The organism is Streptomyces sp. NPDC001880 (genome assembly GCF_053594575.1).
On sequence record NZ_JBSFET010000018.1, the window covers coordinates 1 to 57,671 of the forward strand.

A 57,671-nucleotide genomic window follows, 5' to 3' on the forward strand; every position below is an offset into this window, starting at 1 on the left:
TCACCGTCCCCACCAGGAGGAACCCGTGCCTGCCGAGTCCGCCGTCGAGCCCGAGCCCGCGATTCTCGCCTCCTTCCAGGCCGCCAAGGGCTTCACCCACGGCCCGGCCGGACCCGAAGTCGTGCTCGGGCCGGTCGGTGTCCAGATCGGCGATCTCCGCGTACTCGTCGAGGAGCACCCGGCTCGTCTCGATACGGCGCAGTGTGCGTGCGGGGTCCTGGAGGGCGATGTGCTGGTCGAATCCGAGATTCCGCAAGCTGAACGTGATGGCCCCCGACCGGTCGTGGACCTCGCCGGGCACATCGGCCGGACACCGCCAGCTGTCGCCGCCCGCCGCCTGCGCGATGCGTTCCTCCTCGGCGAGGCGTTCCCGAACGAAGTCGATCATGTCCGAGTTGTCTGTCATCGGGGTTCCGAGTCCTTCGTCATCATGGTCTTCGCCCGTCCAAAGGCGCTACGCAGTCGGTGAGTTGGTCACGAGCAGTGGACCCTGGTCCGGGGTCGGCAGTCCGTGGAACGATCCCCTCCTCCAAAGGGATCGGCGCACGGTCGGCCGGTCCGCAGCCACCGGCCGGGAGCCGGCCGTGGACGCGATCCAGGTCATGTCTGCAGACGCGCTGTCTCATGGACCGGGCTGAGGAGCACCTGGGGGCTTTCGTTCGGATCACACCGGGCTCGCGGGGGCCGGCACGCACGCTCCGGACCCCGCTCCCTGATCCGGCCCGATCCGAACGAAAGCCCCCAGTGTCGTGGACCGTACCGGAGCAGATCAAGCTCACGAGGCCGCAACGGACGGCGATCAGGCGGGAGCCCGGCCTCACCCACGGCAACGCGCGGGATACCACCTGCGTGGTCCGGCGCCCCGACCGCGGTGAGCTGCGAGGGGCTGAGCCACGTCACACGCAACAACCTCCGGGGCGAGGAGCTCGCCTTCAGCGGGTGCGCGAAACCCGCCGAGAGCGGGACGGAGTCCGGACGGACGGGATACGGACGGGACTCCGCAGAGCCCGGTACGGCGGCCGCCGTGTGCAGAAGGACCCGGGTGCTGGGGAGCACCCGGGTCCTTCTCATGTGTCCTGCGTACCGCTACGGCAGCTGTGCCGTCCGCGCCTCTCGCCGGTTGCCGCGGAAGGTGTTCACCCGTCGGGCGGTCGCGAACAGCGGGATGACCGCGCCCAGGACCACCTGAAGCGCACAGCCGGTCTGGAGGAGCAGCTTGCCGCCGGGGGCGTCGAACGCCCACGCGGCGAGCAGCCCCATCGCGGCCACGATCCAGCTCAGCATCGCCACCGCGAGGACGCCCCGCGGCTTCGGGTACTCGACCCGGCTGACCATCAGCCACGCCACCCCGACGATCGCGAGCAGCGTCGGCGGGAAGGGCAGTTCCAGAAGCACGATCGAGACGACCGTGAGCGCCCCGAAGGGGCTCGGCATGCCCTGGAACATGCCGTCCTTCATGGTCACGCACGAGAATCTCGCAAGCCTGAGCACCACCGCCAGGAGCACCACGATCGCCGCCAGCGCCGACACCCGCTGGTGCGCGTCGTCCGCGACCATGCCGTACACCAGGACGAAGTACGCCGGGGCGAGCCCGAAGCTGATGAGGTCCGAGAGGTTGTCCAGCTCGGCACCCATCGGCGAGGAGCGCAGCTTGCGCGCCACCAGCCCGTCGAAGAGGTCGAAGACCGCCGCCAGGAGCATCAGGATCACGGCGGTGGCCGCGGAGTGCCGGCCCATGCCGCTCTCGTCGCTGCCCGTGAGGTGCGGGATGAGGATTCCGGTGGTGGTGAAGTACACCGCCATGAAACCGCACGTGGCGTTACCGAGAGTGAGGGTGTCCGCTATCGACAGCCTCAAAGAGAGCGGCATGTCCTCGCCGGCGTCCTCCTCGGACTCCGACTCGGGCACCCAGCCCGCCTGTGTATCAGGATCAATCACGGTCAATTCGAGTCACCCCCGCGGTGGTGGCCTGGCCGACCTCGACCGCGACATCGACACCCTCCGGAAGGTAGATGTCGACCCGTGAGCCGAAGCGGATCAGGCCGATGCGCTCGCCCTGCTCCACCTTCGTGCCCTGCGGGACATACGGGACGATGCGCCGGGCGACCGCACCGGCGATCTGCACCATCTCGATGTCGCCGAGCTCGGTGTCGAAGTGCCAGACAACGCGCTCGTTGTTCTCGCTCTCCTTGTTGAACGCCGGAACGAACCCACCGGGGATGTGCTCGACCGAGGTCACCGTGCCGGCCAGGGGCGCACGGTTGACGTGGACATTCAGCGGGCTCATGAAGATCGCGACGCGGGTGCGTCCGTCCTTCCACGGCATGATGCTCTGCACCACGCCGTCGGCCGGCGAAATGACCCGGCCCTGGGTGATCTCGCGCTCGGGGTCGCGGAAGAACCACAGCATGCCCGCCGCGAGCGCGGTGGTGGGCACGGCGACCGCGGCCCAGCGCCCGGACCTGCGGGCCCGGGAGAGGCTGAGCGCCGCGGTGGCGACGGTCGGGAGGAGCCACGGCGAAGCTCCGCGTGCAAGGCGGACCCCGCCGCGTGGTGCAGAGGTTTGGCTGTCGGGCATGGATGACCTTCGTAGCGGATGATGCCGCGCTGGCTACGGGGGACGGCGGCTTTTCCGGCGATGTTATCGGTTGCGGGCAACAACTGGGCAAGCCAGCAGCCGAGTCGGACGGCTTGAAGGCACCGGCCGAGGATGACAGGGTGTGATCTTCTTCGCGACTAAATCGCCCCGAAAGGGACAATCACCCCTGGAATCGGTACTCCTCGAGGAGTCGGCGCCCGATGATCATTTTCTGGATCTCGGCGGTACCTTCACCGATGAGCAGCATCGGGGCCTCCCGGTAGAGGCGCTCGATCTCGTACTCCTTGGAGAAGCCGTAACCGCCGTGGATACGGAAGGCATCCTCGACGACTTCCTTGCAGTATTCGGAGGCGAGGTACTTCGCCATCCCTGCCTCCAGGTCGTTTCGTTCCCCGGAGTCCTTTTTGCGCGCTGCGTTTACCATCATCGCATGCGCGGCTTCGACCTTGGTCGCCATTTCGGCCAGCTTGAACTGGATCGCCTGGTGCTGGGCGATCGGCTTTCCGAAGGTGTGGCGCTGCTGGGCGTAGGAAACGCCGAGCTCGAATGCACGCTGTGCGACGCCGCAGCCACGCGCGGCCACATTCACCCGGCCGACCTCGACTCCGTCCATCATTTGGTAAAAGCCTCGGCCGGTCGTGCCGCCCAGCACTCGATTGGCCGGAATTCGTAGCCCGTCCATGATGAGTTCGGTCGTGTCGACGCCCTTGTAACCCATTTTGTCGATCTTGCCGGGAATGGTGAGGCCGGGTCGGACCTCGCCGAAACCGGGCTCCTTCTCGACCAGGAACGTGGTCATCGACTTGTGCGGGGCGGTCCCCTCGGGGTGGCCTTCGTCACTCCGGCACAGAACGGCCACGAGCGAGGACGTGCCACCGTTCGTCAGCCACATCTTCTGGCCGTTGAGCACGTACTCCTCGCCGTCCCTGACACCCTTGGAAGTGATCGCCGAGACATCCGAGCCGAGCGCCGGCTCGGACATCGAGAACGCGCCCCGCACCTCGCCCAGCGCCATGCGCGGCAGAAATGTGTCCTTCTGCTCCTGGGTGCCGTGCTGCTTGAGCATGTACGCCACGATGAAGTGCGTGTTGATGATCCCCGACACGCTCATCCAGCCGCGGGCGATTTCCTCCACGCACAGCGCGTAGGTGAGAAGCGACTCGCCCAGGCCCCCGTACTCCTCGGGGATCATCAGCCCGAACAGGCCGAGCTCCTTGAGCCCCTCGACGATCTCGGTGGGGTACTCGTCACGGTGCTCCAGCCGGGTCGCGACCGGAATGATCTCCTTGTCGACGAAATCCCGGACCGTGGAGAGGATTTCCTGCTGGACGTCGTCGAGGCCGGCGGTCTGGGCGAGTCGCGTCATGGCTACTTCTCCGCGTTCTTCTGGGAGGGCTGGTTCAGCTCGGGGCGGCCGGGCTGCTCGCCGCCGCGCTCCTTGATGTACGTCTCGGTGGGGACCATCACCTTGCGGCGGAACACGCAGACGAGCGTGCCGTCCTGCTTGTACCCCCTGGTCTCCACGTGAACGATTCCGCGGTCGTTCTTGGACTTTGACGGAGTCTTGTCCAGAACCGTCGTCTCGCCGTAGATCGTGTCGCCGTGGAAGGTCGGGGCGACATGCTTCAGCGACTCGACCTCCAGATTGGCGATCGCCTTTCCGGAGACGTCCGGGACGGACATGCCGAGCAGCAGCGAGTAGATGTAGTTGCCGACGACAACGTTCTTTCCGAAATCGGTCGTCCGCTCCGCGTAGTTGCTGTCCATGTGCAACGGGTGATGATTCATGGTCAGCAGGCAGAAGAGGTGGTCGTCGTACTCGGTGACCGTTTTCCCGGGCCAGTGCTTGTAGACCGCACCGACCTCGAACTCCTCATATGTGCGTCCGAACTGCATGATCAGGCCTCCGGAGCTTCGAACTTGGAGGTGCGCTGCATGCCGGCCGCGCGGCCCTTGCCCGCGATGACGAGGGCCATCTTGCGGCTGGCCTCGTCGATCATCTCGTCGCCGAGCATCGCCGAGCCCTTCTTGCCGCCCTCCTCCGAGGTGCACCACTCGTACGCGTCGAGAATCAGCTCCGCGTGGTCGTAGTCCTCCTGCGAGGGTGAGAACACCTCATTGGCCGCCTCCACCTGGCCCGGGTGCAGCACCCACTTGCCGTCGAAGCCCAGCGCCGCCGCCCGGCCCGCGACCTCGCGGTACGCGTCCACGTCACGGATCTGGAGGAAGGGGCCGTCGATCGCCTGGAGATCATGCGCACGGGCCGCCATCAGAATGCGCATCAGGATGTAGTGGTACGCGTCCGCGCCGTACCCGGGCGGCTGCTGGCCGACGACCAGGGTCTTCATGTTGATCGACGCCATGAAGTCGGCCGGGCCGAAGATCAGCGTCTCCAGGCGGGGCGAGGCGGCGGCGATGTCGTCGATGTTCACCAGGCCCTTGGCGTTCTCGATCTGCGCCTCGATGCCGATCTTCCCGACCTCGAAGCCCATCGTCTTCTCGATCTGGGTGAGCAGCAGATCGAGGGCGACGACCTGCTGGGCGTCCTGGACCTTGGGCAGCATGATGCAGTCGAGGTTCTGGCCGGCGCCCTCGACGACCGTGATGACATCGCGGTACGTCCAGTGCGTGGTCCAGTCGTTGACCCGCACGACCCGGGTTTTGCCCGTCCAGTCACCGTTGTTCAGCGCGTCGACGATGGTGTGCCGGGCGCCCTCCTTGGCGAGCGGCGCGCAGGCGTCCTCCAGGTCGAGGAAGACCTGGTCGGCGGGGAGGCCCTGGGCCTTCTCCAGGAACCGCGGGTTCGAGCCGGGCACTGCCAGGCACGAACGGCGCGGACGCAGGCGGTTGACGGCAGTCATGCGGGGACCTCCAGAGGGTCGAGCTTGTTCGCTTTCCGGATCTCGTCGACGATACGGCCGATGATCTCCGTGATGCCGAAATCCTTCGGGGTGAATACGGCGGCGACACCGGCCCGGATCAGGGCCGACGCGTCGGCGGGCGGAATGATCCCGCCCGCGATGACCGGGATGTCGGCGGCGCCCGAATCGCGCAGCCGGGTGAGCACGTCCGGTACGAGTTCGGCGTGCGAGCCGGACAGGATGGACAGGCCCACGCAGTGCACGTCCTCGGCGAGGGCGGCCGAGACGATCTGTTCGGGGGTCAGCCTGATCCCCTGGTAGACGACCTCGAACCCGGCGTCACGGGCCCGTACGGCGATCTGCTCGGCGCCGTTGGAGTGCCCGTCCAGGCCCGGCTTGCCGACCAGCAGCCGCAGCCGTCCGACACCCAGGTCGGCCGCGGTACGGGCCACCTTCTCGCGAACCGAAGCCAGCGGTGTGCCCGCCTCGGCGGTCACCGCGACCGGCGCGGACGAGACGCCCGTCGGCGCCCGGAACTCACCGAAGACATCGCGCAGCGCCCACGACCACTCGCCGGTGGTGACCCCCGCGCGGGCGCACTCCACGGTCGCTTCCATCATGTTGTCGGTGCCCGCGGCGGCCTTCTTCAGCGCCGCCAGCGCCTCCGTGGCACGGGCCTCGTCTCGGTTGTCGCGCCAGTCGTGCAGCGCGGCGACGACCCGGGCCTCATTGGCGGGGTCGACCGTCATGATCGCCCCGTCGAGGTCCGCGGTGAGCGGGTTGGGCTCCGTCGTCTCATGGATGTTGACGCCGACGATCCGCTCCTCGCCCGCCTCGATCCGGGCCCGGCGGGCGGCGTGCGAGGCGACCAGCTCGGACTTCAGATAGCCCGACTCCACGGCCGCCATGGCGCCGCCCATCTGCTCGATCCGGTCGATCTCGGCGAGCGACTGGGCGACCAGCTCGTCCACCTTTGCCTCGATGACGTGCGACCCGGCGAAGATGTCCTCGTACTCCAGCAGATCGCTCTCGTGCGCGAGCACCTGCTGGATGCGGAGCGACCACTGCTGGTCCCAGGGCCGGGGGAGCCCCAGCGCCTCGTTCCAGGCCGGCAACTGGACGGCGCGGGCTCGGGCGTCCTTGGAGAGTGTGACGGCCAGCATTTCCAGGACGATGCGCTGGACGTTGTTCTCCGGCTGCGCCTCGGTCAGCCCGAGGGAGTTGACCTGGACGCCGTAGCGGAAGCGACGCTGCTTGGCGTCGGTGATGCCGTACCGCTCGTGGGTTATCCGGTCCCAGATGCGGCCGAAGGCGCGCATCTTGCACATCTCCTCGATGAAGCGGACACCCGCGTTCACGAAGAAGGAGATACGGGCGACGACATCGCCGAACTTCTCCGCGGGAATCTGTCCCGAGTCACGGACCGCATCGAGCACGGCGATCGCCGTCGACATGGCGTACGCGATCTCCTGGACCGGAGTGGCTCCCGCCTCCTGCAGGTGGTAGCTGCAGATGTTGATCGGGTTCCACTTCGGGATGCGGCTGACCGTGTACGTGATCATGTCGGTGGTCAGCCGCAGCGAGGGACCGGGCGGGAAGACATGCGTCCCGCGCGAGAGGTACTCCTTGACGATGTCGTTCTGCGTGGTGCCCTGGAGTCTGGTGGGATCGGCGCCCTGCTCCTCGGCGACCACCTGGTAGAGCGCCAGCAGCCACATCGCGGTGGCGTTGATCGTCATCGAGGTGTTCATCTGTTCCAGGGGGATCTCCTGGAACAGCCGGCGCATGTCACCGAGGTGCGAGACGGGTACGCCGACCCGGCCGACCTCGCCGCGGGCAAGGATGTGGTCGGGGTCGTAACCCGTCTGCGTCGGCAGGTCGAAGGCGACCGACAGGCCTGTCTGGCCCTTGGCGAGGTTGCGCCGGTAGAGCTCGTTGGACGCCTCGGCGGTCGAGTGGCCGGCGTACGTCCGCATGAGCCACGGGCGGTCCTTCTGACGCCCGCTCATGTCAGATGTCCCTGCTGTGCTTGTCGGTCCGTTCCGTTGACGCGTCACGGAACAGGTTGATCGCGTCGATGTGCTGCTCGCGCAGTTCCTCGTTGCGCACGCCCAGCCCCTCGCGCGGCGCCAGCGCCAGCACGCCGACCTTGCCCTGGTGGAGGTTGCGGTGGACGTCGTACGCGGCCTGGCCGGTGTCCTCCAGGGAGTAGACCTTCGACAGCGTGGGGTGGATCCTGCCCTTCGCGATCAGCCGGTTGGCCTCCCACGCCTCGCGGTAGTTGGCGAAGTGCGAGCCGATGATCCGCTTCAGGGACATCCACAGGTAGCGGTTGTCGTACTCGTGGTTGTAGCCGGAGGTGGAGGCGCAGGTGACGATCGTGCCGCCCTTGCGGGTCACGTACACCGAGGCGCCGAAGGTCTCGCGGCCCGGGTGCTCGAAGACGATGTCCACGTCCTCCCCGCCGGTGAGTTCCCGGATGCGCTTGCCGAACCGCTTCCACTCGCGCGGGTCCTGGCTGTGCTCGTCCTTCCAGAACCTGTAGCCCTCGGCGGTGCGGTCGATGATCGCCTCGGCGCCCATCTTCCGGCAGATGTCGGCCTTCTGCTCGCTGGAGACGACACAGATCGGGTTGGCGCCGCCGGCGAGCGCGAACTGCGTCGCGTACGAGCCGAGTCCGCCGGACGCTCCCCAGATGAGGACGTTGTCGCCCTGCTTCATGCCCGCGCCGTTGCGCGAGACGAGCTGGCGGTACGCGGTGGAATTGACCAGGCCGGGAGCCGCGGCCTCCTCCCAGCTGAGGTGCTGCGGCTTCGGCATCAGCTGGTTGGACTTGACCAGTGCGATCTCGGCGAGGCCGCCGAAGTTGGTCTCGAAGCCCCAGATGCGCTGCTCGGGGTCGAGCATCGTGTCGTTGTGACCGTCCGAGGACTCCAGCTCGACCGAGAGGCAGTGTGCGACGACCTCGTCGCCGGGGTGCCAGGCGTTGACTCCGGGACCGGTGCGCAGCACGACCCCCGCGAGGTCGGAGCCGATGACGTGGTACGGCAGGTCGTGGCGCCGGGTGAGCTCGCTGAGCTTTCCGTAGCGCTCCAGGAAGCCGAAGGTGGCCATCGGCTCGAAGATCGAGGTCCAGACCGAGTTGTAGTTCACCGAGCTCGCCATGACGGCGACCAGGGCCTCGCCCGGCCCGAGTTCGGGCACCGGGACCTCGTCGAGGTGCAGCGACTTGCGGGGGTCCTTGTCGCGAGTGGCGAGCCCGTGGAACATCTCGGTCTCGTCCTTGTGCACGGTCACCGCGCGGTACGACTCAGGAATGGACAGGGCCGCGAAGTCTGCGGCTGTGCTGTCCGGCGATTGGATCGCGTCCAGGATTTCCTTCACGGTGTGCCTCCGGCGGATGGGGCGCTGCGGGATCGCTTGAGAGACCCTGCGAGCAAGAGGGGAGCGGTGTGGTGTGGAGGTGGTGCCGTCGGTTCGGCTGTCAAAGCTTCGGCTTGCTCTGTGGAGCGGAAGGGATTGCCTGTGACGCAGGCGTCCGGGCGCGCAGGCAAATCGCTTGCGGGGACAGCCGGCGTACGTGAGATCTCGGCACGCCGACCGCCCGGACAACTTCAACGTATGGCACTCCGTGACACCTGGCAAGGCACTCGGTGCCAACAATTTCTCTCACTTGTCACCGCCCGGGCACCCATGAGCGCCGTGGGGGGTATTTCGCTGAGGTATGCCCTGGAAAAAGCCGCGAATGATCGATCAGCGCGACCGATACACATAGGGGGTCGTGGTGCTCAGGGCCGCGAATCCGAGCCGTTGGAGGATCGGGCTGCTCATGTCGGACGCATCGACCTGAAGGTGGCGGTAGCCGCGCTCCGCCGCGATCCGGGCGCGGAAGGCCACCAGGGCCCGGTAGACGCCCTTCCCGCGCCACGCATCGACCGTTCCGCCGCCCCAGAGCCCCGCGAAGCCCGTGCCCGGGTGCAGCTCCATCCGGGCCGAGCTCACCGGCTCGTCGCCCACCATGGCGAGGACGCCGACGAAGCCGTCCGGGTCCTCGGCCAGCCTGGCCGACACCTGCTGCCGCAGCCGCGACCCGTCCGAGCCGAACGCCCGCTCATGGGCAGTGGCCATCAGCTCCACGTCGTCCGCGTCGCGCACGGTGCGCAGCCGCACGCCGTCGGGCAGCTCCACCGCCGTCGAGAGCCCCTCCACCGGGGCGACCAGCAGGGTCTCCGGCTCCTCCGCCTCGAACCCGGCCGCCAGGAGCCGGTGCGCCAGATCGGCCGGCCGGTCGTGCGCGTACAGCTTCCATTCGAACTCGCCGTGCCCGAGCTCCGTGTAGCGCGCCACCTGGGCCGCGATCACCGCGTCCGCCCGCGCGGGGTCCAGGTCCGGGGCCGACCACACGACGCCGTTCCAGTCGCCGAAGGCGCCGACCTGCCGTACCACGTCGCCGGTGCGTTCGACCCGGACGCCGGGGCCGTCGGGGCGGGCGTGCTCGCGCATCTCGCGGTCGAAAAGGGCCAGCAGCGCTTGGTGTTCATGATTCATCCGCCCACCACAGCACCGGCGTCCGGGCGCGGCAACCAGGTTTCGGCGGTGGCGGGGGCGTGCCGGACGGCACGCCCCCGGTCAGCGGTCCTGGAGCGCCTGCTGGATCGTGCGCATCACTTCGTCGAGCGGCGCGTCCGTCCGCGCCACGGCGACCAGCACCTCGCCCTGGGACGTCACCGAGGCGGCCGGCTGCTTCGCGGGCTCGGCACCGACGGTCCGGCCGGCCCCGATACCGGTCCCGAAGGTGTCGCGGACGATCGCGAAGGCATGATCGAGCTGTGCCTCCACATCACCCTCGCCGCCTGCCCGCAGCCAGCGGCGCAGCACATGGTTGTGCGCGGTGACGACGGCGGACGCCGCGACCTCCGCCAGCAGCGGGTCGTCGTTGCCGACATGGTGGTCGCGCTCGTCGAAGTGGCCCAGCAGATAGCGGGTGAACAGCCGCTCGTAGCGGGCCACCGAGGCGATCTCCGCCTCGCGCAGGGTGGGGACCTCGCGGGTCAGTTTGTAACGGGCCACGGAGACCGCGGGCTTCGCCGCGTACATCTTCATGACTTCCTTGATGCCGCGGCAGACCGTGTCGAGGGGGTGCTCGTGCGCCGGTGCGGCATTGAGGACGGCCTCGGCCCTGACGAGGGTGTCGTCGTGGTCCGGGAAGATCGCCTCTTCCTTGGAGCGGAAGTGGCGGAAAAAGGTTCGCCGGGCGACTCCGGCGGCGCCCGCGATCTCGTCGACCGTCGTCGCCTCGTACCCCTTCGTGGCGAAGAGTTCCATCGCCGCGGCGGCCAGTTCACGGCGCATTCTGAGCCGTTGGGCGGCGGCGCGCGTGCCTGCGGCACTTTCCTGGGTGTCGGGCGCGGCGGAGACACGGGGGGACCTGGCGGGCTGGGACATGGTGTGAACGTACTGCATGAGGCCGGGGGAGTGCGCCCGTGGGGGCGGGCCGCCCGACGGATCGAGCAGCCCTCCCCACCCGGCTCCCGGCTCAGCGCCGGGCATATTCGCGGAAGCCGCGCCCCGTCTTGCGGCCGAGGCAGCCGGCGGCCACCAGGTGTTCGAGCAGCGGGGCCGGGGCCAGGCCCGGGTCGCGGAACTCGCTGTGCAGCACCTTCTCGATGGCCAGCGAGACATCGAGCCCGACGACGTCGAGCAGTTCGAACGGGCCCATCGGGTAGCCGCCGCCCAGCTTCATCGCGGCGTCGATGTCGTCGAGCGTCGCGTAGTGCTCCTCGACCATCTTGATCGCGTTGTTGAGGTACGGGAACAGCAGCGCGTTTACGATGAAACCGGCCCGGTCCCCGCAGTCCACCGGGTGCTTGCGGACCTTGCCGCACACCTCGCGGACGGTGGCGTGGACATCGTCGGCGGTGAGCACCGTACGGACCACCTCGACCAGCTTCATCGCCGGCGCCGGGTTGAAGAAGTGCATCCCGATCACGTCCTGCGGGCGCGATGTGGCCCGCGCCATCGCCACGACCGGCAGCGACGAGGTGGTGGTGGCGAGGACGGCGCCCGGCTTGCAGACCTTGTCCAGGGTCCCGAACAACTGCTGCTTGACCGCCAGGTCCTCGGCGACGGCCTCCACCGCGAGATCGACCTCGGCGAAGGCGTCCAGCGAACCGGCCGCGGTGATGCGGGCCAGGGCCCCGTCCCGCGCCTCGGCGGTCAGCCGCCCCTTGGCGACGGAACGCTCCAGCGACTTGGCGATCCGGCCCTTCGCGGCGTCCGCCTTCTCCTGGGTGCGGGCGGCGAGCACCACGTCGTAACCGGCCTTGGCGAAGACCTCGGCGATCCCCGAGGCCATGGTCCCGGACCCCGCGACACCCACCGAACGCACCGTGCGCCCGGCCACGGCCGACCCGTTGTCCCGCGGGGTCAGCGCGTCCGGCACCACGGCCCGGCCGCCCGCCTTCTCGTACGTGTAGAAGCCGCGGCCCGACTTGCGGCCGGTCAGCCCCGCCTCGCTCAGCTGCCGGAGCACCGGTGCCGGGGCGTGCAGCCGGTCGTGCGACTCGGCGTACATCGCCTCCAGGACGGTGCGGGCGGTGTCGATCCCGATCAGGTCGAGCAGGGCGAGCGGGCCCATCGGCAGACCGCAGCCGAGCTTCATCGCCGCGTCGATGTCCTCCCGGGAGGCGTAGTTGGCCTCGTACATCGCGGCGGCCTGGTTGAGATACCCGAACAGCAGCCCGTCGGCGACGAAGCCCGGCCGGTCGCCGACCGCGACCGGCTCCTTGCCCAGGCTGCGGGCGAGCGCGGTGACGGCCTCGACGGCAGGCGGTGCGGTCAGCACCGAGGAGACCACCTCGACCAGCTTCATCGCCGGTGCCGGGTTGAAGAAGTGCAGACCGAGCACGCGCTCGGGGCGCAGTGACTCGGCGGCCAGCCGGGTCACCGACAGGGCGTTGGTGCCGGTCGCCAGGATCGTGGTGGGGGAGACGATCTCGTCGAGCTCCCGGAAGACCTGCTGCTTGATCTCGTACGACTCGGGCACGACCTCGATGACCAGCTCCGCCTCCGAGGCGGCCCGGAGATCGGCGAAGGTGCGGAACCGGGCGAGGACGTCGCCCCGCTCCTTCTCGGTGATCCGTTCGCGCCGCACGGCGCGCGCGGTAGAGGCCTCCAGGGCGGCGACGGCCCGGCGGGCGGCCGCGTCGCTGATGTCGATACCGATGACCTCGTGGCCGGCGCGGGCCAGGACCTCGGCGATGCCGGTGCCCATGGTGCCGAGACCGACGACGGCAATGGTGCTGAGCGGGGTGTCCATCACGGGACTCCAGAGAATGAGTGACGACTGTGAGGGGCACGGCGCGCGCTGAGAGGGAGAACCGGCGCGACACGTGCGGGAATTGCGTGTCGTGGTACGCGGGGCCGACGCGCCATGAGCGCGCCCGGACCCGGAAGGGGCGACGGACTCTGTCCCGGAGTCACGTCTCGCAAAACTGCCGAACCGACAAGCACTCCGGGTGGCTGCGTCACCAGGCCACCGGAGCAAGCGGGGATTGTGTCCCGCTCACATGAGCTTAACTGCCCGGTAACGAGCGCGCCAGCCCCCCGTCACTGTGTGCCGGGCCACATTTCCCCCGCCCCTCGATACGCTCGGTTCCCGGCGATACGCTGACGGTCATGGACGAGGAGTTCCGGTCGCTGGCGGACCGGCTTGCCGACGAGGCGGACGCGGCGGGGGAGTCGGCGGCGTACCACGCGCTGCTCGCCACCGAGGACGGGGAGGAGCTGGCCCGTGTCCTGGTGGAACGCGAACGCCCGCTCTGGGCCCGTGAGATGGCCGCCTTCCGGCTCGGCTGCGGCGGAGACCGGCGGGCCTTCGAGGCGCTGGTCCTGCTGCTCAACCACCGCGACCCGGAACGCTGCGTCGGTGCCGCCCACGCCCTGGTGCGCCTCGGCGACCCCCGCACACCCCGGGCCGCCGCGGCCCTCGCGACCAACACCCTGCGCACTGCGTACGCCCTGCACCCGGTGCGGCTGCTCACCGCGCTGCGAGCCCCGGAGTCCGTGCCGGCGCTGATGAGCACCCTGGAACGGCTGCTCGCCCCGGACGACCCGCACTGGCGGGTGGCGCTCGCCTGTGTGGAGGGGCTCGGACAGCTGGGGGACGAGCGGGCCCGCCCGCTCCTGGTGGCAGCCCTGCCGCACCCCAGGCTGGGCGGCGCGGCCCGCGACGCGCTCGGCCGGCTGGACGCGGCCTGAGGAAGCGCCCGGATCAGCAGGCGGCGGGACCGCCGAGGGAGCGCACGTACCGCACCTCGGGCACGAGCGCGCCGTCCGCCTCGAAGGACTCCTCGGCGCCGTCGGGAGCGAAGCCCGCGTGCTCGTAGAAGCGGCGGGCCGCGGCGTTCTCCTTCAGCACCCACAGCGCCAGGTCCGGGAAGCCGTCCGCCGCGGCGCGGGCGAGCACCTGGGCCATCAGGGCGCGGCCCGCCCCGGTCCCGATCTGCTCGGGCGCCACATAGAGCGCGTACAGCTCGCCCCGCGCGAGCGGCCTGCCGTTCTCGCGGTACGGGCCGTAGCAGGCCCAGCCGATCACCCCGGGGCCCGGCCGTTCGGCCACCACGTTCACGACCGTGGTGCCCCGGGCGAAGGACGCCCGGCGCCGCTCCGCGTCCTCGGCGACGGCGAGGTCCATGTCGTCCAGATACGACTGCGGCACCAGCCCCGCGTACGCCGCCTGCCAGCCGCGCACCCGGAGCCGGGTGACCGTCTCGCAGTCGTCGACGGTCATGTCCCGCACGCGTATCCAGGCGGGTGTGGTCTGCCTCGTCATACGGGCCATCCTGGCGCATCCGTCAGGACGGCCCGTACACGAGGCGGGCCGGAGCGGTCAGCCGCGGAAGCCGAGCAGCCCGTGCAGGATGCCGCCCCTGCTGCCCGAGGCCGCCCGCCGCGCCGACTTCGCCGCCGCCTCACCGGTCAGTGGCTGCGGGTCGGCGGACTTGGCGCACACCGCGTCCGCGTCGGCCCGGTTGCCCTTGCCGCGCGGGACGGTGCCCTTGGCGAGATAGTCCGACAGATAGGTGTCCAGGCAGTCGTTGCCGCTCAGCGTGATGCCGTGATTGCCGCCGCCCTGCTCGACGACCAGGCTGGAGCCGCGCAGCCTGCGGTGCAGGGTGACGCCGCCCTCGTACGGCGTGGCCGCGTCGTCGGTGGCCTGGAAGAGCAGCACCGGCGGGAGTGCGCCGTTGGAGACGCGCACCGGATTGAGCGGCTCCACCGGCCAGTCGGCGCACGGCGCGTTGTACCAGTTGTTGTTCCAGGTGAAGAACGGTGCCTTGGCGTGCACCCGCTGGCTGTCGGCGCGCCAGGTGTTCCACTGCCGGGGCCACTGGGCGTCGCGGCACTGCACGGCCGTGTAGACCGAGTACCCGTTGTCGCCCTCGGCGTCGACCGAGCCGAACCTCTTGTACGCCGTCACGAGTGCGTTCTGGTCGCCGTCGTTGGCGTACGCGGCGAACGCCTCGGCCAGTTGCGGCCAGTATCCGTTGTAGTAGGCGCCCGGCAGGAAGGTGTCCTCCAGCTCGCTCGGCCCGACCTTTCCGCCCGCGGGGTGTGCCTTGACCGCCGCACGCATCGTGTACCAGGCGCTTTCGACCTCCGCCGGGTCGGTGCCGAGCCGGTACGTGGAGTCGTGCTTCGCCACCCAGGCGGCGAATGCCTTGTGGCGGGCGTCGAAGGCGTAGTTCTGGCCGATGTTGTCGTCGTACCAGACGCCGTCCGGGTCGACGTTCGAGTCGAGGACGAAGCGCCGCACCCGCTCCGGGAACAGCTTGGCGTACACCGCGCCGAGGTAGGTGCCGTACGAGTAACCGAAGTAGTTGAGCTGCCGGGCGCCGGTGGCCCGGCGGATCACGTCGAGGTCCTTCGCGGCGCTGACCGTGTCCATGTGGGGCAGCAGATCCGGGTAGTTGCGCCCGCACGCCTCGGCGAACGAACGGGCCCGGTTCCGGTTGGCCTGCTCGGTGCCGGGCGAGTCCGGCACCGAGTCGGGGCGCAGCGGATCGAAGTACTTCGGTACACAGTCCAGCGCAGGCCGGCTCCTGCCGACGCCGCGCGGGTCGAAGCCGATCACGTCGTACTGGGCGGCGATCGCCTTCGGCAGCGAGGACGCCACGAATCCGGCCATGGTCAGGCCGCTGGCCCCGGGGCCGCCCGGGTTGACGAGGAGGGGGCCCTGGAAGGTCTTCGCGGTGTGCGGGATGCGGGACAGGGCGAGGGTGATCCGCCGGCCCGACGGATCGTCATGATCGAGCGGAGTACTGACCGATGAGCACTGCAGCCGCGGATAGGACTTGGTGCCGCAGTCGGTCCATTCGAGATTCGCGGCGGCGGGCCGCGCGCCGTTGTCGGCGGTTGCCGGGGGCGGTGCGGCGGTCACCAGACCGGCGACCGTCGCACCGACGGCGAACAGAATTCCTGAACGTTTCGTCATATGGCCTCCCTTGGTGGGGGAAACACGGCTGCGCGTGGCGCAGCCCCCGCCGCATGCTCCCCGCATTCGCGCCAGGAAGGACCTGTTGTGTCAAGAGTTGACCCGTTTGCCCGACTTGGATGTGCCTGGGCCTCCGCGACGGGTCCTGCGGATCGGAGCAGGTTCAGCCGTGTGGGCGCGGGGTCGTCGAGCGGTGACCGCTGCTCCTCGCGTACGGGAGTCGTCGGGCCGCGCCGCGGTGCGAGGGTCCGATGTCGAATCGGGTTTGTGGAGTCGCTCTTGCCGCCGCACCGGATGGGGGTGGTGGTGCCCGAGCCACTGCATGTACCACTCCCGCGTGCCGGGTCGCGGATGGCGGGCGGGCGGGGGCGCTGGGCAGGGAATGGAACGCTTGTTCCCTTGATCGTTTTCTCCCCTTCGTCCCGGACCGGATTTTGAGCGACGTGCCGGAAGTGGTTGGCTCAGCACACCCCCGAACAACCGAGTGCTGGAGGAACAGCCATGGCGCAGGTCGAGGCCACGACAGAGCGAGTCATCGCGGCGGACGCGGAGACGGTGTTCGACGCGCTGGCCGACTACAAGGAGGTCCGCGGCAAGGTGCTGCCCGGACACTTCAGCGAGTACGAGGTGCGTGAGGGCGGTGACGGCGAGGGCACCCTCGTCCACTGGAAGCTCCAGGCCACCAGCAAGCGGGTGCGCGACTGTCTGCTGGAGGTCACCGAGCCCACCGACGGCCGGCTCGTGGAGAAGGACCGCAACTCCTCGATGGTCACCACCTGGACCGTCACCCCGGCCGGCGAGGGCAGGTCGAAGGCCGTCGTCTCGACCGTCTGGAACGGTGCCGGCGGCATCGGCGGATTCTTCGAGAGGACCTTCGCACCCAAGGGGCTCGGCCGGATCTACGACGAACTGCTGCAGAATCTCGCCGCCGAGGTCGAGAAGTAGCCTGCCCCGCTCTTGACCGGCCTCACCGGTTCGGGTGGTTTTCCCGGCCCGTCCGGTGGTGCGCCGTAGCGGCTCTCACCGGGGGCTAAGCCCCCCGAGTGCGCCGTCAGCGCCCCCCGTCGCGTTTGCCCTCCCTTCTCGCGCAATGGAAGAAATGGGCGGCGCAGACGCGACGAGGGGAGCGGCACGTGGTGGGTGGGATCACTCTGTTGGAGGAGGAGCCGGACGGCACGGGGACCGACCGGGTGGCCGCCGCACCGCCCTCGCCACGCTCGGCCGAGGCGGAGCCGGCACAGGCGGCACACGCCGATACCCCCGCCGCGCCCGGCGCACCGGAGACCAGTCCCCGCCGCATCCGGCTGATCTTCCTCGGGCTGATGCTCACACTGCTGCTCGCGGCGCTCGACCAGATGATCGTCGCCACCGCGCTGCCGAAGATCGTCGGCGAGCTGCACGGCCTGGAGAAGATGTCCTGGGCCGTCACCGCGTATCTGCTCGCCTCCACGATCGGACTGCCGATCTACGGAAAGCTCGGCGACCTCTTCGGCCGCAAGGGCGTCTTCCAGTTCGCCATCGTCGTCTTCGTCATCGGCTCCGCGCTCGCCGGCTGGTCCCGCACCATGGACGAGCTGATCGCCTTCCGCGCCGTCCAGGGCGTCGGCGGCGGCGGGCTGATGATCGGGGTCCAGGCGATCATCGCGGACGTCGTGCCGCCCCGGGAACGCGGCCGGTTCATGGGACTCATCGGTGCCGCGTTCGGCCTCGCGTCCGTGGCGGGCCCGCTGCTCGGCGGCTTCTTCACCGACCACGCCTCGTGGCGCTGGTGCTTCTACATCAACGTCCCCTTCGGTCTGGTCACGCTCGCCGTCATCACCGTCGTACTGAAACTCCCCAGGCCCACCGTCCGGCCCCGCCTCGACGTCCTCGGCGCGCTGCTGCTCGCGGCCGCCTCCACCTGCCTGGTGCTGCTGACCAGTTGGGGCGGTACGGAGTACGCGTGGGGATCGCGCACCATCCTGGGGCTGGGGGCCGGAGCCGCCGGAACGACGCTGCTGTTCCTGGTCGTCGAGCACCGGGCGGCCGAACCCATCATCCCGCTGCGGCTGTTCCGTGACTCGATCTTCAATGTCACCGCGCTCGTCGGGGCGGTCGTCGGGGTGGGGCTGTTCGGCGCCGCCAGCTATCTGCCGACCTTCCTCCAGATGGTCGACGGCGCCACGGCCACCGAATCCGGGCTGCTGATGCTCCCGATGATGGGCGGCATCGTCATCGCGTCCGTCGTCTCCGGCCAGCTGATCTCCCGCACCGGCCGCTACCGCATCCACCCGATCGCCGGCGGCGCGATCTCGGTGGTCGGGATGTGGCTGCTCTCCCGCCTCGAAACCGACACCCCACGCCTCGAATACAGCATCGCGCAGGCAGTGCTCGGCATCGGGATCGGGCTGATCATGCCGGTGCTGGTGCTCGCCGTGCAGAACTCCGTCCAGCCCGCCGACATCGGCTCCGCCACCAGCGCCAACAACTACTTCCGGCAGATCGGCGGCAGCGTCGGCGCCGCCGTCTTCGGAACGCTCTTCGCCGGCCGTCTCGCGGACGCGCTCGCCGTCCGTCTGCCGTCCGGCGCCGACCTTCCCGACCCCGAGTCGATCACCCCGCAGCTGGTCCACGCGATGGAGCCCGCGCTGCGCGACAGCTATGTCCAGGCGTACGCCGACGCGATGCCGCGGATCTTCCTCTACCTCGTGCCGGTGCTCGCGCTCGGCCTGTTCTTCGCCTTCTTCCTCAAGGAGAAACCGCTGGTGTCCCACCACAGCCCCGAAAGCGCCGCCGAGTCCATGACCGTGCCGGCCGCCCGTACCACCACGACCACCGAGTCCGCCGTGCCGCCGCCCGTCTACCTGTCGGGCGTGCCGGTGTGCGGCAGCGTCCAGCACCCCGACGGCACGAAGGTGCCGCGCGCCGCCCTCACCCTCATCGACGTCCAGGGCCAGCAGGTCGGACGGGGCGCGAGCGGCGACGACGGGCGGTACGCGCTGAGCGTGCCCGGCGCCGGTTCGTACGTCCTCATCGCCGCCGCCGGTGGACACCAGCCGCAGGCCGTCAGCGTCACCGTCGGCGAACGGCCCGTCGAGCTCGATGTGGTGCTCGGCGGGGCCGGGCGTCTGGCCGGGACGGTCCTGACCGCCGACGGCATCCCGGTGCGCGATGCCGCCGTCACCCTCACCGATGTCCGCGGCGAGGTCGTGGCGTCCACCCGAAGCGGCCGTGAAGGCGGCTATGTGATCACGGAGTTGGTGGCGGGCGAGTACACCCTCGCCGCCAGCGCCCCCGCCTTCCGCCCCGCCGCGCTGCCGGTGAGCGTGCAGGCGGCCAGGGAGACCCGGCAGGACATCGAACTCGCCGGCGGCGCGGTGCTGCGCGGCATCGTACGGGCGAGCGGCGGCCGGCCCGTCGAGGACGCCAGGGTCACCCTCCTGGACGCGGCGGGCAATGTGGTCGACACGCTCACCACCGGGCCCGACGGGGCCTTCCGGTTCGTGGACCTGTCCACCGGCGAGTACACGGTGATCGCGGCCGGGTACCCGCCGGTGGCCACCGTCCTCCAGGTAGCGGGCGGCGGACGCACCGAACGCGACCTCCAACTGGGGCACGAGGACTGACCGTTCCGAGTGGACGGCGGGCCTGCCGGTGGCCTCACCGGCAGGCCCGGCCCCACGACGTGGCCGGGCGACCGTCTCGTCCCTGCCCCGTCGGGCGGCGTGCGGAGCGACCGTGCCGGTGACGAACCGGCGGAACGTGGTGGGCTTCCCGGAGAGCACGGCCCTCTCGTGTGACCCCGACCGCGTCGCGACCGGTGCGAGGATGGCTGTCATGACATGGACGGCACCCCGCATCGAACGTACGACAGCCGGCGGCGACCAGTTGAACGCTCCGGACACCGCGGACGAGCGAGCCATGCTGGAAGGCTGGCTCCGATGGCACCGGGAGACGCTGCTCACCAAGTGTGCCGGACTCGACCCGGCGCAACTGGTGCGCACCGCCGCCGAACCGTCGAACCTCACGCTCCTCGGCCTGGTCCGGCACATGGCGGAGATCGAACGCTGGTGGTTCCGGCGGAGTTTCGCGGGTGAGCCGATCGGCGACGTCTTCACCGGCCCCGACGACGGGGACGAAGGCATCGACGGCGTCGACGCCGCGTACGCGGAACGCGATTTCGCCGCGTACCGCGCCGAGGTCGAGGCGTCCGAGGCCGCTGTGGCGGGGCGCGGCCTCGACGAGACGTTCGTGTACGCCGGCCGCGGCCGGACCGTCAGCCTGCGCTGGGTGTATCTGGTGATGATTCAGGAGTACGCCCGCCACAACGGCCACGCCGACCTGTTGCGCGAGCGGACGGACGGCGCCACGGGGGACTACCCGGCCTGGCCGTGAGCGCGGTTCCGCGCTTCTCGGGCGAGGAACACGGAACCGCCCGTCAGCCGTCCGTGCCGGACGGACGCGCCGGGGCCGGCTGTCGGTGTCCGACGGATACACCGCCGCGTAGGCCGACCGGAAGAGGGCCGTGACCTCCTCGCCGCTGAGCCCCTGGGACCGTGCCGGGTCCAGCCACTCGGCGAGCGAGGCGAGCAGCGGGAAGCCGTGGCCCTCCCGGGCCGGGGCTCCGGGGTATCTGAAATGCACCTGTTCGGGGTGTGGGGCTCTTTCGACCGGAAGAGTGCGCCCCTGGCACAAGGGCGTTCCTTGTGCCAGGGGCGCGGTGAGGAAAGGGTTGCCGTGCGGGTCAGCGAATGGCGTAGGCCTTGATCAGGGTTTGCTCGATCTTGCTGCCGTTGGTGTCCTGTGCCCTGATGCGCAGGGACACGTAGCCCTTTGCAGGGTTGCTCACGGACACCTTGTAGCTGCCGTCGCTCTTGCTCTTGACCTTCGCGGGCTGCCAGGTGGCACCGTCGTCGGAGGACGCCTCCACCTCGACCCCGTCGATGTCCGGGGTGGCGCCGTTCTGGAGGACGAACGACAGGTCGAAGTCGTAGGTGTCGCCGCCCTGGGTGGTGTTCTCCGCGTCCAGGTCCAGGCCGTACCTCGGCCAGAGCAGCGCCAGGTCCTCCTTGCCGTTCGCCGGCCGGGCGGACTTGAAGGTCCACGCGGTGCTGGCCTTGGTGGACAGCGGGAACCACTCCGGGTGCGTGGTGTCCATGGTGATCCGGTAGGTCGCCGGGTCAGGGCTGACCGGCAGCGTCGTGAGCGTGAACCAGCCCTGCTCCTTGAGGAGTTTGTCGTCCTGGTAGAGCCGCACCGTCGACGTGGTGCCGTTGTCGCCCTGGAAGTAGGCGTAGTGTCCGGGCTGGCTGTCGCCCATCTCCTGCATGTTGAGGGTGACCTTGTCACCGTCGCGGAAGGCAAGGGTGCTCTCCGGTCCGGACGGGCCGTTCGCCGCACCCAGCCAGGTCTCCTCGCGCTGCTCGCCCGGGCTGTAGTTGCGGATGAGGTCTCTCATGCTGGTGATGATGTCCTTGCGGTCCGGGTAGACCGTGTGCCACCACCGCATGTCCTTCATCGTCGGCCACTTGCTGCCGGTGGAGTACCACTCCTCCCGGTCCGCCGGGGCGTCGTAGAAGTCCACGAGCTGGGTGATGAAGGCTTCTCCCGGGCGGACCGCCGAGGTGGTGTCACCGATCAGAGTGCCCTTGGTGCTGCGGTAGTGGGCCTTCACCACGGCCGAGTTCTCCGTGGTGACCGCGTCGGTGGGGTCGGCCGGAATTCCACCGGGAACCATCAGCGCGATGTTGTACGCGTAGGGGTTCTTCTCGATGCCCTGCAGGTTGATCCGCGTGGGACCGTCGGCCATCCGGCCGAAGAGCACCGCGCCCTCGTCCTGGGTGAGGGTCCAGGCCGGGATGTCAGTGCCGGTGACGCGCGGCACGCTGGTGGCGTAGACGCCGGGCCGGTCGTTGACGACGATCGCTGCCTTCGCGCCGGCACCCGCCACTGCGGCGATCTGGTCGACAACCTTCAAGGTGGCATTGCGGGTGATGACCGCGAGTTTGCCATCGAGGTCCTTGCCGGCCAGGTCCTCCGGCCGTCCCGTGCCGGCGTCGACCGCCTGGAGCTTGCTGGAGCCGTACAACCGGGCCGCATAGAGCACCGGCGTGAGCGGGACCGCGCCTCCCTGTCCGGCATAGGACGCCCGGATCACCGGCGAGTACCTGCGGTCCTGGAAGTTGAACTCGAAGGTGCCGTCCGTCACCGGCTTGGTGGGCACCACATAGGCGTGCTTCGCGAACAGGCTCGACGTACCCTTCATGTAGTCGATCCCCTTCTTGCCGGGGAGGCTCTGGCGGTACCCGAGCTTGTACTGGCTCGACTGCGACTCCTTGGGGGTCGTGACCTTGACCTCCTTGCCCAGCCGGGCGTCCATCGTGATCGTCCGGTCCGCCGTCAGTTCCACGACGGGCTCACCGGCGAGCGTGTTGCTCACGGCCAGGCCCGTGGCCTTGTCCTTCGTGTACACCAAGCCCATGACGGAGTAGCGACCCTGCGGCACCGCGACGGTCTTGGTTCCGCCCTGGGGGAAGACCTCGTGGGCGACCCCGTTGTCCAGGTCGAACACCACGAGTTCGCCGTTCGCCGGGTCTCCGTTCCGGTCGATCGTGTTGAGGGTGAGGTCGACGGTGGGCACGTCCTTCGTGGCGCCGACGGTGGTGCGGATCGCGGTGCCGTCGGCCGCGGTGGCGGTGATGACACCGGTGTAGTCGCCCACGGCGCCGAGCTCGGGGTGGTAGGTCACCGTCACGCCGGCGGAGGAGTTCGCCGGGACCGTCACGCTGTTGGCGCTGAGCGTGAACATGCCGTCCGGCGGGGGTGCCGTCTCCCCGGCGCTGAACAGGCGGAGCGACAGCGTGGTGTCCGTCGCGGAGGTGTTGACGTAGTCGACCGTCTTGGTGACCGGCGCGCTCTCGGTCGACTTCTTGCCCATGCTGACGACGGCGGGGCTGGAGTACGTCGTGGCGTCGATGGCCTTGGGCACGTCGACGCGGCCGTTACCGCCCTGGTAGGCGTTGTACGAGCCCTGCTTGGCGGTGCTGACCAGCACCTGCTTGAGCCGGTCGGCGGACCAGTCGGGGTGGCGCTGGACGAGGATCGCCGCGGCACCGGACACATGCGGGGTGGCCATCGAGGTGCCGTTGGCCGCCGTGTAGTTGGCGTCGACCGGGGTGCCCATCGTGGTGCCGGCGGCGCGGGCGGCGACGATGCCCACGCCCGGCGCGGTGATCTCCGGCTTGACCGCGAAGGTTTCCTTGACCGGGCCGCGGCTGGAGAAGTTCGCGAGCTGCTCCTGCTTGGACACCGCGCCGACGGTCAGTGCGTCCTGAGCGGCACCGGGCGAGCTCACGGTCCCCTTGCCCGGGCCCTCGTTGCCGGCCGCGATGACGAACAGCGACCCGGAGGACGCGGTGAGCTGGTTGACGGCCTGGCTGATCGGGTCGGTGCCGTCGCTGGGGACCGAACCGCCCAGGCTCATACTGATGACGTCCGCGCCCTGGGCCGCCGCCCACTCCATGCCGCCGATGACCCCCGACTCAGTACCGGAACCGGCCGTGTTGAGGACCTTGCCGATGTACAGGTCGGCGCCCGGCGCCACACCCTTGAGCCTGCCGCCCGACGCGGCACCCGAACCGGCGACGGTCGAGGCGACATGCGTGCCATGACCGTGGTGATCGACCGCGTCGGGGTCGTCGGTGAAGTTCTGCGCCTTCTTCACCCGCCCCGCCACATCGGGGTGGTCGGGGTCGATACCGGTGTCGAGGATGGCCACCTTGGTACCGGTGCCGTCATAGCCGGCCGCCCACGCCTCCGGGGCACCGATCTGCGGCACACTCTGGTCCAGAGCGACGCGCACCGGCTTGTCGAGCCAGAGCTTCTTGATGCCACCGGCAAGCTTCGGCGCCTTTGCCGTAGTGGCGCTGTCGTCGTCGACCGCCTCCCAGAACGTCGCCGCCTTCTTCTTGCCGGCGTGCAGCGCCACCGCGTTGGCACTGGGCAGCTCGTCCTTCTTCACCGAACCGGCCGGCGCGGCCTTCTCGAGCGCCTTCCCGGCCTTGCCCGGCACGCCCCCGTAGGTCGCGATCAGCGGCACGGCGGAACGGTGCGCGTCGTCGTAGCCGTACTCGACCAGCTTGGTGACGTTGAACAGCTCACGGTCGAGCTCGTTCGCGGCAAGGTAGGGCTGCGCCTTGTCCGGGACGACATAGACCTCGTCGCCCACCTTCATGGTGGTGAACGCCGCCGGGGTGCCGTCGGCCGCGGGCTCCACCGTCGCCGCCTGCATGCCATTGGCGTGGCGCTCCAGCGTCACCACCTCACCCGTGACGAGGGTGAGCTTGTGCGTGGCGACAACGGGGCCGTTCTGCTGCGGCTGGCTCGCCCGGGTGGCCGGCGTTTCTGCGGCGGCGATGGCGGGGATGCCGAGCGTCCCGGCCACGCAGGCCGTGGCCAGCAGCGCCGTGAGCGCGCGATGTGGGCGGTGTGGCAAGCGCCGGAGTATGGGCGTGGTCAGGTGGGCCGGGAGCCCGGATGCCCCGGCCGGTGGTGACTGTCTCATGCGGCAATGACCTTTTCTGAGGGGAGAATGCGCGCGGATACCGCGCGGTTGCGGGGATTGCGCATCGCGCCGAATGGCTGAGGATGAATGTGGTGGGTGCCGGCCAGCGCTGCTTCGGGCGGATCGGTGGTACAGCGCCGGGCGGTGAACGACGCGTCCCGCTGTTGCGGCAGTGGCACCGGTCGGTCGGCCTGCGGGGTTCGTTCCGGAGCCTGGCCTCGTCGGGAAATCAGGGCCGGTCGAGGCGATCCGTCAGATGTGACCGTGCGACAGAAGCTTTACGGGCGCGGGGGACGAGTGGCGACAGGCGGAGGTAGTGATTCCATGACGCTGAGTGTTGTTCACGCACTGGCCACCTAACGACTGGGCAGATGACCCAATTTTGCTGCCGCACCCGCCTGAGGCCTGTTCTGAGTTGGCCCGGGGCGTCGCGACGCCCGGCACGCGCGCTCGCACCGAACGCCGTTCCTTCCCCCACGGGACAACTCGGAACAGGCCCTAACGGTGCGCGCCGGCCGAGCTGTCGACGACGACGCCGGCTTCGACGACCTTCACGGCCAGTGCCGTCCGGGACGAGACCTCGAACTTACGCATCGCTGTCTCCACGTGCCGCGCGACCGTCTTCGGCGACAGGATGAGGACACCGGCGATCTCCCGGTTGGTCCGGCCTCCGACGAGCAGCCGGACCACGTCGAGCTCACGGGGAGACAGTTGATCGCCGTAACTTCGCCGTCCACCGTGCCATGACGGACGCTTCACCCCGACACCGGACGCACGCAGTGTGTGCATGACGCGCTCGGCGTCGCCACGAGCGCCGAGGGCGGACAACCCCTGGAAGGTTTCCGTAAGGATGGAGAGAGCTGCATCGGACTGGTCCGCACGTAGCAGACAGCGGGCCTGTCGCTCACGGCTGAGCAGGGCGTCGTAGGGCCGCGGAAGGCCCTGCCACGCGTCGGCCGTACGCGCGAACAGTTCGGCGGCGCCGAGGGGATCGTCCTGATGCTGGGCCAGGAACGCCCTGCAGGTCGACAAGGCGGCGTGCGGCCCAGGTGCGCGGCGATCACGCACTCCCGCTGCGAATGCGTCGACCAAGTCGCCGGCCTCGTCGATGCGGCCGGCCATGAGGAGTGCCTCGGCCCGGACCGGGGCGAGTTCGGTGGCCCAGATCCAGGTGCCCTTGCGTTCCAGGAACCGGATCGGCTCGTCGGTCAGCTGCAGCGCATCGTCGATCCGCCCGGCGCCGAGCCGGATCCTGGCCAGGGCGCCGGCAGGTTCGACGGAGTGCTCCGCCCCGCCGTGCAGGTCCGCCTGTTCAAGGACGAGCCGCAGGCACTCGTCCGCTCTGTCGTGGTCGCCGCGGGCCGCATACAGCAAGCCGGTGACCATGGCCGGCGCCAGGCGACTCGTCGGCTGCAGGAGTTCCTCGTCACCAGCCAGCAATCCGGCCCGGTCGGCCAGCCCGTCCCAGGCTCCGGTGAGCCAGTCCAGTTGGGCCAGTGTCACCTGCCCCATCCTGCGGAGCTTCTGGTAGTGATACGTGTCGGCCAGCTCTGCGGCCAGAGTGAGCGCCCGCCTCGCCTCCGGGTACCTCCCCCAGATCAGCGCCATGTGCCCGACGTTGAGATGGCCGACCGTGATCTGCTGCCTTTCCGCGGTGGTCGATGCGTCATCGGCGATCAATGCCGCCTCGGCCCACCCCTCCTCCTCACCGAGCAGCAAAAGCCCGCTCGCCCGTCCGACCCGGATGTTCAGCCGGTCCACCGGCGCGATCGAGACCGGCACCTGCGCCACGCGCCGCAGCCACCTGAGGTGTTCGGCCGCCGGTGTCGTCGTCCCGTACGGCAGGCCGAGAAACATCATTGCGCGAACCGACTTCGCCGGGTCGTGCCCGAGGTCGGGCAGCGCGCGTTCCATCTCGATCCGGGACTGTTCGAACCCCCCTATCTGCTGCAGCAGCCGGGCGACGTGGAAGCGGATCTCCGCCGCCTCGCTCGGCGTCGGCCCGCCGGTGTCCAGCACGAGGCGGAGAACGTCCATCAGTTCGCGGTAGCGTTCGTGCCCGCTGAGCAGATGGAACGGAACCTTGCCGGTCAGTCGGACCACGTCGGCGGGCGGCAGGGCGGCGTTGGTGAGCAGATCGTGCAGCAGAGTGACGGCCGTCGCATCGTCACCCGAGGCGAGGGCGAGGTCGGCAGACTGTTCCGTGTACCGGCACCACGCCGTCGTGTCGCCGGCCTCCCGGAAGTGGCGTGCGAGCTGGGCGACCGGGGACGGGGTGGTGTCTTCGAGAACGTGTGCGGCACGCAGGTGTATCGCTCGCCGCTGCGGCACAGGAATCGCCTCGTACACCGCGCGGCACGCCAGCTTGTGCCGGTACGAGACCAGCCCGCGCTGGTCCTCCCTCAGCAGCCCCGAACCCACTGCCTCCGCCAGGCCCGCCAGCCTGCTCTCCGGATCGCCTTCCGGAGCCATCACCTCGACGACGGTGTCCTCGGGGGCGGGGTCGGCGAGTACGGCGGCCGCGCGCAACGCGGCCTGCGCCGCAGGGCCGAGCCGTGCGCTGCGTTCCAGCACGACGTCCCGCACCGTCGGCGGTACGTCGATCTCACTCAGTCGCCGCCGCACCCAGGAGTCACCCCGCCGGGGCATGTCAGCGCGGTTCCACATCAGCCGGACGGACTCCTCGACCGCGAGCGGAAGCCCGTCGGTCCGGTCGTGCAGGATGGTCGCGAACTCGTCGGCAACCTGTTCCCCACCCAGCATCGAGGACACCATCGCGGCAGTCCCGGGGACATCCAACGGCTCCAACGACAGTCGCAGCCTCGCCGCCCCCGCCGGTTGCCGCGACGACAGCCGCAGCAGCAGAGAGTCCGGCGCGATTTCCTCCGGGCGGTAGCTCACCAGCAGACTGACCTGTTGTCGCGGACGTGATGCCAGGAACAGCAGAAACTCCAGGGTGGCCTCATCCGCCCAGTGCACGTCCTCAACCGCGAGCAACCCGATCTCGAGCCGTTCGAGGATCTCCTCGATGGCCCGGAACAGCCGGTGTCGTGCCGCTGCTGCGTCTTCGGCCGGGTCTGGTGCGGGCGGCAACGCCGATGCCCATTCGGGGAACAACGGCCGGAGCGCTCCTGCCAGTCCGCTCAGGCCGAGCCGGGCGACGTCCTCGGTCGCCGGTCGGATCGCGTCCACCACCGGCCCGAGCGTAAAAGGCTGTCGAACAGCCGGGCAGGCTGCCAGCAGCACCCGCTGCAGGGCCGGGGCATGCGCCGCGAGTAGCTCCTGAACCAGTAGGCTCTTACCGATCCCGGCCTCGCCCTCGATCAGCACGACCACCGGTGGGTCGGACAACGCGGCTTTCAAGGCGGCGAGTTCGCGCTCGCGTCCGACCAAACCGGGTGATGCGATCGCCGGCAGGTCGCGTGTGTCAGTATCGCTGGTAGACATTCGCCCCACTGTCGGAGACAGGCGACGGCGCGCCCGAACCGTCGTCTTCCGTGAACAATATGACCAGAGGCTACAAGGCGGGGCGGCAGGGGGACAGGCCACGTTCAAAGGCGTGGTGGAAGGCGATCACTCTGGAGTTCCGGTGCTGAGGTTGTGCTGCCATCGCGCCCGCCCGGGGGCAGAGACCTCCGTGTCACTTGCCTCAGCTCACTTGCCTCAGCCCCACATCGGTCCGCTCCGCCGCCGTGGCGAGGCGCGGACTCGACGAGACCTTCGTGTACGCCGGCCACGGCCGGACCGTCAGCCTGCGCCGGGTGTACCTGGTGGTGATCCAGGAGTGCGCCCGCCACAACGGCCACGCGGACCTGCTGCGCGAGCGGACCGACGACGCCACGGGCGACTGCCCCGCACCGCAATGCGGAGTTGCCGGTCGCCACCGGGGGACCGACCACTCCTCGTCCACGAGGCGTACGAGGCGCACGTGCATACGGCGCCGCGCCTCAGCCGGCGATGTCCGAATCCGGCGGATAGACGGCCGCGTGGGCCGACCGGAACAGGGCGTCGGCCTCCTGGCCGCTGAGCCCCTGCGCCCGTGCCTGGCCCAGCCACTCGATGAGCGACGTGCGCAAGGGGGAGTCGGCGCCCGCCTGGGGCGGGACGAGGGAGCGGGTGATGAAGGTGCCCGCCCCCTGCCGGACCTCGGCGAGGCCCGCTCGCTCCAGCTCGCGGTACGCCTTGAGGGTGGTGTTCGGATTGACCTTGGTATCGGCCGCGACCTGAGCGGCCGTGGGTAGCCGGTCACCCTCCTCCAGGGCACCCATGAGCAGCGCCTGTTCGACCTGCCGCACGATCTGGAGGTACGTTGCCACCCCGCTGCGCCGGTCGATACGGAACACGACCACTGCCTTCACCTCCCGTTCGACTGTCGAGACCCTGTGTACCTGCGCCGACAGGTCCTAGAGGGGGCGACGGGACACCCGCCACAGCACGAACGCGGTGAGTACGGCGGTACCCGCGAGCAGGATGCCCGCCCCGGTCCACTGCATGGCCGGCATCTGGTCGAAGCCCAGGTACTCGTACACATTGTTGACGATGCCATGCTCCTTGACGCACGCGTCGGAGGCCGCCTCGGTCGACTTGGCACACAGGCCCCAGCCGTAGAGCTGGCCGTCGGCGGAACCGATCCAGCGGTCCACCTCCAGCGACTCGTGCAGCCGCGAGGGCATGTCCGCGTCGAGCGGGTAGGCGATCGTGCGGGTCGGGGCGAGGTGGACGATCATCATGTCCCAGAAGACCCCGGCGGCCGCGGCGAAGACGAAGGTGAGCGCCATGGACATGATGACGCGGCGGACCAGTACACCGATGGTGATGCCGGCGGCGGTCATGAAGAGACAGAGCGCGGGAAGCACCGGACCGGTGCTGTCGAACACCGCCCCGTCCGACCACTGGCTGGGGAACACCGAACGGTAGGGCTTCCACCACCAGGTGAACAGCACCGAGAGCAGCGCGGCGGTCACGAGCACCGACGCGTAGATCCAGGCGAACTTCGTCGCCACCCAGCGCAGGCGTGACACCGACTGGGTGGTGACCAGCTGCGCGGTGCCCTGCTCCTGATCTCCCGCGATCAGCGGGGCGCCGACGAAGACGGCGAGGATCAGCGGCAGTCCGCCCAGCGCGGCGATGACGAGACCCACGCTGTCCGAGTCGAACATCGGCTGCGCCAGTTCCTTCGCCGGCCAGCCCGCGGCGTCCAGGACGTCCTTCATCCGGCTGCGCTCGTAGACGAGCCAGACGGAGCCGAGGACGGCCACTGCGAGCAGGCTGAGCAGTGCGGCCCGGTGCTGGCGCACCACGAGCCAGCTCAGCCCGCGCAGCATGCGGGGCCCCGGGGTGCGCCCGGTCAGGGGGGCGTCGGTCAGGGGGGTGCTCATGAGGTGTGGCTCCCTTCGGCCTCGGCGCGGGCACCGGGTGTGTACAACGGGGGCGCGTCCGGCGAACGGAGATGCGCCAGCAGTACCTCCTCCAGGCTGGGTTCGGAGACCACCCAGTCACCCGACAGAGAACCGTTCGTCCGCACCAGCGCGTGGAACTGCCGGCCCTGGACGCGGCACTCGATCACGGTGTGCGGGGTCAGCGCGGCGGCCGGGTCCCCGTCCGTGGCGAGCCCGGTCACCAGCGCGTGGGCCGGGACGAGCGCGTCCGCGTCGCCCGCCATCCGGATCCTGCCGTCCGCGAGGACGAGCAGGTAGTCGCACATGTCCTCCAGCTCGGTGAGCATGTGGGAGGACATCACCACCGTGGTGCCGCGCTCGACGGCCTCCGACATCAGCAGGGTGCTCATGTCGTGGCGGGCCAGCGGATCGAGGTCGGACATCGGCTCGTCGAGCAGCAGCAGATCGGGTCGCTTGCCGAAGGCCAGCGCGAACGCGACGCGGGTGCGCTGCCCGCCGGAGAGCGTGCCCACGCGGGCATCCATCGGCACCTGGCCCGACCGTACGATCCGCTCCGCCGCGGCCATGTCCCAGCCGGGGTTGAGCTCGGCGCCCATGCGCAGCATCTCGGCCACGGTGAACCGCTTGAACAGCGGCTTGTCCTGCCCGAGGAACGCGAACTTGGGCATCACCTCGGGGGCGTCCACGGCCACGCCGAAGACCCGGAGGTCGCCTTCCGTGGGCTGCACCTGACGGGTCGCGATCCCCAGCAGGGTGCTCTTCCCTGCTCCGTTGGGGCCGACGAGACCGCAGATCCGGCCGGCCGGCAACCGGAACGAGATGTCCCGCAGCGCCCAGCCGCGACCGTAGCGCTTACCCAGGCCGCGGGCCTCCAGGGCCCATGCGCCGGTCGCCCCGTCCGGAGTGAATGCGTCTGCCATGCACTTCGCCTCAATTCCATTACTCAATTAATGGAATCATGGTCTGGGGTAGTGGAGAGTGTCAAGGTGCTCCGGCCGGGCCCCCGTGCGGATGTCCGTGATGCGCCTGTTCGGGGTGTGCGTCGCACTCTCTTCGGAGGACTGGACCATTGAACGTCTCTGTGGCTCTGGCCTGCCGGTTCGCGGGCGCGTACCGTGGCCCGGCATGAAGATCCTGATCAGCGCCGACATGGAAGGCGCCACCGGCGTGACCTGGCCGGCCGATGTGCTGCCGGGCACTGCCCAGTGGGAGCGGTGCCGTGCCATGTTCACCTCGGACGTGAACGCGGCGGCGCTCGGCTTCTACGACGGAGGCGCGGACGAGGTCCTCGTCAACGAGGCCCACTGGTCCATGCGCAACCTCCTGCTGGAGCGGCTCGACGACCGGGTCCAGATGCTCACCGGCCGGCACAAGTCCCTCTCCATGGTCGAGGGCATCCAGCACGGCGACGTCGACGCCATCGCCTTCGTCGGCTACCACACGGGCGCCGGCGCCGAGGGGGTCCTCGCCCATACGTATCTGGCGAACTCCATCACCGGGGTCTGGCTCAACGGTGCCCGCGCGAGCGAGGGGCTGCTCAACGCGCATGTCGTGGCCGAGTACGGGGTGCCCGTCGTTCTTGTCACCGGCGACGACCTGACCTGCGTGGACGCCGAGGGGTACGCCCCCCGGGCCCGCAAGGTCGCGGTCAAGGACTATGTGTCGCGGTACGCGGCGGTCTGCCGCACCCCGGCCCGTACCGCGGCGGACATCCGCGCCGCCGCGAAGGACGCCACGGCGCTCGCCGTGCGGCACGCACCGGTGGAGGGCGGCCCCTTCACCGTGGAGCTGGAGTTCGACGCCGAGCACCTGGCCCAGGCGGCCACCGTCGTGCCCGGCGTGACGCCCGGCGGCGAACGGCGCGTCGCCTACACCAGCGCGACGATGTACGAAGGTATCCGCACGTTCAAGGCGGTGACGACGATCGTGTCGTCCGCCGTGGAGGAGCAGTATGGCTGAGCCGACCGGCCCCCAGGAGAGCGTCGACCAGCAGGCGCTCGACGAATCGGTGACGTTCACCTCCGAGCTGATCCGGATCGACACCACCAACCGCGGCGGCGGCGACTGCCGCGAGCGCCCGGCCGCCGAGTACGTGGCCGAGCGGCTGGCCGCCGCCGGAGTGGAACCCACCCTGCTGGAGCGGACCCCCGGACGCACCAATGTGATCGCCCGGATTCCCGGCACCGACCCGTCCGCCGACGCCCTGCTCGTCCACGGCCACCTCGACGTGGTCCCGGCCGAGGCGGCCGACTGGACCGTGCACCCCTTCTCCGGCGAGGTCCGCGACGGCGTCGTCTGGGGGCGCGGCGCCATCGACATGAAGAACATGGACGCGATGGTCCTGGCCGTCGTACGCGCCTGGGCACGGGCCGGGGTCCGGCCCCGCCGCGACATCGTGATCGCGTACACCGCCGACGAGGAGGCCAGCGCCGACGACGGCTCCGGTTTCCTCGCCGACCGGCACGCCGGTCTCTTCGAAGGCTGCACGGAGGGCATCAGCGAATCCGGCGCCTTCACCTTCCACGCCGGACCGGACCTCCCGCTCTATCCGATCGCCGCGGGCGAGCGCGGCACCGCCTGGCTGAAGCTCACCGCGCACGGCAAGGCCGGGCACGGCTCCAAGGTCAACAAGCGCAACGCGGTCAGCGCGCTCGCCGCCGCCGTCGCCCGGATCGGCGAGCACGAATGGCCCGTCCGGCTCACCCCGACGGTCCGCGCCGCGCTCACCGAGATCGCTGCCCTGCACGGCATCCACCCCGACCTCGACGCCCCCGGCTTCGATGTCGACGAACTGCTCGGCAAACTCGGCCCCGCCGCCGACCTGGTCGCACCGACCGTCCGCAACAGCTCCAACCCGACCATGCTGGAGGCCGGGTACAAGGTCAATGTGATCCCCGGCCGCGCCACCGCCTTCATCGACGGCCGGATGGTGCCCGGCGGCGAGGACGAGTTCCACGCCACCCTGGACCGGCTGACCGGACCCGACGTCGACTGGGAGTTCCACCACCGCGAGGTCCCGCTCCAGGCCCCGGCCGACTCGCCGACGTTCGCCAAGCTGCGCGCCGCGATCGAACGCTTCGACCCGGCCGGCCACGTCGTGCCGTACTGCATGTCGGGCGGCACGGACGCCAAGCAGTTCTCCCGGCTCGGCATCACCGGTTACGGCTTCTCACCGCTGAAACTGCCCGTCGGCTTCGACTACCAGGCGCTGTTCCACGGCGTCGACGAACGCGTCCCCGTCGAGGCCCTGCACTTCGGCGTTCGCGTACTCGACCACTATCTGCGTACTGCCTGACCGCAACAGGGGGAATCGATCATGCTGCCCACCGGGGCTTACGGAACCTGGCCGTCGCCGATCGACGCCGCGCTCGCCGCCTCCCGCGACGGCCGCCCGGAGTATGTCGGCACCGTCGGCGACGAGGTGTGGTGGACGGAGCCGCGCCCCGCCGAGGCGGGCCGCCGCGCCCTGGTCCGCCGCCGGGCGGACGGGAGTACCGACTGCGTGCTGCCCGCGCCGTGGAACGTACGGAGCCGGGTCATCGAGTACGGCGGAGTGCCCTGGGCCGGGACCGGGCGGGCCGAGGGCGGCCCGCTGATCGTCTTCGTCCACTTCGCCGACCAGCGGCTCTACGCCTACGCCCCGGACGGGCCCGACGAGCCCCGGCCGCTCACCCCGGTCTCGGCCGTCGGCGGCGGGCTGCGCTGGGCCGACCCGCAACTCCACCCCGACCGGGGCGAAGTGTGGTGCGTCCTGGAGGAGTTCACCGGCGAGGGCCCCACCGAACTGCGCCGGGTGATCGCCGCCGTGCCCCTGGACGGCTCGGCCGCCGACGACCGCTCGGCGGTACGTGAACTCACCGACGACAGCCACCGGTTCGTCACCGGACCGAAGCTCTCGCCCGACGGACGGCAGGCCGCCTGGATCGCCTGGGACCACCCCCGGATGCCGTGGGACGGCACCGAGGTGATGCTCGCGGACGTCGCCGGGGACGGCACCTTCCACCGCACCCGGTCCTTCGCCGGCGGCCCCGAGGAGTCGGTGCCGCAGATCGAGTGGGGGAGCGACGGGCAACTCCTCTTCGCGAGTGACCACAGCGGCTGGTGGAACCTGTACCGGGCCGATCCGCACCGGGGCGCGGTCGCGCTCTGCCCCCGCGAGCAGGAGTTCGCCGGCCCGCTCTGGAAGATCGGACTCAGCTGGTTCCGGCCACTGGAGAACGGGCTGATCGCCACCATCCACGGCAAGGGCACCACCACACTCGGCATCCTCGACCCGCAGACCGGCGAACTGGTCGATGTCGCCGGGCCCTGGACCGAATGGGCCGAGACGCTCGCCGTGCACGGCAGCCGGGTCCTCGGTGTCGCGGCGAGCCCGCACAGCGCGTACGAGGTGGTGGAGCTGGACACCGCGACCGGCCGCACCCGTGTCATCGGCGCACCGCACCAGGACGCCGTCGACCCCGCGTACTACCCCCGGCCCGAGGAACGCTCCTTCACCGGGCCCGACGGACGCGAGATCCACGCCCACATCTACCCGCCACGCAGCCCCGACCGGTCCGGCCCCGAGGACGAACGGCCGCCCTACGTGGTCTGGGCGCACGGCGGCCCGACCGGACACGCCGCGCTCGTACTCGACCTGGAGATCGCCTACTTCACCTCACGCGGCATCGGCGTCGCCGAGGTGAACTACGGCGGCTCCACCGGCTACGGCAGGGCCTACCGCAACCGGCTGCGCGAGCAGTGGGGCGTCGTCGACGTCGAGGACTGCGCGGCGGTCGCCGCGGCGCTGGCCGACGAGGGCACGGCCGACCGGCGGAGACTGGCCGTCCGGGGCGGCAGCGCCGGCGGCTGGACCACCGCGGCCTCGCTCACCGGCACCGACGTCTACGCCTGCGGGACGATCATCTACCCCATCCTCGATCTGACCGGCTGGGGCACCGACGAGACCCATGACTTCGAGTCGCAGTACCTGGAGTCCCTGGTCGGCCCGCTCGCCGAAGTCCCCGGTCGCTACCGCGACCGCTCACCGGCCGGCCGCACCGACCGGCTGACCACCCCCTTCCTCCTGCTCCAGGGACTGGACGACCCGATCTGCCCGCCGGTCCAGTGCGAGCGGTTCCTGGCCGCGCTCGACGGACGCGGCATCCCGCACGCGTATCTCACCTTCGAGGGCGAGGGGCACGGGTTCCGGCGCGCCGACACCATGATCCGCGCACTGGAGGCCGAATTCTCCCTGTACGCACAGACCTTCGGGATCGACCGCACCGACGTACCGCGGCTGGAGCTGAAGAAGTGACCCTCGTACCGCTGACCCGCCCGGCCCGGTTGCGTCCGGGAGCCAGGATCGCCGTGGTGTCACCGAGCGGTCCGGCGCCCGCCGACCGGCTGGAGGCGGGCCTGGACGTACTGCGCGGCTGGGGCCTGGAGCCCGTCGAGGCACCGCACGCGCGTGAGGTCCACCCCGAGCTGGACTACCTCGCCGACACGGACGAGGCGCGGGCCAGGGATCTTCAGGAGGCCTGGTGCGATCCGGCCGTGGACGCGGTGATCTGCGCCCGCGGCGGATACGGCGCGCACCGGATGGTCGACCTGGTCGACTGGGCGGCGATGCGCGCGGCGGGGCCCAAGGTGTTCATCGGCTACAGCGACATCACCGTGCTCCACGAGGCGTTCGCGCAGCGCGTGGGGCTCGCCACCCTGCACGGACCGATGGCCGGCACCGAGACCTTCCTCAAGGACCCGGACACCCAGGAGTCCCTGCGGGCCACCCTGTTCGAGCCCGAGTCGGTACGGACCCTCGGCCTGCCCACCGCGCGGGTGCTGGTCCCCGGCCGGGCCCGCGGGATCACCTACGGCGGCTGTGTGAGCCTGCTCGCCGCCGAACTCGGCACCCCGCACGTGCGGACCTCGGCCCGGGGCGGGCTGCTGGTGATCGAGGACACCACCGAGGACCCGTACAGCATCGACCGCATCCTCACCCAGTTGCTGAGGGCCCGTGCGCTCGACGGCATCGCCGGGGTGGCCTGCGGTTCCTGGGCGGACTGCGGCCCGTACGAGAAGGTGCGGGCGGTGCTCGCCGACCGGCTCGGACCGCTGGGCGTGCCCGTCGTCGAGGAGCTGGGCTTCGGGCACGGACCGACGGCGCTCACGATTCCGCTCGGCGTGCCCGCCGTACTGGACGCCCCGGCCGACGGCGGCCCCGCCACACTCACCGTCGAGGTGCCCGCACTGAGCTGAACGGCGGTGAATCGCAGAGAAGATGAGCACTGTTCAGGAAATGCCGGCCTGAGCGTTGACGCCACAACGACACGTGTCATCGGTTGGTACGGCGCTTTCGCGCGGCGATCAGTCGACCGGCGGGGTCGCGGTGCCCCTGGTGCTCGTGCCCCCGGCCGGGTCATGAACGCCCGCACCGGGGCACGGCCCCGCGAGAGAACGGCGGACAGCCCTTGGAGGTCGCGCACACAGGTGGGGCGGAGGATGGAGCGGGGCGAGGGACAAGCCTGGCAAGGCGGAGGGGGGAGGCGACGCGAAGGTGCCCCTCCCATGCCTTTCGGGCTATGGAGCAGTCGTCGACCGACGACAACGCCGCCAGGCGCAGCCCATCGGCACGCGACGCCGCCCCACCTGTGTGCGCGACCCTTAGGGTTGCCGGATGCCTGAAAGCGACTACCTGGCCGAGGGGCGGCGCACGGCGATCCGCCCCTTCACGCAGGCCGATGCCGAGGAATTCACCACCCGGGCACGGGAGAGCCGGGACCTGCACCGCCCCTGGCTCTTCCCGCCCGACGACGTCCGTGCGTACGCCGCCTACGCGGGCCGGCTGATCGACGACTCCACGAGGGCGGGCTTCCTCGTCTGCGAACGCGGTGACGAGGGCGGACCCGGCGGCGGGATCGCGGGGTTCATCAACATCAACAACATCGTTGCCGGTGCCTTTTGCTGCGGTGCGCTCGGATACGGGGCCTTCGCCCACGCGGCAGGACGCGGCCTGATGGGCGAAGGTCTCGACCTGGTCATGCGGTACGCCTTCGGGCCGCTCGGTCTGCACCGGCTCGAAGCCAACATCCAGCCCGGCAACGAGGGTTCGCTCGCTCTCGTCCGCCGGGCCGGCTTCCGTCTCGAAGGCTTCTCACCGGACTTCCTCTTCATCGACGGAGCCTGGCGCGACCACGAGCGGTGGGCCGTCACCACCGAGATGATGGGCGAGTACGTCTAGGAGACTTCGGGCACGGGCCGGGCCCCGCCGTGCCCGGACCGGTGCACTCCACCGGCCGACCGGGGTTGAGCAAGTCTTTGCCGATGGCCGAATCGGGACCCTTGCCGGGCCCACGGGCCGCTCCCACAAAGGATCCGGAGCGCGGCACCGCGTACAGGGAGAGGAAAGTCGCGGCCGAAAGCGGCAGGGGCGCACCCCGGTCCCCGTAACGGCCGTGTTGACCGCACGCAATCCCAGGCAGACGCTCGTCATATAGCTGCTAAATACAAGTGGTTCTGCCGGGCCTCGCCCCGGGCACGCCGCCCAGGGGTGCGGGCGGCACTGTGGGCACGAGGCTCTCCCGGGTGGGACCGGATCGGAGGACGCACATGTGTGGCATCACCGGCTGGGTCTCCTTCGACCGCGATCTGCGGGCGGCCGAGGAAGTCGCGGAACTCGACGCGATGACGCAGACCATGTCCTGCCGGGGCCCCGACGACCTGGGGACCTGGACCGCCGCTCACGCCTCGCTCGGACACCGGCGGCTCGCGATCATCGACCTGCCCGGCGGACGCCAGCCGATGACCGTCGACACGCCGGAGGGGGCGGTCGCGCTCGTCTACTCCGGTGAGGCGTACAACTTCACCGAACTCCGTGACGAACTGACCGCCCGCGGGCACCGGTTCGCCACCGAATCGGACACCGAGGTGGTGCTGCGCGGCTATCTGGAGTGGGGCGAGGCCCTCGCCGACCGGCTCAACGGCATGTACGCCTTCGCGATCTGGGACGGCCGCCACGACCGGCTCGTCATGATCCGCGACCGGATGGGCGTCAAGCCCTTCTACTACTGGCCGACCGCCGACGGAGTGCTCTTCGGCTCGGAGCCCAAGGCCGTCCTCGCCAATCCGCTGGCCCGGCCCCGGGTGACCCTCGACGGGCTGCGGGAGCTCTTCACCATGGTCAAGACCCCCGGCCACGCCGTGTGGGACGGCATGTACGAGGTGGAGCCCGGCACGGTCGTCACCGTGGACCGCGGCGGCCTGCGCCGCCACGTCTACTGGCGGCTGGAGACCCGCCCGCACAACGACGACCGCGACACCTCGATCGCCACCGTACGGTCGCTGCTCGACGACATCGTGCGCCGCCAGCTGGTGTCCGACGTACCGCGCTGCGTCCTGCTCTCCGGCGGACTCGACTCCTCGGCCGTCACCGCGCTCGCCGCCAGGCAGCTCGCCGAGAGCGGCGAGAAGGTCCGCACCTTCGCCGTCGATTTCGTGGGACGCACCGAGAACTTCGTCGCCGACGAACTGCGCACCACCCCCGACACCCCGTTCGTGCACGACGTGGCCCAGCAGGCGGGTACCCTCCACCGGGACATCGTGCTCGACCCCGACACCCTTGCCGACCCGGAGGTGCGGGCCGGAATGATCCGGGCCCGGGACCTGCCCATGGGCTTCGGCGACATGGACGCCTCGCTCTATCTGCTCTTCCGGGCCATCCGCGAGCACTCGACCGTCGCACTGTCCGGCGAATCCGCCGACGAGGTCTTCGGCGGCTACCTCCAGTTCTTCGACGAACGGGCCCGCAACGCCGACACCTTCCCCTGGCTGGTGCGGCTCGCCGAGCACTTCGGCGAGGACTCGGACGTGCTCCGCGACGACCTCGGCCGCTCCCTCGACCTGGAGTCGTACGTCCGCAGCGGCTACGAGACCGCGGTCGCAGGCATCGAACGGCTCTCCGGCGAGAGTGACTTCGAGTACCGCATGCGCAGGATCTGCCACCTCCACCTGACCCGGTTCGTGCGCGTCCTGCTCGACCGCAAGGACCGCGCGAGCATGGCGGTCGGCCTGGAGGTCCGGGTGCCGTTCTGCGACCACCGGCTCGTCGAGTACGTCTACAACGCGCCCTGGGCCCTCAAGTCCTTCGACGGCAGGGAGAAGAGCCTGCTGCGCGAGGCCACCGCGGACGTGCTGCCCCGCTCGGTGTACGACAGGACGAAGAGCCCCTATCCGTCGACCCAGGACCCCCAGTACGCCGTCGCCCTGCAGGAGCACGCCCGCGAACTGCTCGCCCGCCCGGACCACCGCGTCTTCGACCTCGTCGACCGCGACCGCCTCCGCACGGCCGCCACCCAGGGCGCGCCCCGGATCACCGGGGCGTCCCGCCGGGGCCTGGAACGCACCCTGGACCTCGCCACCTGGCTGGACCTGTACGAGCCCGAACTCGTCCTCGGCTGAGCGGACCGCCGGCCGACGTCAGTCCGATTCGAGCAGCACTCCCTCGTAGGCGAGCCACTGCGCGAAGGAGTGCAGCCCACGCGCCAGGCCCGTCGCGGGTGTCCAGCCGGGCGGCCGCGCGGTGCCGGCCGGAGTGCGCCATCCGGGCTCGGCGTCCGGCACCGCCCGCACCGGAACGGGCCGTACGGCGCCGTGCACGGCCTGCGCCAGTCCGGCCGCCGTGCACGGTTTCTCGGCGACGACCGCGATGCCGCGGTTCTCCGGCCGGGCGCGCAGCACCGCCTCGATCGCGTCGGCGAGATCGTTCACGTACACGGGCCACACCTCGGCGTCCGGGTCGCCCTCGGCCGCGACCGGGTGGCTGCGCAGCGCGTCCCACACCATGCGGCCGATCGGCGTGTGACGTGAGCAGCCGGGGCCGTACAGCTCACCCACGCCCAGGCGGTACGGGGCCGGGGCGCCTTGCGGATGGACCGTCACCTCCCGTTCGGGGCCCTGGAGCCGCGTCAGGTCGATCACGGCGGCGGACCGCTCGTGCCGGTCGGCCAGTCTGCGTGCGAGGTGTTCGCCGAGCGGGGTCGCCGCCCCGCGCCAGACGAGGCCGCCCGGCCGTCGCGGGCGGGTACGCCGCTCGACGGCCGCTTCGCGACCGGCCAGGAGCGCCCGCCGCGCCACCTCGGCCAGGGGCTCGCGGCGGCGTGCGATGTGGTCCTCCGTACTCGCGTTGCTGATGCCGCCCGGGCCGATCGTCGCCACCGACTCCGCGTACGCCTCCGATGGAGCGGAAGGTACGGCGAGTCCGGTGCGGGCGGCCTCGAAACCCATGGCCAGAGCCGTCAGCCAGGTCCCTCGCACATCCGCCTCGGCCGATGCGGCGCCGGGCGGGCGCAGCAGCGCGGCGGGCAGTCCGGCACCGCGCAGGTACTGCTCCGCGTCCAGGTGCAGCCACCGCTGCGGGCCGGGGCCCTGGACCCGTACCGCGCACTGCGCGACGCCGTGCTTGAAGAACGGCAGCACCGACAGGCCGGTGAGGGTCTCGCCCTCCTTCCCGGGCCGGTCCTCCGGCACGAAACAGACCGAGCGGCGCGGGCCGCGGAAGGCGTTCCCGGAGATCGAACCGCGGTCCTCGTGCTCGGCGAGATTGGGCACGGCGACATAGCGCGGAACCCCACGGGCGCTCAGATAGCGGTGCATCAGAATGTCGTCGGGCCAGCCGCCGAGCCGTTGTCTGCCATAGGCGACGAACCCTTCGGCGATCCGGCGCGGCAGCACGATCGCCACGCACGGGAAGTACTCGTTCACGGCGCCCACCCAGCGGGCGCCGGCCATCGCCCCCAGCCGGACAGCCGCCCCGTTGCGGGAGTCCCACAGGGCGAACAGGGCCAGCGCCGCATCGGGCAGCTCCTCGATCGCGAGCCGGACCCGGTCGAGGAAGGATTCGGACAACACCATGTCGTCCTGGACCACCAATTGATGTGTGGCCCCGTCCTCGATCGCCGACCACGCGGCCAGAGCGGTGCGCAGCACCGACGGAGTACCGGTGGGGTCGGGGTCCATGACGACCCGCAGAGGGCCCGAAGGCACGCTCAGGGCCAGTTTCTCGGCCGCCGCCCGGCGTCTGGGATGGGTCATGACCACCGCACTGAGCCGCCCGCGTGCCATAAGTCCTCCCTCTGCCCGGATCGGCCCGGACCGCACCGGGCATCCGTCCGGGGCCCGTCCGCCAGCCGGATTCGGACAGTACGGGCGGTGTCGACGGCCCGCAAGAGTGCCGAAATGGCCCTCTGGCAGGCGGACGACGGGCCCATGGATGCTGGGCCCGGCACGCCAGGGTCCGTGAACCGCGTGCATCCCCCGACGCCGGAAAGAGGCTTTCATGCCTGCGTTGTCCCACCCGACCACTGCCGCCGCCGAGGAGACCGTCCGCTCCCGGCTCGGCAAGCTCCGCGATGCCCGGGTCGTCGTGACCGGCGGCGGCGGACTAGTCGGCAGCAGACTGGTCGCGCTGCTGCAGAACGCCGGATGCGCCGTCACCGTCCTGGACCGCATGGACGCCTATCCCGAGTCCGGTCACGAGACGTTCGGCGTGGCGCGCAGCGGCGCCCGGCTGGTCGTCGGCGACATCCGCGACGCCGACACCGTCGGGTCGCTGCTGCGGGAGGCCGACTTCGTGGTCCACGCGGCCGCCTACGCGGACGTCGCGGCCTGCACCCGGCGCCCGGACATCGCCTTCCGCGCCAACGTCGAGGGAACCCAGGTCGTCCTGGAGCAGGCCGCGCGGTTCCCCGTCCAGCGACTCGTGCTCGTCTCCTCCGCTTCCGTGTACGGCAACGGCGCCCCCGACACCGAGGGGCCGCAGGTCTTCCACGAGGACATGCCGCTCAACCCGGTTTCCGTGTACGCCAACGGCAAGCTCTGGGCGGAGCACCAGACCCGCCTGATGCTGGACGCCTCCAGCGGCACCGAGTACGCGGTGGTGCGCTACTTCTCCGTGTACGGCGAGCCCCAGATCCCCAAACCGGGCAGCCACTCCTGGATGGTGCCCTGGCTCTCGCTCCAGGCGCGCCTCGGGCGGCCCATGCGGCTCAACGGCGGCGGCAACCAGGTCCGCGACCTCATCCACGTCGACGACGTCGCCGAGGCCACCGCGCTCGCCCTGACCGAGGAACAGATGGCCGGGCAGACCGTCAACGTCGGTACGGGCCGGCCCACTTCGGTCCGTGAGGTGGCGGATCTGATCACCCCGTACTTCCCCGGCTCGAGGCGGATCGTCACCCCGCGTCCGGAGGGGGATCCGCTCGGCGGCTACGCCTGTGTCGAGCGCTCCCGCGAGCTGCTGCGCTGGCAGGCCCGCATCGAGGTCCGGGAGGGCGTGGACCGGTACGTGCGATGGCTGCTGGAGACGCCGGACGCCATGCCGCGCTGGCTGGCCGAGGAGTCCGGCGAACCGGAAGGGGCATGACACGCTGCGCACTGACGGGCCCGCGGGGCACATGGACGATGTCCGCCCGCACGACGGACAGCCATTGCGCACTGACGGGCCCGCGGGGCGCATGGACTGCGACGAAGGCGACACGCACACGATGAGTTACACCGGCTCCTACATCTGGTCGTTGCGCCGGCAGGTCGGCTCCAGGACGCTGCTGGTGCCCGGCGCACAGGTGCTGCTGATCGACGCCGAGGGCCGCGGGCTGTTCCAGCAACGTGCGGACACCGGGGTCTGGGAGCTCCCGGCCGGCTCCTGCGAGGAGGGCGGCGACTTCACCGACGCCGCTGTTCGCGAGGTCGCCGAGGAGACAGGCCTGCGGGTGGAACGGGAGGATCTGGTGGCGTTCGGGACGCTCTCCGACCCCCACGTGCACACCCTGACGTATCCGAACGGGGACGTGACGCACTGCTTCGCGCTCTGCTTCGTCGCCCGGGGCTGGGCGGGGGAGCTGTCGCCCGGCGCCGACGAGGTGCGGCGGGCCCTGTTCCGGCCGCTCGACACCCCGCCCCGACCACTGCACCCGCCCACGGAGGTGGTGCTGTCCATGTACGAGAGGTTCCGCGCGGAAGGCAGGTTTCAAGCCCGGTGAACGCCATGGATCCGATACGTGCGGCAGTGCCCTGCCGGGCCTGCCTGTCCGGCGAGGACCTGGACTGGCTCGGCGGCGGCCGGTCGGTGAGCCTCGCGCTCGGCCTGATGACGACCGTGGAGGCCGGTGCCGGCCCCGCGTCCCGAGAAGGGGCCGAGGACAGCTGGCAGCGGGAGGTATGGGCGTTCCTGCGCGCGCGGCTGCCCGGACTCGGCCCGCGCCCGCCCGCCGTCACGGTGCGCAGCGAGGCGCCCGCGGCCAGCGGCCTGTCGTCGTCCACGGCGCGGATCGTGGCGCTGTTCCGGGTGTTCGCCGACGCCTCCCGGCACGGGCGGCGCGTCTGCGACGCCACGATCACGCAGTGGGCGTACGAGTTCGAGTTCGCCGTCTTCAACGGTGGCGGCATGGACCATCTGGCGGTCGTCGAGGGCGGTGCGCTCCTCCTCGACGGACGCGAGCGCGGGCTCCCCGCCGTACGGGACCGGCTGGACTTCCCCGAGCAGTGGCGGGTGGTCGTCGTGGACTCCGGCACCCGCAAGGACACCGGGCACCACATCCGGGACGTGCGGGCGCAGCTCGCGGCGGGCGACCCCGCGCTGGCCGCCTACCGGTCCGCGGCCGACGACGCCTCGGGCCGGGTGTGGGAGGCCCTGCGCTGCCGGGACCTGGCGGCGCTCGGGGCCGCGATGGCCGAAGCCCACGAGGCCATGCGGGACCATCAGCGGATGTCGACGCCGCTCCTGGAGGAGCTGCGGACGGTCGCACTGCGCTCCGCCGGCCTGCCGCTGAAGCTCAGCGGGGCCGGCGGGGGCGGTGCGCTGGTCGGCATCTGCCCGGCGGACGAGGTGGCCGCGACGGCGGACCGCCTCGCGCGGGCACTGCGCGCCCGCCATCCGGGCGCCCGGGTCGTGCCCACCACGGCGGCCCCGGGTGCCCGGCGGGAGCCGGTGCCGGTGGCGGGAGGTCAGAGAAAGGGGTCGTAGTCCTGCACGAGCGGGAGTTCGCCGGTTCCGCGGGCGATGCGCTCCAGCTCCAGGTTGGAGCGGTGGCGCGCGCAGTGGAACCGGCAGTCCCGGCTCGGGTCGACGATCCCCCGGCGGTCCGCGTCCTGCCAGATGGTGGCGAGGTCGTCGGTGACGGCGTCGCCGATCCTCGCGAGCGGGTTGCCCCGGTGGTAGGCGCACACGTACACCCCGGAGGGGGTGATGAGCGTGCGGAGTTCGGCGACCCGGCAGCGGTCGTACTCCTTGGGCTGGACGGGGCCGACGTGGCCGCGCAGCGAGGTGAGGGTGGAGGAGTTGACGAGCTGGAAGTGCTCGCTCTCCAGGCGGGCGGCCTCGGCGAGCTGGCGGTCGACGGACTCCAGCATCTCGCCGGGGACCTGCACGATGTGGTGGTCGTCGTCGAACATGGCCTTGGTCTCGAAGTAGTCGCAGCCGATGTCGTGCGCGAGTTCGGCAGCGCGCAGCACCTCGTGGTGGTTGGTGACGGTGCCCCCGCCGGGTTCCTGACGCGACATCACGAGGAAGGAGTAGCCGAGCGCACCGGTCTTCTCGGCGGCGAGCAGCCGCATGTTCTCGATCACCTTGTCGAAGACGCTGCGACCCTTGCGGTCGGGGCGGAACAGGCCGTACGTCCCGGCGGTGCCGGCGTCGACGGAGACCCGGACCCAGGTGGCGTACCGGGCGAGCTCGGCGAGGTTCTGCCGGATCATCGTGCCGTTGGTGACGACCCCGACGGCCAGGCCCGCTTCGCCGAGGATCGTCAGGACCTTGCGGGTGCCGCGATGGGCGAGGGGTTCCCCGCCGCCTATGAGGACCACTGCCCGTACGGACATGGCCACGAGTTCCTCGGCGAGGGCGGCGAGCCGTTCCGGGGTGAACCGTCCTTGGTTGAGCAGCTTTCCGCTGATGCACTCGGGGCAGGCCAGGTCGCAGAACGTCGTCGGATCGAGGTCCACGACGAGCGGGGCGCTGGAGGGCTCGCCGGAGGCGGCCTGGAGGATCCGGGGCCAGCCCGTGGGCTGGTACAGCTTGGAGACGAGGTCGAGACGGTCGTGCGTCACAGGGCTCTCCTCTGCGGGGTGTACGGGGTTCGTCGGCGGGGCGTACCGGATCCGGCCGGGCGTCGCTCAGCCCTTGACCGCTCCGGTGGCCAGCCCCGCGGCGATCTTGCGCTGGACGGCCAGGAAGAAGACGACGACCGGCAGGGCGGTGAGCGTGGCGCCCGCCATCAGCCCGCCGTAGTCGGTGCCGAAGCTGGTCTGGAACGAGACCAGCCAGATGCTGAGGGTCTGCTTCTGCGGGGTGGACAGCAGGACGTAGACGAGGACGTACTCGTTCCACGCCTGCACCATCGCGAAGACGGAGGTGGCGACGAGTCCGGGGGCGAGCAGCGGCAGGACGACGCGGACGAAGGCACCGAACCGGCCGCAGCCGTCGACCATTGCCGCCTCTTCCAGCTCCGCCGGGATCGCGGCGATGAAGCCGTGCAGCATCCACACGGTGAACGGCAGCGTGAAGACGAGGTAGACGAGGATCACCCCGCCGAGGCTGTCGGTGAGACCGGCATCGTTGAGCAGCAGGTAGACGGGGATGATCAGGGCGGCGAGCGGGATCATCTGGACGGTGAGGATCACCACGACGAACGCCTTGCGGCCGGCGAAGCGGAAGCGGGCGAGGGCGAACGCGGCGAGAGTCCCGACCAGGAGGGAGACGAGTACGGTGCCGAGGCCGATGACGGCGCTGGAGCGGACGTTGGGCCAGAAGGTCTCCGTACGCATCGCGCGGGCGAAGTTGCCGAGAGTGGGGCTGCTCGGCCAGAACTCGGGCGGCAGGCTGAGGATCTCGGTCGCGGGCCGGAATGCGGTGAGGACCATCCAGTAGACGGGGAACCCGAGCACGGCGGCCACGAGCAGGCCCAGCAGGTCGTAACGGCGCCGGGGCCGCCGCACGGCCCCTGCCCGGTGCTTCTTCGGTGCCGCGCTCATTCGGCCTCACCCAGCCTCAGCATCTGCCGCAGGTACACGACGGCACCGGCGAGCAGCAGGACGACGGTGACCAGCGCGATCGCGGCTCCGGTGCTGTAGCGGTTGACGGCGAACGACTCGATGAAGGAGTAGACGCCGAGCAGGTAGTACTCGCGCTCCGGCTGTCCGCCGCGCATCAGCCAGATCTGGTTGAAGACCCCGAAGTCCCAGATCGCCATCAGGGTGGTGACCATCACGAAGAGGGGCTTGATCGAGGGGAAGGTGACGTACCGGAACACCTGGGACGGGCGGGCGCCGTCGATGAGGGCGGCCTCCTCCAGCTCCGGCGGGATCCGGGTGAGCGCCGCGTGCAGGCTGACGGCGGCGAACGGCAGCGCGCCCCAGACGACGACCGCGGTGATCACGGCGAAGCCCTGCCAGGGATCGGTGAACCAGTTGTGCCGGGCGAGATCGACGCCGGGCAGCGTCGACAGGAGCCAGTTGACGAGGCCGTAGTCCGCGTCGAAGAGCCAGCGGAAGACGGCCGCGGCGACCATCACCGGCATCGCCCAGACCGCGACGAGCACACCGGCGAGGACCGCTCGCACCCATGGCGACGTCCGCCGCATCAGCAGGGCGATGAGCAGGCCGGCCGCCATGGTGAGGGCGACGCAGACGACGGTGAACAGGGCCGTGCGGGCCACCACCGTCCAGAAGAACCCGTCACCGAGGATCGTCCGGAACTGTCCGAGACCTGCCCAGGGCGGCGTCGCGCCGCTGAACAGTTCCTTGCGGGTCATGTCCTGGAAGGCCAGGGTCACCATGTCGACCAGCGGGTAGCCGAGGACCACCAGGAGGGCGAGGAAGGACGGGGCGATCAGCAGGTAGGGCAGATGGGGGCGGGGCCTTCGCCCGGCGGGATCAGCGCTCATTGATCACCGCGTCGATCCTGCGGTCCGCCTCGCGTGCCGCGTCCCGCACGGACGCCTTTCCGGTGGCGATGCGCTCCAGCATCTCGGGCAGGACGTTCGACTTCTCCACCGAGGTCCAGCCGGGGGCGAGCGGGGTGACCCAGCCGCGCGCGGCGGCCTGGGCGGCCGGACCGTTGATGCCGTCGGCGGCGACATCGGCCAGTTGCACCGTGTTGTTCGGCAGGGTGTTGGCGGCGATCAGCTTCCGTTGCGACTCGCCGTCGGTGAACAGGCGGATCCAGTCGGCGGCCAGCTCCTGATTCTGCGACTTGGCGGGCACGGCCAGGGTGGAGCCGCCGAGGAACGGCGGAAGCAACTGCCCGGAGGGGCCGGGGAAGGCGAAGGTGGCGAACTTGTCCTTGAGACGCGGGTCGCCCCCGGAGCGGGCGTCGGCGGCGGCCTGAGCCTCCCAGGTGTTGCCGTAGAAGACGCCGACCTTGCCCTGCCCGACGACGGCCGGCTGGTCGCCGTTGTCCTTCGCCCGGTCGCCGACGTAGTAGTCGTCCAGGATCTTCTTCCAGGCGGTGAGCCCCGCGACGGACTTCGGCGAGGAGAGGGCGCCCTGCCAGCGGCCTTCCTTCTCCACCGCCATCTCACCGCCCGCGTCCTTGACGAAGCCCATGGCGGCGTACCAGTAGCGGCCGGGCATGTAGAAGGCCGAGAAGCCGCGGTCCTCGGCACCGTACTTCGCCTTGAGCCGGTCCAGGCCGGAGATCAGCTCGGCGTAGGTGCGCGGCGCGCGGGCGATCCCGGCGCCCTTGAAGTAGTCGGTGCGGTAGACGCCGACGCGCGCTCCCGCGTAGTACGGCACGCAGTACGTCCGGTTGTCGTGGCGACAGGCGTCGGCGAGCGCGGGCAGCCACTGCCCGGACCGCTCGAAGGCCTTCGGGTCCAGCGGCGTGAAGGCGTCGTTGACGATGTAGTTGGTGGTCTCGCTGTTGCCCATCTCGACCACGTCGGGCACGTTCTGGCCCGCGAGGACGGCGTCCAGCTTCTGGTTCTTCGTCGTCCACTGCTGGTACTGGACATCGACCTTCACGCCCGGGTGCTGCTTCGCGAACCGCTTGTTGGCGGAGGCGACCATCTCCGGCCAGCTCTCGCGGGCGTCCACGGTCAGCCACACCTTCAGAGCGCCGCCCGCGCCCCCGCCCGGCGCACCCCCGTCTCCCGAACCGCACCCCACCACCATGAGCAGCAACAGAGCTCCCAGGATCCCGGACCGGCGGGGCAGACGCAGTGTCATGGATTCCTCCGTGCGGGATTCATCGAGACGTACGGGACTTCGGCGACGGTCTTCTCACTACCCCGCGGACCGAGGCTCCCCGCCGCGACACGGAGTTTCGGCCGGAAGACAACGGTGCGCTTCCCACAACGGGCCCAGCCTCCCCCAGCTGCGCTGCGCCGATGCCATCGGCTGCCCGGCGGGACGGGGGCCGCACTCCGGCCATGCTGACGCGAATGCCTCGGTGAGTAACCGGGGTGGCTCTTGACGGTGACGGTGCGGTGCCCGCAGTTTGAGCCCCTGCGGCACTCCACGACCCCGATCGAAGGGCTTGTACGTGACCGAGCAGACGACCACCGCGTCCGACACCTCCGCCCCCGCCGGCTCCGCGCGCCCCGTGCGGGTCAACGCATGGAACGGCTGGGCCCCCCTGCGGCATGTGATCGTCGGCCGTGCGGACGGCACCGTGGTGCAGGCCCCCGAACACGCGGTGCGCCGCGACTACCCCGACGACGGCTTCCCGCTGGGGACGTACGGCCCCATGCCGGCGGACATGGTGGCCGAGGCCGAGCAGCAGCTCGACGACTTCGCGGACATGCTGCGGCGGCGCGGCATCCGCGTGGACCGGCCCACCCCGGTCGACTTCGCCCAGGCGGTTTCCACGCCGGAGTGGACGCACGACTCGATGTTCGGCTGCATGCCGCCCCGGGACCTGCTGCTCACGGTCGGCAACGAGGTCCTCGAAGCGACCATGTCGTACCGCAGCCGCTGGTTCGAGTACCTCTGCTACCGCCCGGTGCTCCAGAGCCTGTTCGACGCCGACGACCGGATGCGCTGGGAGGCCGCGCCCAAGCCACGGCTCACGGACGCCTCCTACAAGGCCGGATTCTGGGACACGTACAACGACCTGCCGACCGAGGAGCAGCTGGCCCGGGTCCGCGACTACGACCTCGTGCTCACCGAGGCGGAACCGCTCTTCGACGCCGCGGACGTGGCACGGTTCGGCAAGGACCTCTTCGTGCAGCTGTCGTTCGTCACCAACAGGAGCGGCTACGAGTGGCTGCGCCGCCACTTCCCCGACCACCGGGTGCACGCGGTGACCTCTACCAACACGCATCCGCTGCACATCGACGCGACCTGGGTGCCGCTGCGGCCCGGTCTCGTGCTGCACTGCGGGGAGCGGCTCGCGGACGCCGAGCTGATGGAGTTCTTCAAGCTCAACGACTGGGAGATCGTGGAGGCCGTGCAGCCGGCCAGCTGGGATCATCCGCCGAAGCTGTCCTTCTGCAGTCCCTGGCTCGCCGGGAACATGCTGAACCTGGACGAGAACACGCTGTGCGTGGAGGAGAAGGAGGTGCGGCTCGCCGAGCAGCTGTCCTCGTACGGATTCGAGATCGTGCCGGTGCCGTTCCGGGCGGTCGGGCCGTTCGGCGGCGGGCTGCACTGCGCGACCGTCGACATCGAGCGGGACGGCACGATGGAGGACTACTTCCCGCACCGGTACGGCCGGTTCTAGGCGGATCCGCGGTGGTGACGGACGGGATCGGCGCCGTCGTCCTCGACTTCTACGGGACGCTCGTACGGATGGTGGAGCCGCTGCCGCCGGACCACCGCGCCGTCTTCGCCCGCCGGGGCCTGGCGGCACAGGGCGAACTCTGGGGCGACCAGTGGTCGGTGGGCCCCGGCGAGGGCGAGGAGCACGCCGCGCACTCGGTCGACGAGACGGCGTACGTGACGTGGGAACGCGACCGGCTGCGGCGCCGGGCGCGGGCCTGCGGTGTGCCGGAGGCCGAGCTCGGCGGTCTGGTCGCCGAGCTCGACCGGGCGATGAAGGCGGTCCGGCTCGACCTCTACCCGGACGTGCCCGGGGTGCTCGCTGCGCTGCGGGCGCGAGGCCTGCTGATCGGGGTGTGCTCCAACTGGTTCTGGAACCTGGAGGAGTGCGTCGCGGCGGTGGGGATCGCCGGCGCCGTGGACGTGGTGGTGGGCTCCGCGCGTGCGGGGGCCCGCAAACCGCATCCACTGATCTACCGCACGCTGCTGGAGCGTTGTGCGCTGCCGGCGGACCGGGTGCTGTTCGTCGGGGACATGTGGGTGCCCGATGTGCTCGGTCCGCTGGCGGCGGGGATGCGGGCGGTGCACCTGTGGCGGCCCGACCGGGCGGTGGACGGTGTCGCGCCGCCCCTGCCGGAGGGGACGGCGCGGATCACCGGCCTGCGGGAGCTCGTCCCGGCAGTGGACTCCGGTGGCGGAGGCGGTCGAGGAGGTTGCGGGTGACGCGGACGACGGCCGGGTCCTGCTCGTGTCCGCAGACCACGGGCCAGTCCGTGGTGCCCGCGGTGAAGACGGTGCCGCCGGCCGTGTAGAGGCCCATGGTGGCGGCACGCGGGCTGCTGATGGACGGTTCGCGCACGGGGCCGTTCCAGTGACCCCATTTGAAATGATGGAAATCCTCGTGCACCGGTTCGAGGACGTGAATTCCAAGAATGAGGAAGGAGTCCGGAGTCCCGTCCTCCCCGGTGGTGCGGGCGATTCCGTGCGCGTCGTACGAGAATGCGGCTCCGTCGCATTCGTATCCGATGAGGGGTGTGCCGGCTCCCAGCCGGTCCGCTGTTCCCCCGTCGGAACCGTCGCGCAATCCTGTGCCTTCGTAGATCCAGTGATCGGCGTGCTGCACCGTGTATCCGACGCGGGGGCGGTCACCGGGCCATTCGGTGGCGGGCCACATTCCACCGTTTCGAAAGCTCACTCCGGTGAGCGCGTTCTCCGGATTTCCGACCCCGTCGGGAACGGGTGCCCACCACTGGTCGGTGGCGGGCAGATGAGGATATTCATCGCCGACGTGGTGATCGGTGTCCGAGACGAAAGCAGTGTTCCGGTCCGTCGGATGCACCCGCCACCAGCAGGTGTTGGCGCTGAGAAAAGCGATGTTCCCGCCGTCGCGGACGAATCGCTCCGCATGGGTGCGCATCGCCGCGCTCCAGTATTCGTCGTGCCCGACGCTGAGCAGGAGGTCGTACGAGGACAGCAGCTCGGGGTCCTCGTGCAGATCGAGATCGGTGCAGTACTCGACTCGGTAGCCGTGGCGTTCCAGCCAGGCGATGAAGGGCGCATCCCAGTAGGCGAGGTCGACAACGCCCCCGGGGCGGTGGAGGCTGACTTTGTGACCTCCGGGTTCACCGCCGTCGGCGGCCCGGTGGACGGGGTGGTCGTAGAGGCTGACGGCGCGTTCCAGACCGGGCCGGTCCGAGCGGTTGTAGGCGTGCCGGGTGAAGGTGGACTTCTTGTAGAGGATGCGGGAACGGCTGCCGGGGACGCGGGCGCGTACGACGAAGAACTCCCGGGCATGCCCTTCGAGTTGCTCCGCGCCGAGGAGGGGAGGGTTCCCGGGGCGGTCCGGACCGCATTCGACGAATTCGACCAGATGGATTCCCGGCTGCCAATCATCCGGTACGGGAAGGGTGAGTGGCGGCCAGTTCCAGTCGTCGGCGGGGGAAGCGAGTCCGGGTAATCCGTCGGGATGACCGGGCGGGGTGTGCTGCGCACCCGGATATTCCTCGGATTCCCCGACGGGTATGAGCTCCCGGCCGAGTCGGTAGAAACGAAGACGGAACCGCGGGGCGTCGGTGGAGAGATGGAACGTCACTTCCCCGCCGACGAAAACGCTTTCACGTCCTAGATATCCCTCAATCATGCCGCTCATATTAGGCAGCCGTCGCAGGCGCGACAACGGTGCTGACAACCGGCCATTCGATCCCTTCTTTTCGGACACGAGGGCAGGGCTGGGACTCCCTGTCCCGTTCTCTGGGTAGAGGTGAATCCGAAACGGCCTAAGGGCTGTCCGTCGATCGGTGAGGGGATCGTATGAGCGATGCATTTCGCGGTGAATTCCGTGTACGGGAACTGGTGCTGGGCATCGAGGGGCTCGCGCTGCTGCGCCACGCCGTGGACGGTGACGAGGCATTCCTCCAGGAACGGGTGGCGGAGATCCGTCGCTTCGCCCTCGGCGAGGAGAAGCTTCCGGACGGCGGGGCCCTGGTCAGCGAGCTCGACGCGGCGGCGGGGTACGCGTCCTGGTCGGCGGTGTACGACTCGCTGCCCAGCTCGTACATCGAGGTGGAGGAACCGGTCGTCCGCACCCTTGTGGACGGGATCGCACCGGGAATCGCGCTCGACGCCGCCTGCGGCACCGGCCGCCAGACCCGGGCGCTGACCGCCTTCGGTCACCGCGTCATCGGCGTCGACCAGTCGCCGCACATGATCGCCAAGGCCCGCGAACACGCCCCGGACGCCGAGTTCCGTGTGGGACACCTGGAACGGCTGCCGCTCGACGACGACTCCGTCGATCTCGCCGTCTGCTCACTGGCCATGACGCACCTTCCGGATCTCACCCCCGGTATGAAGGAGCTGGCCCGGGTGGTCCGGCCGGGCGGCCGGATCGTCGTCTCGGACATCCACCCGTTCGTGATCGCGCTCCAGGGACAGTGCCTCTTCGTGCACGGCTCCGAGGAACTCGCCTTCGTCCGCAACCACGTCCATCTGCCGAGCCACTACCTGGAGGCGTTCGGCCGGGCGGGGCTGCGGGTGCGAGGCTGCCACGAACCACTGTTCAACGGGCGTCTCGCGCCCGGCGGCTACGAGGAGTTCATCGCGGACGCCGCCCGTGCCGCGTGGGAGGGGCTCCCGATCGTCGTCGTCTGGGACGTCGAGGTCCCCGCCTGAGGGCTGTCCCGCAGAAAGGAGCCTCCATGGCCCTGGCACTGGTACGTCATTCGGAACGGCCCGAGCTGTGGGACCGCATTCCCGAGCGGTTCGCCGGCGTGGTGCCCGAGTACAACCTGCACGGAGACATCAACGGCGACTACTGGAACCGGCTGTTCGACGACTTCCCGGAGTTCCAGTTCGTCCTGTACGACGACGAGCACGACGTGATCGCAGGCGCCGGCCGCTCGCTGCCCCGCACCTGGGACGGCACCGCGGCGGACCTCGGCCCGGGACTGGACGACTCGATCGCGCGGGCCTTCGCGGACCGCGACGCCGGGCGCACCCCGGACGCGCTGTGCGCGCTGGGCATCGAGGTCGCCGAGGACCATCAGGGCCGGGGGCTGTCCAAGGTGCTGCTCGACGCGATGGCGGAAACGGCGCGGCGCGCCGGGCTCGCGACGGTCCTGGTGCCGGTGCGTCCCACCTGGAAGGAGCGGTACCCGCTGGTGCCGATCGAGCGGTACGCGGCGTGGACCCGGGACGACGGAACCCCGTTCGACCCGTGGATCCGGACCCAGGTGGGCGCGGGCGGCACCGTCGCGGCGGCGTCCGAGCGCTCCTCGCGGATCACCGGGACGGTCGCCGAGTGGGAGAGCTGGACGGGCCTGGCCCTCCCGGAGGACGGGGAGTACGTCTTTCCCGGCGGCCTCGCGCCGCTCCGCGTCGACCGGGCACGGGACCTGGCCTCGTACTGGGAGCCAGGGGTGTGGATCACGCACCGGGCCGGGGGCCGGCGAGCCGGTCAGGGCGTGTTTCGAAGGTAGCGTCGTCCGCCCGGAGGGCGGGGTCAGGGGCGTCCGGTCCTGACCCGCCGGACAGGCCCTGGGCGAGTCCTTCCCCCGCGCGGACCGCCGTCCACGCGAACGCGGCCATCGTACGGACCTCGTCCGGGCCCGCCTCGGGGCGGCGCTCGGGCGGGAGTCCGGCCGGTCCGGCGGTGGCCACGGCGGAGTGCCGCAGCCGGTCGAGCGCGTCGGAGGGCATCCCGTCCGGCAGCGGGCCGAGGCGGCGGGAGGCATGGGCGGCCTGCCGTCCGAGCAGCAGGCAGTGGGTCCACAGCTCCTGCGCGAACGCGCTGCCGAAAGTCCGGGCCACCTCCGCCGCGAGGTCCTTGGGCAGATGCGCGTCCCGCGCCGCACTGACCGTGTCCTTTGTGAGGCCGGTCGCGGGGAGCGCCTCGCGCCAGCGGTGGTGGCCGCGCCCGCCGTCGGCGCCGTGTTCCTGTCCGACGAGCCGGATGCAGCCCTCGCCGTACCGCATGTACGGGATCCAGCCCGGCTCCTCCAGGACCCGGCCCCGGGCCAGCAGGGGTGCGGCGTCGGCGGCGGAGGTGGGGCAGACGGCGAGCCGGATGCCCTGGGCGGCGTGGTCGTTGATGCTGGTCGTGCCGACGTGCTCGACGATGTTCGGTACGGCGAGCAGGCTCATCCGGCCGTGCTCCCGGAAGAAGACGGAGAGCAGTTCGTCGTCGTGGCGTTCGGCGCTGTCACGGGCGTACGCGCGGAAGGCGGCGGCGCTCCCGGCAGGCAGGCAGACGGCGAGGGACGGCGTGAACTCGTCGGGAACGGCCCGTACCCAGGAGGCACCGGCGAGGGCGGCGAGCCGGGCGGCGGCCCCGTTGCGTGCGTGCCAGTTGGTGTAGAAGACCAGCGCCTCGTCGGGGAACCGGGTGGCGGCCGCGGTGACGATCTCCAGGAGCTCGGCGGGGGCGTCGACATCGTCCTGGACGACCAGGTGGTGACTGGCCTCCGGGCGCACGGCCGACCAGGCGACCAGCGCGGTGCGCAGGGCGGAGGGCGGGCCCGCCGGGGCAGGGTCCATGGCGAGGCCGTCCAGCCGCAGCCGGTCGGCGAGGGCCTGGGCCTGGGCGAGGCGCACGGGGTGGGTCATCACGGCCGAACTCACGTGGGGCTGGGTCATGTTGGTCACACTGCGCTCCTCGGCAGGGGTGGTCGTCGGTCATGGTCGCAGAGCGCGGACCGACGGACCTCGGTGTACCGGGAGTTTGGCCGGATCAGCGGCGGTGGCGGCTGTGCCGGTGGGAACGGGCGCTGCCCCGCCGCTCGCCGTCACCGGGTACGCCGGTGCTACGCCGCCCCCGAGCCGCGCCGGCCCTTGTAGTTGATCTTCATCGTGTCCATGTCCGTCACCGTGGACCGCAGCGCGCCATGACCGTATCCCCGCTCGTCGAGATAGGTCTCCGCGCGGTCCTCGGCGATCGCACCCGCCATCTCCTCGCCGTCGTCGGCGTCGGAGACGACCACGTACCGGAGGCTGAAGTGCTTGAGCACACGGTCGTACGCGAGCGAGCCCTCCTCGGTGAACTCCATCGCGCTCAGGCCGTGTTCGTCCACCTCGGCCAGCAGCCGGGCGCGGGCGCTGTCCGTCAGGCCGTCCCAGGTGCCGCGCACGATCACTCGGTAGGTGTGCTGCGTGCTCATCGTGTTCCGCTCCGCGTTCCGTTCGTGCACCGCTCATGAACCTTTGGGCCAAGGCTACGGCGGTACGGGCGGGGCGCATCCGGATTTTCGGGCGCCCCGTGGTCTTTGCCGAAGTCTGACGGCGACGGCCCTGGCCTGGGCGTTGTCCAGAGTGTTCCATGGTCATCGGGGCGCCCGGACCTGCGGCGGCCCGTGCGAGGGAGCGAGGTTGCCTTGGCCACGACCGTACGACGTGCCGTACTGACTCTGCCCGCCGCGCCGCTGGGCCCGGAGAATCCGCTGCCCGCGCTGCGGCCGCTCGACGAGATGCATGTGCTCGGCGAATGCGACCGGGCCGCACTGCCACGTGACATGGCACGCCAGATCGGCTACCGACCACTGACCACCGTGCTGCCGGTGCGCGTCCTCGACGGCTACGGGCGTGAGCGCACCCCCACCGGACTCGACGCGATCGTCATCGAGAACGACCGGCTTCGGGCCACCGTGCTGCCAGGGCTCGGCGGCCGTGTCCACTCCCTCCACCACAAACCCACCGGCCGGGAACTCCTCTACCGCAACCCCGTTCTGCAGCCCGCCGACTTCGCGCTCAACGGGGCCTGGTTCTCCGGCGGCATCGAGTGGAACATCGGCGCCACCGGCCACACCACACTGTCCTGCGCCCCGCTCCACGCGGCCCGCGTCACCGCGCCCGACGGGGGCGAGATGGTCCGCCTCTGGGAGTGGGAGCGGCTGCGGGACCTGCCGTTCCAGGTGGACCTGTGGCTGCCCGAGGAGTCCGACTTCCTGCACGTCGGCGTACGGATCCGCAATCCGCACGACCACACCGCGCCGGTGTACTGGTGGTCCAATATCGCCGTGCCCGAGGGCGAACGCACCCGCGTCCTGGCCCCCGCCGACGAGGCATGGCACTTCGGGTACGAACGGACCCTGACCCGGGTCCCGGTCCCCGTGTCCGGCTCCGTCGACCGTACGTACCCGCTGCGCGGCGACTACCCCGCCGACTACTTCTACGAGGTGCCCGACGGCGCCCGCCGCTGGATAGCCTCGCTCGACGAGGAGGGCCACGGGCTCGTCCAGACCTCGACCGATCTGCTGCGCGGCCGCAAGCTGTTCCTCTGGGGCAGCGGCGCGGGCGGGCGGCGCTGGCAGGAGTGGCTCACCGAGCCCGGCACCGTCGGGTACGCCGAGATCCAGGCCGGACTCGCCCGCACCCAGCTGGAGCACGTCCCCCTCGAACCGGGTGCCGAGTTCAGCTGGCTGGAGTCGTACGGGCCGCTGTCCGCGGACCCGCTCACCGTGCACGGCGAGGACTGGGCGGCGGCCCGCGCCGAGACCGAACAGCGGCTCGCCGAGGCGCTGCCGCGCTCCGAGGCCGAGGCCGCCTACGCCGCGTGGCGTCCGTGCGCCGACACCGAACCCGGTGAGCCGCTCGCCACCGGATCGGGCTGGGGCGCGCTGGAGGTCCGGCGGGGCACGTACGAGCTTCCCGGCACACCGTTCGCCGCCTCCACCCTCGGTGAACAGCAGCGACCCTGGCTGGAGTTGCTGGACCAGGGCACCATCCCCGAACCGCGCCGGGCCGCCCCGCCCGGCCCCTCACTGGTCTCCCCGCACTGGCGCGACATGCTGGAGACGGCTTCCGCCGAACCCCTCACCGAGTACCACCTGGGCGTCGCCCAGTGGCATGCCGGCGACCGCGCCCAGGCGGTCCGCAGCTGGGAGCGCGGACTGGTGCGCGCCCCGTCCCGCTGGCCGCTGCTGCGGTGCCTCGCCGTCGCCGCCGAGGAGGGCCGCCAGTGGGACCGGGCTGCCGACCTCTACACCGAGGCCTTCGAGGACCTGTGCGCGGAGCGCCGCGACGACGGTGAGGCCTGGACGGCGGCCACGGCGGCGCTGGGCCGGGAGGCGATGGAGGCGCTGCTGACGGCCGGGTGCCCCGCGGCGGTCCGGGCCGTATGGGCCGCGCTGCCTGCGGCGGTCCGGCAGCGCGGCCGCTTCCGCCTGCTGGAGGCCCGGCTGCTGATCGCCGAGGGCCACCTGGCCGCCGCCCGTGCCGTATTCGACGAGGGCTTCGAGGTCGCGGATCTGCGCGAGGGCGCGGAGATCCTGGACGAGGTGTGGGCACGGCTCACGGACGAGCCGTTGCCCGACAAATACAACTACCGGATGCGCCCGAGAAGTTGACGACCAGGCGCCGATGTCTGTCAGGTCCTCACCGCCCGGACGGCAGGCTCCGGTCGACGTACTCGAAGACCGAGCCGTCCGGGTGCACGGCGATCAGATTGCGGCCGACCGGCGTCGGTACCGGACCCGCCAGGATCCGGGCACCGACGCGGGTGAGGGCGGCGTGCGCATCGTCGACGTCCTTGACCGCGATCGTCGCCGTCACCTTGCGC

At 70.6% G+C, this 57,671-nt stretch carries 45 protein-coding genes and 1 pseudogene (1 of these 46 running past the window's edge); 19 read left to right on the top strand and 27 right to left on the bottom strand.

Going from position 1 to position 57,671, the window contains the following annotated elements:
• From ACWCQ6_RS13525 to ACWCQ6_RS13575, 11 genes are all read right to left on the bottom strand, one after another.
• A partial coding sequence (locus tag ACWCQ6_RS13525) for a DUF6221 family protein (RefSeq protein WP_451088625.1) occupies window positions 1-406 on the bottom strand: 406 nt, incomplete at its 3' end.
• 680 nt (window positions 407-1,086) lie between these two features.
• A complete protein-coding gene (pssA, locus tag ACWCQ6_RS13530) occupies window positions 1,087-1,944 on the bottom strand; it encodes a CDP-diacylglycerol--serine O-phosphatidyltransferase (RefSeq protein ID WP_451088627.1) in 858 nt (285 codons plus the stop codon).
• Entirely contained in the window at window positions 1,931-2,578 is a 648-nt protein-coding gene (locus tag ACWCQ6_RS13535) for a phosphatidylserine decarboxylase (RefSeq protein ID WP_451088629.1), read from the bottom strand. Before ACWCQ6_RS13535 ends, pssA begins: the two co-directional genes overlap by 14 nt.
• 181 nt (window positions 2,579-2,759) lie before the next feature.
• On the bottom strand, window positions 2,760-3,965 hold the full coding sequence (locus ACWCQ6_RS13540) for an acyl-CoA dehydrogenase family protein (protein ID WP_451088631.1): 1,206 nt from the start codon (window positions 3,963-3,965) through the stop codon (window positions 2,760-2,762).
• A 2-nt stretch (window positions 3,966-3,967) separates the two neighbouring features.
• The gene (locus ACWCQ6_RS13545; protein WP_451088633.1) at window positions 3,968-4,495 is read right to left on the bottom strand and encodes a MaoC family dehydratase; all 528 of its coding nucleotides are present in this window, start codon (window positions 4,493-4,495) and stop codon (window positions 3,968-3,970) included.
• Between the two features lie 2 nt (window positions 4,496-4,497).
• The gene (locus tag ACWCQ6_RS13550; RefSeq protein WP_451088635.1) at window positions 4,498-5,460 is read right to left on the bottom strand and encodes an HpcH/HpaI aldolase/citrate lyase family protein; all 963 of its coding nucleotides are present in this window, start codon (window positions 5,458-5,460) and stop codon (window positions 4,498-4,500) included.
• Entirely contained in the window at window positions 5,457-7,469 is a 2,013-nt protein-coding gene (locus tag ACWCQ6_RS13555; RefSeq protein ID WP_451088636.1) for a protein meaA, read from the bottom strand. Before ACWCQ6_RS13555 ends, ACWCQ6_RS13550 begins: the two co-directional genes overlap by 4 nt.
• Before the next feature lies 1 nt (window position 7,470).
• Window positions 7,471-8,844 carry a crotonyl-CoA carboxylase/reductase gene (gene ccrA / locus ACWCQ6_RS13560; RefSeq protein ID WP_451088637.1) on the bottom strand — a complete coding sequence of 458 codons (1,374 nt, stop codon included), beginning with the start codon at window positions 8,842-8,844 and terminating at the stop codon, window positions 7,471-7,473.
• Between the two features lie 369 nt (window positions 8,845-9,213).
• The gene (locus ACWCQ6_RS13565; RefSeq protein ID WP_451088639.1) at window positions 9,214-10,008 is read right to left on the bottom strand and encodes a GNAT family N-acetyltransferase; all 795 of its coding nucleotides are present in this window, start codon (window positions 10,006-10,008) and stop codon (window positions 9,214-9,216) included.
• Window positions 10,009-10,089: 81 nt separating this feature from the next.
• Window positions 10,090-10,905 (bottom strand): TetR family transcriptional regulator, encoded by an 816-nt coding sequence (locus ACWCQ6_RS13570; RefSeq protein WP_451088641.1) that lies wholly within the window; start codon window positions 10,903-10,905, stop codon window positions 10,090-10,092.
• A 91-nt stretch (window positions 10,906-10,996) separates the two neighbouring features.
• Window positions 10,997-12,778 carry a 3-hydroxyacyl-CoA dehydrogenase family protein gene (locus tag ACWCQ6_RS13575; RefSeq protein WP_451088643.1) on the bottom strand — a complete coding sequence of 594 codons (1,782 nt, stop codon included), beginning with the start codon at window positions 12,776-12,778 and terminating at the stop codon, window positions 10,997-10,999.
• 359 nt (window positions 12,779-13,137) lie between these two features.
• Between ACWCQ6_RS13575 and ACWCQ6_RS13580 the strand changes: the two genes are divergently transcribed.
• Window positions 13,138-13,719, top strand: a complete 582-nt coding sequence (locus ACWCQ6_RS13580) for an adenylosuccinate lyase (RefSeq protein ID WP_451088645.1) — start codon at window positions 13,138-13,140, stop codon at window positions 13,717-13,719.
• A 13-nt stretch (window positions 13,720-13,732) separates the two neighbouring features.
• Here ACWCQ6_RS13580 and ACWCQ6_RS13585 read toward each other — a convergent pair whose 3' ends face one another.
• Together ACWCQ6_RS13585 and ACWCQ6_RS13590 are read right to left on the bottom strand one after the other, a co-directional pair.
• Window positions 13,733-14,293 carry an N-acetyltransferase family protein gene (locus ACWCQ6_RS13585; protein WP_451088647.1) on the bottom strand — a complete coding sequence of 187 codons (561 nt, stop codon included), beginning with the start codon at window positions 14,291-14,293 and terminating at the stop codon, window positions 13,733-13,735.
• A 57-nt stretch (window positions 14,294-14,350) separates the two neighbouring features.
• Entirely contained in the window at window positions 14,351-15,955 is a 1,605-nt protein-coding gene (locus tag ACWCQ6_RS13590; RefSeq protein WP_451088649.1) for an alpha/beta hydrolase, read from the bottom strand.
• A gap of 501 nt (window positions 15,956-16,456) precedes the next feature.
• Here ACWCQ6_RS13590 and ACWCQ6_RS13595 point away from each other — a divergent pair.
• The 3 genes from ACWCQ6_RS13595 to ACWCQ6_RS13605 all read left to right on the top strand — a co-directional run bounded on the left by ACWCQ6_RS13595 (window position 16,457) and on the right by ACWCQ6_RS13605 (window position 20,329).
• The gene (locus ACWCQ6_RS13595) at window positions 16,457-16,900 is read left to right on the top strand and encodes an SRPBCC family protein (RefSeq protein ID WP_406012546.1); all 444 of its coding nucleotides are present in this window, start codon (window positions 16,457-16,459) and stop codon (window positions 16,898-16,900) included.
• Between the two features lie 188 nt (window positions 16,901-17,088).
• A complete protein-coding gene (locus tag ACWCQ6_RS13600) occupies window positions 17,089-19,560 on the top strand; it encodes an MFS transporter (RefSeq protein WP_451088652.1) in 2,472 nt (823 codons plus the stop codon).
• A gap of 211 nt (window positions 19,561-19,771) precedes the next feature.
• The gene (locus ACWCQ6_RS13605; protein ID WP_451088654.1) at window positions 19,772-20,329 is read left to right on the top strand and encodes a DinB family protein; all 558 of its coding nucleotides are present in this window, start codon (window positions 19,772-19,774) and stop codon (window positions 20,327-20,329) included.
• A 349-nt stretch (window positions 20,330-20,678) separates the two neighbouring features.
• On the opposite strand, the gene ACWCQ6_RS13610 is transcribed toward ACWCQ6_RS13605, so the two are convergent.
• Both ACWCQ6_RS13610 and ACWCQ6_RS13615 read right to left on the bottom strand, forming a co-directional pair.
• On the bottom strand, window positions 20,679-24,428 hold the full coding sequence (locus tag ACWCQ6_RS13610) for a S8 family serine peptidase (protein ID WP_451088656.1): 3,750 nt from the start codon (window positions 24,426-24,428) through the stop codon (window positions 20,679-20,681).
• Window positions 24,429-24,995: 567 nt separating this feature from the next.
• Window positions 24,996-28,046: an AAA family ATPase gene (locus ACWCQ6_RS13615; RefSeq protein WP_451088658.1), complete on the bottom strand. Its 3,051-nt coding sequence runs from the start codon at window positions 28,044-28,046 to the stop codon at window positions 24,996-24,998.
• A 143-nt stretch (window positions 28,047-28,189) separates the two neighbouring features.
• On the opposite strand from ACWCQ6_RS13615, the pseudogene ACWCQ6_RS13620 reads away from it, so the two are divergent.
• Window positions 28,190-28,318: pseudogene (locus tag ACWCQ6_RS13620) on the top strand (mycothiol transferase); the annotation flags it as partial.
• A 126-nt stretch (window positions 28,319-28,444) separates the two neighbouring features.
• Here the strand turns inward: ACWCQ6_RS13620 and ACWCQ6_RS13625 are convergent.
• The 3 genes from ACWCQ6_RS13625 to ACWCQ6_RS13635 are packed head-to-tail and all read right to left on the bottom strand — an operon-like array spanning window position 28,445 to window position 30,816.
• The gene (locus ACWCQ6_RS13625; protein WP_451088660.1) at window positions 28,445-28,855 is read right to left on the bottom strand and encodes a GntR family transcriptional regulator; all 411 of its coding nucleotides are present in this window, start codon (window positions 28,853-28,855) and stop codon (window positions 28,445-28,447) included.
• 45 nt (window positions 28,856-28,900) lie between these two features.
• Entirely contained in the window at window positions 28,901-29,875 is a 975-nt protein-coding gene (locus ACWCQ6_RS13630) for an ABC transporter permease (protein WP_451088662.1), read from the bottom strand.
• Window positions 29,872-30,816, bottom strand: coding sequence for an ABC transporter ATP-binding protein (locus ACWCQ6_RS13635; RefSeq protein ID WP_451088664.1), 945 nt, complete (start codon window positions 30,814-30,816; stop codon window positions 29,872-29,874). The genes ACWCQ6_RS13630 and ACWCQ6_RS13635 overlap by 4 nt, the downstream gene beginning before the upstream one ends.
• Window positions 30,817-31,021: 205 nt before the next feature.
• On the opposite strand from ACWCQ6_RS13635, the gene ACWCQ6_RS13640 reads away from it, so the two are divergent.
• The 6 genes from ACWCQ6_RS13640 to asnB all read left to right on the top strand — a co-directional run bounded on the left by ACWCQ6_RS13640 (window position 31,022) and on the right by asnB (window position 39,331).
• Window positions 31,022-31,855, top strand: coding sequence for a M55 family metallopeptidase (locus ACWCQ6_RS13640; RefSeq protein ID WP_451088666.1), 834 nt, complete (start codon window positions 31,022-31,024; stop codon window positions 31,853-31,855).
• On the top strand, window positions 31,848-33,191 hold the full coding sequence (locus tag ACWCQ6_RS13645) for a M20/M25/M40 family metallo-hydrolase (protein ID WP_451088668.1): 1,344 nt from the start codon (window positions 31,848-31,850) through the stop codon (window positions 33,189-33,191). The genes ACWCQ6_RS13640 and ACWCQ6_RS13645 overlap by 8 nt, the downstream gene beginning before the upstream one ends.
• Window positions 33,192-33,212: 21 nt before the next feature.
• The gene (locus ACWCQ6_RS13650; RefSeq protein WP_451088670.1) at window positions 33,213-35,192 is read left to right on the top strand and encodes a prolyl oligopeptidase family serine peptidase; all 1,980 of its coding nucleotides are present in this window, start codon (window positions 33,213-33,215) and stop codon (window positions 35,190-35,192) included.
• Complete coding sequence (locus tag ACWCQ6_RS13655; RefSeq protein WP_451088672.1) at window positions 35,189-36,133, top strand: S66 peptidase family protein; 945 nt, start codon at window positions 35,189-35,191, stop codon at window positions 36,131-36,133. Before ACWCQ6_RS13650 ends, ACWCQ6_RS13655 begins: the two co-directional genes overlap by 4 nt.
• Window positions 36,134-36,551: 418 nt before the next feature.
• Window positions 36,552-37,115, top strand: coding sequence for a GNAT family N-acetyltransferase (locus ACWCQ6_RS13660; RefSeq protein WP_451088674.1), 564 nt, complete (start codon window positions 36,552-36,554; stop codon window positions 37,113-37,115).
• A gap of 368 nt (window positions 37,116-37,483) precedes the next feature.
• Entirely contained in the window at window positions 37,484-39,331 is a 1,848-nt protein-coding gene (gene asnB, locus ACWCQ6_RS13665) for an asparagine synthase (glutamine-hydrolyzing) (protein WP_451088676.1), read from the top strand.
• Between the two features lie 18 nt (window positions 39,332-39,349).
• On the opposite strand, the gene ACWCQ6_RS13670 is transcribed toward asnB, so the two are convergent.
• Window positions 39,350-40,963: a hypothetical protein gene (locus ACWCQ6_RS13670; protein WP_451088678.1), complete on the bottom strand. Its 1,614-nt coding sequence runs from the start codon at window positions 40,961-40,963 to the stop codon at window positions 39,350-39,352.
• Window positions 40,964-41,207: 244 nt separating this feature from the next.
• Here ACWCQ6_RS13670 and ACWCQ6_RS13675 point away from each other — a divergent pair, with 244 nt between their 5' ends.
• From ACWCQ6_RS13675 to ACWCQ6_RS13685, 3 genes are all read left to right on the top strand, one after another.
• A complete protein-coding gene (locus ACWCQ6_RS13675; protein ID WP_451088680.1) occupies window positions 41,208-42,293 on the top strand; it encodes an NAD-dependent epimerase/dehydratase family protein in 1,086 nt (361 codons plus the stop codon).
• Between the two features lie 121 nt (window positions 42,294-42,414).
• On the top strand, window positions 42,415-42,909 hold the full coding sequence (locus ACWCQ6_RS13680; protein ID WP_451088682.1) for an NUDIX domain-containing protein: 495 nt from the start codon (window positions 42,415-42,417) through the stop codon (window positions 42,907-42,909).
• Window positions 42,910-42,914: 5 nt separating this feature from the next.
• Complete coding sequence (locus tag ACWCQ6_RS13685; RefSeq protein ID WP_451088684.1) at window positions 42,915-43,892, top strand: GHMP family kinase ATP-binding protein; 978 nt, start codon at window positions 42,915-42,917, stop codon at window positions 43,890-43,892.
• Here ACWCQ6_RS13685 and ACWCQ6_RS13690 read toward each other — a convergent pair.
• From ACWCQ6_RS13690 to ACWCQ6_RS13705, 4 genes are all read right to left on the bottom strand, one after another.
• Window positions 43,874-44,974 carry a radical SAM protein gene (locus ACWCQ6_RS13690; protein ID WP_451088686.1) on the bottom strand — a complete coding sequence of 367 codons (1,101 nt, stop codon included), beginning with the start codon at window positions 44,972-44,974 and terminating at the stop codon, window positions 43,874-43,876. The two genes, ACWCQ6_RS13685 and ACWCQ6_RS13690, sit on opposite strands and share 19 nt — an antisense overlap.
• A 66-nt stretch (window positions 44,975-45,040) precedes the next feature.
• On the bottom strand, window positions 45,041-45,898 hold the full coding sequence (locus tag ACWCQ6_RS13695; RefSeq protein ID WP_451088688.1) for a carbohydrate ABC transporter permease: 858 nt from the start codon (window positions 45,896-45,898) through the stop codon (window positions 45,041-45,043).
• Window positions 45,895-46,809 (bottom strand): carbohydrate ABC transporter permease, encoded by a 915-nt coding sequence (locus tag ACWCQ6_RS13700; protein ID WP_451088690.1) that lies wholly within the window; start codon window positions 46,807-46,809, stop codon window positions 45,895-45,897. Before ACWCQ6_RS13700 ends, ACWCQ6_RS13695 begins: the two co-directional genes overlap by 4 nt.
• Complete coding sequence (locus tag ACWCQ6_RS13705; protein ID WP_451088692.1) at window positions 46,799-48,091, bottom strand: extracellular solute-binding protein; 1,293 nt, start codon at window positions 48,089-48,091, stop codon at window positions 46,799-46,801. Before ACWCQ6_RS13705 ends, ACWCQ6_RS13700 begins: the two co-directional genes overlap by 11 nt.
• Window positions 48,092-48,407: 316 nt before the next feature.
• Between ACWCQ6_RS13705 and ACWCQ6_RS13710 the strand changes: the two genes are divergently transcribed.
• Both ACWCQ6_RS13710 and ACWCQ6_RS13715 read left to right on the top strand, forming a co-directional pair.
• Window positions 48,408-49,586 carry a serine/threonine protein kinase gene (locus ACWCQ6_RS13710; RefSeq protein WP_451088694.1) on the top strand — a complete coding sequence of 393 codons (1,179 nt, stop codon included), beginning with the start codon at window positions 48,408-48,410 and terminating at the stop codon, window positions 49,584-49,586.
• Window positions 49,587-49,600: 14 nt separating this feature from the next.
• On the top strand, window positions 49,601-50,347 hold the full coding sequence (locus ACWCQ6_RS13715; RefSeq protein WP_451088696.1) for an HAD family hydrolase: 747 nt from the start codon (window positions 49,601-49,603) through the stop codon (window positions 50,345-50,347).
• Here ACWCQ6_RS13715 and ACWCQ6_RS13720 read toward each other — a convergent pair.
• Complete coding sequence (locus tag ACWCQ6_RS13720) at window positions 50,277-51,764, bottom strand: N,N-dimethylformamidase beta subunit family domain-containing protein (protein WP_451088698.1); 1,488 nt, start codon at window positions 51,762-51,764, stop codon at window positions 50,277-50,279. The genes ACWCQ6_RS13715 and ACWCQ6_RS13720 overlap by 71 nt on opposite strands.
• A gap of 170 nt (window positions 51,765-51,934) precedes the next feature.
• On the opposite strand from ACWCQ6_RS13720, the gene ACWCQ6_RS13725 reads away from it, so the two are divergent.
• Window positions 51,935-52,792, top strand: a complete 858-nt coding sequence (locus ACWCQ6_RS13725) for a class I SAM-dependent methyltransferase (protein WP_451088700.1) — start codon at window positions 51,935-51,937, stop codon at window positions 52,790-52,792.
• Window positions 52,793-52,818: 26 nt separating this feature from the next.
• Window positions 52,819-53,598: a GNAT family N-acetyltransferase gene (locus ACWCQ6_RS13730; protein WP_451088702.1), complete on the top strand. Its 780-nt coding sequence runs from the start codon at window positions 52,819-52,821 to the stop codon at window positions 53,596-53,598.
• Here ACWCQ6_RS13730 and ACWCQ6_RS13735 read toward each other — a convergent pair.
• Window positions 53,546-54,754, bottom strand: coding sequence for a hypothetical protein (locus ACWCQ6_RS13735; RefSeq protein ID WP_451088794.1), 1,209 nt, complete (start codon window positions 54,752-54,754; stop codon window positions 53,546-53,548). The two genes, ACWCQ6_RS13730 and ACWCQ6_RS13735, sit on opposite strands and share 53 nt — an antisense overlap.
• A gap of 167 nt (window positions 54,755-54,921) precedes the next feature.
• Window positions 54,922-55,275 (bottom strand): DUF6204 family protein, encoded by a 354-nt coding sequence (locus ACWCQ6_RS13740; RefSeq protein WP_451088704.1) that lies wholly within the window; start codon window positions 55,273-55,275, stop codon window positions 54,922-54,924.
• A 213-nt stretch (window positions 55,276-55,488) separates the two neighbouring features.
• On the opposite strand from ACWCQ6_RS13740, the gene ACWCQ6_RS13745 reads away from it, so the two are divergent.
• Window positions 55,489-57,459, top strand: a complete 1,971-nt coding sequence (locus ACWCQ6_RS13745; protein ID WP_451088706.1) for a DUF5107 domain-containing protein — start codon at window positions 55,489-55,491, stop codon at window positions 57,457-57,459.
• Window positions 57,460-57,487: 28 nt separating this feature from the next.
• Here the strand turns inward: ACWCQ6_RS13745 and ACWCQ6_RS13750 are convergent, their stop codons facing one another.
• Window positions 57,488-57,671 carry the 3' portion of a VOC family protein gene (locus ACWCQ6_RS13750; RefSeq protein ID WP_451088708.1) on the bottom strand. Its footprint extends 176 nt past the window's final position, so 184 of the gene's 360 nt are visible here — the last part of the coding sequence; its start codon lies beyond the right edge, outside the window — the gene reads right to left on this strand; it ends in the stop codon at window positions 57,488-57,490.

Coding starts and splice junctions, on each gene's coding strand:
- ACWCQ6_RS13595 (WP_406012546.1), top strand. CDS start 16,457: ATGGCGCAGGTCGAGGCCACGACAGAGCGAGTCATCGCGGCGGACGCG.
- ACWCQ6_RS13640 (WP_451088666.1), top strand. CDS start 31,022: ATGAAGATCCTGATCAGCGCCGACATGGAAGGCGCCACCGGCGTGACC.
- ACWCQ6_RS13660 (WP_451088674.1), top strand. CDS start 36,552: ATGCCTGAAAGCGACTACCTGGCCGAGGGGCGGCGCACGGCGATCCGC.
- ACWCQ6_RS13575 (WP_451088643.1), bottom strand. CDS start 12,778: ATGGACACCCCGCTCAGCACCATTGCCGTCGTCGGTCTCGGCACCATG.
- ACWCQ6_RS13650 (WP_451088670.1), top strand. CDS start 33,213: ATGCTGCCCACCGGGGCTTACGGAACCTGGCCGTCGCCGATCGACGCC.
- ACWCQ6_RS13545 (WP_451088633.1), bottom strand. CDS start 4,495: ATGCAGTTCGGACGCACATATGAGGAGTTCGAGGTCGGTGCGGTCTAC.
- ACWCQ6_RS13735 (WP_451088794.1), bottom strand. CDS start 54,754: ATGACCCAGCCCCACGTGAGTTCGGCCGTGATGACCCACCCCGTGCGC.
- ACWCQ6_RS13740 (WP_451088704.1), bottom strand. CDS start 55,275: ATGAGCACGCAGCACACCTACCGAGTGATCGTGCGCGGCACCTGGGAC.
- ACWCQ6_RS13565 (WP_451088639.1), bottom strand. CDS start 10,008: ATGAATCATGAACACCAAGCGCTGCTGGCCCTTTTCGACCGCGAGATG.
- ACWCQ6_RS13635 (WP_451088664.1), bottom strand. CDS start 30,816: ATGGCAGACGCATTCACTCCGGACGGGGCGACCGGCGCATGGGCCCTG.
- ACWCQ6_RS13535 (WP_451088629.1), bottom strand. CDS start 2,578: ATGCCCGACAGCCAAACCTCTGCACCACGCGGCGGGGTCCGCCTTGCA.
- ACWCQ6_RS13725 (WP_451088700.1), top strand. CDS start 51,935: ATGAGCGATGCATTTCGCGGTGAATTCCGTGTACGGGAACTGGTGCTG.
- ACWCQ6_RS13670 (WP_451088678.1), bottom strand. CDS start 40,963: ATGACCCATCCCAGACGCCGGGCGGCGGCCGAGAAACTGGCCCTGAGC.
- ACWCQ6_RS13645 (WP_451088668.1), top strand. CDS start 31,848: ATGGCTGAGCCGACCGGCCCCCAGGAGAGCGTCGACCAGCAGGCGCTC.
- ACWCQ6_RS13605 (WP_451088654.1), top strand. CDS start 19,772: ATGACATGGACGGCACCCCGCATCGAACGTACGACAGCCGGCGGCGAC.
- ACWCQ6_RS13685 (WP_451088684.1), top strand. CDS start 42,915: ATGGATCCGATACGTGCGGCAGTGCCCTGCCGGGCCTGCCTGTCCGGC.
- ACWCQ6_RS13580 (WP_451088645.1), top strand. CDS start 13,138: ATGGACGAGGAGTTCCGGTCGCTGGCGGACCGGCTTGCCGACGAGGCG.
- ACWCQ6_RS13705 (WP_451088692.1), bottom strand. CDS start 48,091: ATGACACTGCGTCTGCCCCGCCGGTCCGGGATCCTGGGAGCTCTGTTG.
- ACWCQ6_RS13695 (WP_451088688.1), bottom strand. CDS start 45,898: ATGAGCGCGGCACCGAAGAAGCACCGGGCAGGGGCCGTGCGGCGGCCC.
- ACWCQ6_RS13555 (WP_451088636.1), bottom strand. CDS start 7,469: ATGAGCGGGCGTCAGAAGGACCGCCCGTGGCTCATGCGGACGTACGCC.
- ACWCQ6_RS13540 (WP_451088631.1), bottom strand. CDS start 3,965: ATGACGCGACTCGCCCAGACCGCCGGCCTCGACGACGTCCAGCAGGAA.
- ACWCQ6_RS13550 (WP_451088635.1), bottom strand. CDS start 5,460: ATGACTGCCGTCAACCGCCTGCGTCCGCGCCGTTCGTGCCTGGCAGTG.
- ACWCQ6_RS13720 (WP_451088698.1), bottom strand. CDS start 51,764: ATGATTGAGGGATATCTAGGACGTGAAAGCGTTTTCGTCGGCGGGGAA.
- ACWCQ6_RS13585 (WP_451088647.1), bottom strand. CDS start 14,293: ATGACGAGGCAGACCACACCCGCCTGGATACGCGTGCGGGACATGACC.
- ACWCQ6_RS13680 (WP_451088682.1), top strand. CDS start 42,415: ATGAGTTACACCGGCTCCTACATCTGGTCGTTGCGCCGGCAGGTCGGC.
- ACWCQ6_RS13630 (WP_451088662.1), bottom strand. CDS start 29,875: ATGAGCACCCCCCTGACCGACGCCCCCCTGACCGGGCGCACCCCGGGG.
- ACWCQ6_RS13570 (WP_451088641.1), bottom strand. CDS start 10,905: ATGTCCCAGCCCGCCAGGTCCCCCCGTGTCTCCGCCGCGCCCGACACC.
- ACWCQ6_RS13590 (WP_451088649.1), bottom strand. CDS start 15,955: ATGACGAAACGTTCAGGAATTCTGTTCGCCGTCGGTGCGACGGTCGCC.
- ACWCQ6_RS13730 (WP_451088702.1), top strand. CDS start 52,819: ATGGCCCTGGCACTGGTACGTCATTCGGAACGGCCCGAGCTGTGGGAC.
- ACWCQ6_RS13700 (WP_451088690.1), bottom strand. CDS start 46,809: ATGAGCGCTGATCCCGCCGGGCGAAGGCCCCGCCCCCATCTGCCCTAC.
- ACWCQ6_RS13675 (WP_451088680.1), top strand. CDS start 41,208: ATGCCTGCGTTGTCCCACCCGACCACTGCCGCCGCCGAGGAGACCGTC.
- asnB (WP_451088676.1), top strand. CDS start 37,484: ATGTGTGGCATCACCGGCTGGGTCTCCTTCGACCGCGATCTGCGGGCG.